Source organism: Tumebacillus lipolyticus (genome assembly GCF_042682745.1).
In the GTDB taxonomy this organism is placed as follows: Bacteria; Bacillota; Bacilli; order Tumebacillales; family Tumebacillaceae; genus Tumebacillus_A; species Tumebacillus_A lipolyticus.
In genome coordinates, this window is record NZ_JBHUIO010000002.1 from 918768 (window position 1) to 973064 (window position 54297).

64 protein-coding genes (1 of these 64 cut by a window edge) are annotated in these 54297 nt (G+C 55.5%); 22 read left to right on the forward strand and 42 right to left on the reverse strand.

From position 1 onward, the window contains the following. Positions 1-772, forward strand: partial view of a sensor histidine kinase gene (locus ACFSOY_RS03530; RefSeq protein WP_386044138.1) — the 3' portion only. 35 nt of this gene lie to the left of the window's left edge; 772 of the gene's 807 nt are visible here — the last part of the coding sequence; its start codon lies off the left edge, out of view; the stop codon is at positions 770-772. After that, positions 772-1425, forward strand: a complete 654-nt coding sequence (locus tag ACFSOY_RS03535; protein WP_386044139.1) for a response regulator — start codon at positions 772-774, stop codon at positions 1423-1425. Before ACFSOY_RS03530 ends, ACFSOY_RS03535 begins: the two co-directional genes overlap by 1 nt. A gap of 70 nt (positions 1426-1495) precedes the next feature. On the opposite strand, the gene ACFSOY_RS03540 is transcribed toward ACFSOY_RS03535, so the two are convergent. After that, positions 1496-2212: an urease accessory protein UreH domain-containing protein gene (locus ACFSOY_RS03540; RefSeq protein ID WP_386044140.1), complete on the reverse strand. Its 717-nt coding sequence runs from the start codon at positions 2210-2212 to the stop codon at positions 1496-1498. Positions 2213-2380: 168 nt separating this feature from the next. Between ACFSOY_RS03540 and ACFSOY_RS03545 the strand changes: the two genes are divergently transcribed. Together ACFSOY_RS03545 and ACFSOY_RS03550 are read left to right on the forward strand one after the other, a co-directional pair. Next, a complete protein-coding gene (locus tag ACFSOY_RS03545; RefSeq protein WP_386044141.1) occupies positions 2381-3616 on the forward strand; it encodes a copper resistance CopC/CopD family protein in 1236 nt (411 codons plus the stop codon). A gap of 21 nt (positions 3617-3637) precedes the next feature. Beyond that, a complete protein-coding gene (locus tag ACFSOY_RS03550) occupies positions 3638-4270 on the forward strand; it encodes a YcnI family copper-binding membrane protein (protein ID WP_386044142.1) in 633 nt (210 codons plus the stop codon). Positions 4271-4448: 178 nt separating this feature from the next. On the opposite strand, the gene ACFSOY_RS03555 is transcribed toward ACFSOY_RS03550, so the two are convergent. Then, positions 4449-5534, reverse strand: coding sequence for a bifunctional 3-deoxy-7-phosphoheptulonate synthase/chorismate mutase (locus tag ACFSOY_RS03555; RefSeq protein WP_386044143.1), 1086 nt, complete (start codon positions 5532-5534; stop codon positions 4449-4451). A 42-nt stretch (positions 5535-5576) separates the two neighbouring features. Next, entirely contained in the window at positions 5577-6698 is a 1122-nt protein-coding gene (gene hisC, locus ACFSOY_RS03560) for a histidinol-phosphate transaminase (protein WP_386044144.1), read from the reverse strand. Positions 6699-6882: 184 nt separating this feature from the next. On the opposite strand from hisC, the gene ilvA reads away from it, so the two are divergent. Further along, on the forward strand, positions 6883-8088 hold the full coding sequence (ilvA, locus tag ACFSOY_RS03565; RefSeq protein WP_386044145.1) for a threonine ammonia-lyase: 1206 nt from the start codon (positions 6883-6885) through the stop codon (positions 8086-8088). 27 nt (positions 8089-8115) lie between these two features. Beyond that, positions 8116-10314, forward strand: coding sequence for a cell division protein FtsA (locus ACFSOY_RS03570; RefSeq protein ID WP_386044146.1), 2199 nt, complete (start codon positions 8116-8118; stop codon positions 10312-10314). Here the strand turns inward: ACFSOY_RS03570 and ACFSOY_RS03575 are convergent. From ACFSOY_RS03575 to ACFSOY_RS03600, 6 genes are all read right to left on the reverse strand, one after another. After that, entirely contained in the window at positions 10295-10516 is a 222-nt protein-coding gene (locus tag ACFSOY_RS03575) for a hypothetical protein (protein ID WP_386044147.1), read from the reverse strand. The two genes, ACFSOY_RS03570 and ACFSOY_RS03575, sit on opposite strands and share 20 nt — an antisense overlap. Next, positions 10485-11375, reverse strand: coding sequence for a DMT family transporter (locus tag ACFSOY_RS03580; RefSeq protein ID WP_386044148.1), 891 nt, complete (start codon positions 11373-11375; stop codon positions 10485-10487). The genes ACFSOY_RS03575 and ACFSOY_RS03580 overlap by 32 nt, the downstream gene beginning before the upstream one ends. Before the next feature lie 57 nt (positions 11376-11432). Then, positions 11433-11891: a Fur family transcriptional regulator gene (locus tag ACFSOY_RS03585; RefSeq protein WP_386044149.1), complete on the reverse strand. Its 459-nt coding sequence runs from the start codon at positions 11889-11891 to the stop codon at positions 11433-11435. A gap of 93 nt (positions 11892-11984) precedes the next feature. Then, positions 11985-12452: a Fur family transcriptional regulator gene (locus ACFSOY_RS03590; RefSeq protein ID WP_386044150.1), complete on the reverse strand. Its 468-nt coding sequence runs from the start codon at positions 12450-12452 to the stop codon at positions 11985-11987. A gap of 96 nt (positions 12453-12548) precedes the next feature. Further along, a complete protein-coding gene (locus ACFSOY_RS03595; RefSeq protein ID WP_386044151.1) occupies positions 12549-13940 on the reverse strand; it encodes a Na+/H+ antiporter NhaC family protein in 1392 nt (463 codons plus the stop codon). Further along, a complete protein-coding gene (locus tag ACFSOY_RS03600) occupies positions 13937-14515 on the reverse strand; it encodes a DUF502 domain-containing protein (RefSeq protein ID WP_386044152.1) in 579 nt (192 codons plus the stop codon). Before ACFSOY_RS03600 ends, ACFSOY_RS03595 begins: the two co-directional genes overlap by 4 nt. Before the next feature lie 91 nt (positions 14516-14606). On the opposite strand from ACFSOY_RS03600, the gene ACFSOY_RS03605 reads away from it, so the two are divergent. Together ACFSOY_RS03605 and ACFSOY_RS03610 are read left to right on the forward strand one after the other, a co-directional pair. Next, positions 14607-15242, forward strand: coding sequence for a lytic transglycosylase domain-containing protein (locus ACFSOY_RS03605; protein WP_386044153.1), 636 nt, complete (start codon positions 14607-14609; stop codon positions 15240-15242). A 179-nt stretch (positions 15243-15421) separates the two neighbouring features. Continuing rightward, a complete protein-coding gene (locus tag ACFSOY_RS03610) occupies positions 15422-15553 on the forward strand; it encodes a hypothetical protein (protein ID WP_386044154.1) in 132 nt (43 codons plus the stop codon). A gap of 58 nt (positions 15554-15611) precedes the next feature. Here ACFSOY_RS03610 and cax read toward each other — a convergent pair whose 3' ends face one another. Beyond that, complete coding sequence (cax, locus tag ACFSOY_RS03615) at positions 15612-16658, reverse strand: calcium/proton exchanger (protein ID WP_386044155.1); 1047 nt, start codon at positions 16656-16658, stop codon at positions 15612-15614. 163 nt (positions 16659-16821) lie between these two features. Here cax and ACFSOY_RS03620 point away from each other — a divergent pair, with 163 nt between their 5' ends. Further along, positions 16822-17463 (forward strand): helix-turn-helix transcriptional regulator, encoded by a 642-nt coding sequence (locus tag ACFSOY_RS03620; protein WP_386044156.1) that lies wholly within the window; start codon positions 16822-16824, stop codon positions 17461-17463. A 66-nt stretch (positions 17464-17529) separates the two neighbouring features. Here the strand turns inward: ACFSOY_RS03620 and ACFSOY_RS03625 are convergent, their stop codons facing one another. Continuing rightward, complete coding sequence (locus ACFSOY_RS03625) at positions 17530-17799, reverse strand: GIY-YIG nuclease family protein (protein ID WP_386044157.1); 270 nt, start codon at positions 17797-17799, stop codon at positions 17530-17532. A gap of 65 nt (positions 17800-17864) precedes the next feature. Here ACFSOY_RS03625 and ACFSOY_RS03630 point away from each other — a divergent pair, with 65 nt between their 5' ends. From ACFSOY_RS03630 to ACFSOY_RS03640, 3 genes are all read left to right on the forward strand, one after another. After that, positions 17865-19616, forward strand: coding sequence for an ABC transporter ATP-binding protein (locus tag ACFSOY_RS03630; protein WP_386044158.1), 1752 nt, complete (start codon positions 17865-17867; stop codon positions 19614-19616). A gap of 12 nt (positions 19617-19628) precedes the next feature. Then, entirely contained in the window at positions 19629-21674 is a 2046-nt protein-coding gene (locus ACFSOY_RS03635; protein ID WP_386044159.1) for an ABC transporter ATP-binding protein, read from the forward strand. A 177-nt stretch (positions 21675-21851) separates the two neighbouring features. After that, the gene (locus ACFSOY_RS03640) at positions 21852-22769 is read left to right on the forward strand and encodes a phosphatase PAP2 family protein (RefSeq protein ID WP_386044160.1); all 918 of its coding nucleotides are present in this window, start codon (positions 21852-21854) and stop codon (positions 22767-22769) included. A 144-nt stretch (positions 22770-22913) separates the two neighbouring features. On the opposite strand, the gene ACFSOY_RS03645 is transcribed toward ACFSOY_RS03640, so the two are convergent. Both ACFSOY_RS03645 and ACFSOY_RS03650 read right to left on the reverse strand, forming a co-directional pair. Next, positions 22914-23267 carry a 2Fe-2S iron-sulfur cluster-binding protein gene (locus tag ACFSOY_RS03645; protein ID WP_386044161.1) on the reverse strand — a complete coding sequence of 118 codons (354 nt, stop codon included), beginning with the start codon at positions 23265-23267 and terminating at the stop codon, positions 22914-22916. Next, positions 23260-23691: a DUF309 domain-containing protein gene (locus ACFSOY_RS03650; protein WP_386044162.1), complete on the reverse strand. Its 432-nt coding sequence runs from the start codon at positions 23689-23691 to the stop codon at positions 23260-23262. Before ACFSOY_RS03650 ends, ACFSOY_RS03645 begins: the two co-directional genes overlap by 8 nt. Before the next feature lie 116 nt (positions 23692-23807). Here ACFSOY_RS03650 and ACFSOY_RS03655 point away from each other — a divergent pair, with 116 nt between their 5' ends. Then, positions 23808-24596: a hypothetical protein gene (locus ACFSOY_RS03655; RefSeq protein ID WP_386044163.1), complete on the forward strand. Its 789-nt coding sequence runs from the start codon at positions 23808-23810 to the stop codon at positions 24594-24596. Between the two features lie 28 nt (positions 24597-24624). Here the strand turns inward: ACFSOY_RS03655 and ACFSOY_RS03660 are convergent, their stop codons facing one another. Further along, the gene (locus ACFSOY_RS03660; protein WP_386044164.1) at positions 24625-25506 is read right to left on the reverse strand and encodes a GNAT family N-acetyltransferase; all 882 of its coding nucleotides are present in this window, start codon (positions 25504-25506) and stop codon (positions 24625-24627) included. A 118-nt stretch (positions 25507-25624) separates the two neighbouring features. Continuing rightward, the gene (locus tag ACFSOY_RS03665) at positions 25625-25801 is read right to left on the reverse strand and encodes a hypothetical protein (protein WP_386044165.1); all 177 of its coding nucleotides are present in this window, start codon (positions 25799-25801) and stop codon (positions 25625-25627) included. Positions 25802-26042: 241 nt separating this feature from the next. On the opposite strand from ACFSOY_RS03665, the gene gerPC reads away from it, so the two are divergent. Next, positions 26043-26297 (forward strand): spore germination protein GerPC, encoded by a 255-nt coding sequence (gene gerPC, locus ACFSOY_RS03670; RefSeq protein WP_386044166.1) that lies wholly within the window; start codon positions 26043-26045, stop codon positions 26295-26297. A gap of 87 nt (positions 26298-26384) precedes the next feature. Here gerPC and ACFSOY_RS03675 read toward each other — a convergent pair whose 3' ends face one another. Both ACFSOY_RS03675 and ACFSOY_RS03680 read right to left on the reverse strand, forming a co-directional pair. Continuing rightward, positions 26385-27098, reverse strand: coding sequence for a hypothetical protein (locus ACFSOY_RS03675; RefSeq protein ID WP_386044167.1), 714 nt, complete (start codon positions 27096-27098; stop codon positions 26385-26387). Positions 27099-27166: 68 nt separating this feature from the next. After that, on the reverse strand, positions 27167-27292 hold the full coding sequence (locus ACFSOY_RS03680) for a hypothetical protein (protein ID WP_386044168.1): 126 nt from the start codon (positions 27290-27292) through the stop codon (positions 27167-27169). A 149-nt stretch (positions 27293-27441) separates the two neighbouring features. On the opposite strand from ACFSOY_RS03680, the gene ACFSOY_RS03685 reads away from it, so the two are divergent. Continuing rightward, positions 27442-27636: a 2-hydroxymuconate tautomerase gene (locus ACFSOY_RS03685; protein WP_386044169.1), complete on the forward strand. Its 195-nt coding sequence runs from the start codon at positions 27442-27444 to the stop codon at positions 27634-27636. A 48-nt stretch (positions 27637-27684) separates the two neighbouring features. Here ACFSOY_RS03685 and corA read toward each other — a convergent pair whose 3' ends face one another. Then, complete coding sequence (gene corA / locus ACFSOY_RS03690; RefSeq protein WP_386044170.1) at positions 27685-28668, reverse strand: magnesium/cobalt transporter CorA; 984 nt, start codon at positions 28666-28668, stop codon at positions 27685-27687. Positions 28669-28909: 241 nt separating this feature from the next. Continuing rightward, a complete protein-coding gene (locus tag ACFSOY_RS03695; RefSeq protein WP_386044171.1) occupies positions 28910-30217 on the reverse strand; it encodes a hemolysin family protein in 1308 nt (435 codons plus the stop codon). 287 nt (positions 30218-30504) lie between these two features. Between ACFSOY_RS03695 and ACFSOY_RS03700 the strand changes: the two genes are divergently transcribed. Then, positions 30505-30987: an inorganic diphosphatase gene (locus tag ACFSOY_RS03700; RefSeq protein WP_386044172.1), complete on the forward strand. Its 483-nt coding sequence runs from the start codon at positions 30505-30507 to the stop codon at positions 30985-30987. Between the two features lie 50 nt (positions 30988-31037). On the opposite strand, the gene ACFSOY_RS03705 is transcribed toward ACFSOY_RS03700, so the two are convergent. Further along, positions 31038-31301 carry a hypothetical protein gene (locus ACFSOY_RS03705; protein WP_386044173.1) on the reverse strand — a complete coding sequence of 88 codons (264 nt, stop codon included), beginning with the start codon at positions 31299-31301 and terminating at the stop codon, positions 31038-31040. Positions 31302-31375: 74 nt separating this feature from the next. On the opposite strand from ACFSOY_RS03705, the gene ACFSOY_RS03710 reads away from it, so the two are divergent. Next, positions 31376-32164 (forward strand): ABC transporter substrate-binding protein, encoded by a 789-nt coding sequence (locus ACFSOY_RS03710; protein ID WP_386044174.1) that lies wholly within the window; start codon positions 31376-31378, stop codon positions 32162-32164. Positions 32165-32197: 33 nt separating this feature from the next. On the opposite strand, the gene ACFSOY_RS03715 is transcribed toward ACFSOY_RS03710, so the two are convergent. The 4 genes from ACFSOY_RS03715 to ACFSOY_RS03730 all read right to left on the reverse strand — a co-directional run bounded on the left by ACFSOY_RS03715 (position 32198) and on the right by ACFSOY_RS03730 (position 35842). Next, a complete protein-coding gene (locus ACFSOY_RS03715; protein ID WP_386044175.1) occupies positions 32198-33715 on the reverse strand; it encodes a long-chain-fatty-acid--CoA ligase in 1518 nt (505 codons plus the stop codon). Positions 33716-33810: 95 nt separating this feature from the next. Beyond that, positions 33811-34593, reverse strand: coding sequence for an enoyl-CoA hydratase-related protein (locus ACFSOY_RS03720; RefSeq protein WP_386044176.1), 783 nt, complete (start codon positions 34591-34593; stop codon positions 33811-33813). A gap of 194 nt (positions 34594-34787) precedes the next feature. Continuing rightward, a complete protein-coding gene (locus tag ACFSOY_RS03725; RefSeq protein ID WP_386044177.1) occupies positions 34788-35084 on the reverse strand; it encodes a hypothetical protein in 297 nt (98 codons plus the stop codon). A gap of 278 nt (positions 35085-35362) precedes the next feature. Beyond that, complete coding sequence (locus tag ACFSOY_RS03730) at positions 35363-35842, reverse strand: hypothetical protein (RefSeq protein WP_386044178.1); 480 nt, start codon at positions 35840-35842, stop codon at positions 35363-35365. Between the two features lie 319 nt (positions 35843-36161). Here ACFSOY_RS03730 and ACFSOY_RS03735 point away from each other — a divergent pair, with 319 nt between their 5' ends. Beyond that, positions 36162-37733, forward strand: a complete 1572-nt coding sequence (locus tag ACFSOY_RS03735) for a nitrite/sulfite reductase (RefSeq protein ID WP_386044179.1) — start codon at positions 36162-36164, stop codon at positions 37731-37733. Between the two features lie 128 nt (positions 37734-37861). On the opposite strand, the gene ACFSOY_RS03740 is transcribed toward ACFSOY_RS03735, so the two are convergent. The 6 genes from ACFSOY_RS03740 to ACFSOY_RS03765 all read right to left on the reverse strand — a co-directional run bounded on the left by ACFSOY_RS03740 (position 37862) and on the right by ACFSOY_RS03765 (position 41730). After that, entirely contained in the window at positions 37862-38224 is a 363-nt protein-coding gene (locus tag ACFSOY_RS03740) for a hypothetical protein (protein ID WP_386044180.1), read from the reverse strand. Between the two features lie 62 nt (positions 38225-38286). Beyond that, a complete protein-coding gene (gene nifU, locus ACFSOY_RS03745) occupies positions 38287-38709 on the reverse strand; it encodes a Fe-S cluster assembly scaffold protein NifU (RefSeq protein WP_386044181.1) in 423 nt (140 codons plus the stop codon). A gap of 54 nt (positions 38710-38763) precedes the next feature. Further along, positions 38764-39948, reverse strand: a complete 1185-nt coding sequence (gene nifS, locus ACFSOY_RS03750; RefSeq protein ID WP_386044182.1) for a cysteine desulfurase NifS — start codon at positions 39946-39948, stop codon at positions 38764-38766. A gap of 39 nt (positions 39949-39987) precedes the next feature. After that, on the reverse strand, positions 39988-40440 hold the full coding sequence (locus ACFSOY_RS03755) for an RrF2 family transcriptional regulator (protein ID WP_386044183.1): 453 nt from the start codon (positions 40438-40440) through the stop codon (positions 39988-39990). A 222-nt stretch (positions 40441-40662) separates the two neighbouring features. Further along, the gene (locus ACFSOY_RS03760) at positions 40663-40920 is read right to left on the reverse strand and encodes a hypothetical protein (RefSeq protein ID WP_386044184.1); all 258 of its coding nucleotides are present in this window, start codon (positions 40918-40920) and stop codon (positions 40663-40665) included. 138 nt (positions 40921-41058) lie between these two features. Further along, a complete protein-coding gene (locus tag ACFSOY_RS03765) occupies positions 41059-41730 on the reverse strand; it encodes a DUF2225 domain-containing protein (protein WP_386044185.1) in 672 nt (223 codons plus the stop codon). Between the two features lie 198 nt (positions 41731-41928). Between ACFSOY_RS03765 and ACFSOY_RS03770 the strand changes: the two genes are divergently transcribed. Then, positions 41929-42246, forward strand: a complete 318-nt coding sequence (locus ACFSOY_RS03770) for a YolD-like family protein (protein WP_386044186.1) — start codon at positions 41929-41931, stop codon at positions 42244-42246. A gap of 292 nt (positions 42247-42538) precedes the next feature. Here ACFSOY_RS03770 and ACFSOY_RS03775 read toward each other — a convergent pair whose 3' ends face one another. Further along, entirely contained in the window at positions 42539-42694 is a 156-nt protein-coding gene (locus ACFSOY_RS03775; RefSeq protein ID WP_386044187.1) for a hypothetical protein, read from the reverse strand. A gap of 178 nt (positions 42695-42872) precedes the next feature. On the opposite strand from ACFSOY_RS03775, the gene ACFSOY_RS03780 reads away from it, so the two are divergent. Both ACFSOY_RS03780 and tatA read left to right on the forward strand, forming a co-directional pair. Further along, positions 42873-44546 (forward strand): PhoX family protein, encoded by a 1674-nt coding sequence (locus ACFSOY_RS03780; RefSeq protein ID WP_386044188.1) that lies wholly within the window; start codon positions 42873-42875, stop codon positions 44544-44546. A 12-nt stretch (positions 44547-44558) separates the two neighbouring features. Further along, positions 44559-44759: a twin-arginine translocase TatA/TatE family subunit gene (gene tatA / locus ACFSOY_RS03785; RefSeq protein WP_386044189.1), complete on the forward strand. Its 201-nt coding sequence runs from the start codon at positions 44559-44561 to the stop codon at positions 44757-44759. Positions 44760-44813: 54 nt separating this feature from the next. On the opposite strand, the gene ACFSOY_RS03790 is transcribed toward tatA, so the two are convergent. Both ACFSOY_RS03790 and ACFSOY_RS03795 read right to left on the reverse strand, forming a co-directional pair. After that, on the reverse strand, positions 44814-45509 hold the full coding sequence (locus ACFSOY_RS03790) for a sulfite oxidase-like oxidoreductase (protein ID WP_386044479.1): 696 nt from the start codon (positions 45507-45509) through the stop codon (positions 44814-44816). Between the two features lie 22 nt (positions 45510-45531). Then, on the reverse strand, positions 45532-47358 hold the full coding sequence (locus ACFSOY_RS03795) for an ABC transporter ATP-binding protein (RefSeq protein WP_386044190.1): 1827 nt from the start codon (positions 47356-47358) through the stop codon (positions 45532-45534). Positions 47359-47462: 104 nt separating this feature from the next. On the opposite strand from ACFSOY_RS03795, the gene ACFSOY_RS03800 reads away from it, so the two are divergent. Then, complete coding sequence (locus ACFSOY_RS03800; RefSeq protein ID WP_386044191.1) at positions 47463-48437, forward strand: beta-ketoacyl-ACP synthase III; 975 nt, start codon at positions 47463-47465, stop codon at positions 48435-48437. Between the two features lie 46 nt (positions 48438-48483). Here the strand turns inward: ACFSOY_RS03800 and ACFSOY_RS03805 are convergent, their stop codons facing one another. The 9 genes from ACFSOY_RS03805 to ACFSOY_RS03845 all read right to left on the reverse strand — a co-directional run bounded on the left by ACFSOY_RS03805 (position 48484) and on the right by ACFSOY_RS03845 (position 54258). Continuing rightward, positions 48484-49047 (reverse strand): GNAT family N-acetyltransferase, encoded by a 564-nt coding sequence (locus ACFSOY_RS03805; RefSeq protein ID WP_386044192.1) that lies wholly within the window; start codon positions 49045-49047, stop codon positions 48484-48486. A gap of 131 nt (positions 49048-49178) precedes the next feature. After that, complete coding sequence (gene megL / locus ACFSOY_RS03810) at positions 49179-50363, reverse strand: methionine gamma-lyase (protein WP_386044193.1); 1185 nt, start codon at positions 50361-50363, stop codon at positions 49179-49181. 122 nt (positions 50364-50485) lie between these two features. Beyond that, entirely contained in the window at positions 50486-50932 is a 447-nt protein-coding gene (locus ACFSOY_RS03815; protein ID WP_386044194.1) for an SRPBCC family protein, read from the reverse strand. Next, positions 50913-51341 (reverse strand): hypothetical protein, encoded by a 429-nt coding sequence (locus ACFSOY_RS03820; protein WP_386044195.1) that lies wholly within the window; start codon positions 51339-51341, stop codon positions 50913-50915. The genes ACFSOY_RS03815 and ACFSOY_RS03820 overlap by 20 nt, the downstream gene beginning before the upstream one ends. 87 nt (positions 51342-51428) lie before the next feature. Further along, positions 51429-51734, reverse strand: coding sequence for a 2Fe-2S iron-sulfur cluster-binding protein (locus tag ACFSOY_RS03825; RefSeq protein ID WP_386044196.1), 306 nt, complete (start codon positions 51732-51734; stop codon positions 51429-51431). 187 nt (positions 51735-51921) lie between these two features. Continuing rightward, positions 51922-52236 (reverse strand): DMT family transporter, encoded by a 315-nt coding sequence (locus ACFSOY_RS03830; protein ID WP_386044197.1) that lies wholly within the window; start codon positions 52234-52236, stop codon positions 51922-51924. Beyond that, on the reverse strand, positions 52236-52577 hold the full coding sequence (locus ACFSOY_RS03835) for a DMT family transporter (RefSeq protein ID WP_386044198.1): 342 nt from the start codon (positions 52575-52577) through the stop codon (positions 52236-52238). Before ACFSOY_RS03835 ends, ACFSOY_RS03830 begins: the two co-directional genes overlap by 1 nt. Next, positions 52577-53176 (reverse strand): TetR/AcrR family transcriptional regulator, encoded by a 600-nt coding sequence (locus tag ACFSOY_RS03840; protein WP_386044199.1) that lies wholly within the window; start codon positions 53174-53176, stop codon positions 52577-52579. The genes ACFSOY_RS03835 and ACFSOY_RS03840 overlap by 1 nt, the downstream gene beginning before the upstream one ends. 110 nt (positions 53177-53286) lie before the next feature. Further along, entirely contained in the window at positions 53287-54258 is a 972-nt protein-coding gene (locus ACFSOY_RS03845) for an S-layer homology domain-containing protein (RefSeq protein ID WP_386044200.1), read from the reverse strand. Positions 54259-54297 lie beyond the last annotated feature (39 nt).

Sequence of the window (54297 nt, forward strand, 5' to 3'; positions counted from 1 at the left end):
GTTGCCCACTCTGCTCATCGGCGGATTCGAATACATTCGCCATGATTGGTTGCTCGATACGATCTCGATGGAAGATGGCAATCTCTATATCACGATACTCACCTTTGTCCTCTCGTTTCTCTTCGCCACTTGGATGTTTCGCAAGCTGCGGCGCATCACCGACCATCTGGCGGAAGAGCAGGCGAAGCGAGCGGTCTACGAGGAGCGGGAGCGCCTTGCGCAAGAGCTGCACGACGGTATCTCCCAGACGCTGTTCTTCTTGAACGTCAAGCTGAAAAAAGGTCGGCTTGACGAAGCGAGCGCTGCTGTCGCCACGATCGACCAACAGGTTCGCCAGGCGATCTTCAACCTGCGCTCGCTTCCTGAGGAGAGTCTTTCCCTCAACCTGCGCTTGCAAAAATGGCTCAGCGATTTTTCGATGCTGACCGACATCGAGGTGAAGGAACGCCTTGAACTGCCCGACCATTACTTCTCTTCAGCCGATCAGGTACAGCTCTTCGGCATCGTCCAAGAGGCATTTGCCAACATCCGCAAACATTCTGGCGCGAAGCATGTCAACCTGACGATGTGTCAGACGAAGACGGGCGGTTGGCAGCTTTTGATCTGCGACGACGGGATTGGCATCGAGCTGCACGAAGCGGAACAGAACTCGTACGGCATGACGATGATGCGCGAGCGTGCGCAAAAGCTAGGAGCTGTTTTTCAGATCGAACGAACAGCTGCTGGTGGCACGCAACTGTCCTTTATCTCAGAGAAAGAGGGGCGTGTCTGATGAATCGCTATCGTGTGCTGATCGCCGACGATCATTCGCTATCCCGCGCTGCTGTCCGCACGTTGCTCGACGGAGAGGATGGCTTTGAGCTGATCGGGGAGGCCCGCAATGGGCAGGAGGCGGTCGAGCTCGCCGCATCGCTTTTACCCGACCTGGTGTTGATGGACATCCGCATGCCGCAGTTGGACGGGCTGGAAGCCACCAGGCTGATCAAAAAGATGAACAGCAAGATCAAAGTGGTCATCCTCACCGTATCGGACGATGTGTCCGACCTGTTTACGGCGATCCAATATGGGGCGCAGGGCTATCTGCTGAAAAATCTCGATCCGGACGATTGGCTGCACTACCTCCACGCCCTGCTCGATGAAAGCGGTGAGATTCCGCGCGAGATGGCCGATCGGTTGCTGCATGGGTTCCGAGTTGAAAAAACGGCGAACGAACAGCCCCCCACCCTGCTCACCGGGCGCGAACGGGAGATCTTAGCCTGCGTGGCGGTCGGAGATACGAACAAGCAGGTGGCCGAGCGCCTGATCATCTCCGAAAACACGGTGAAAAACCACATCAAGAACATTCTGGAAAAACTGAATCTCGACAACCGCGTGCAGTTGGCCGCCTATGCGGTGCGGCACGGTTTTCGATTGGAAAAGCCATGATCGGTGCATCGATCATGGCTTTTCCACTTCGCGCTCGGTGCACGAGAGCGGGCATACAGCGCTTATCAGCTCAAGAGACCCATAGCTTGAACAGCCCGTCGGTGACCCCGATGCCATACATGTAATACAGACCAAAGACTGCGGAGATCACGCCTGTCACCCCGAGGAGCATGTTGTGAAACGAAGGCTTTGTCGCCGCCATCAGGAACGGAACGCTGATCGCCGCGGTGAACAGCAACATGCTGAGAATCGTGCCCAAGCCGAAGATCAGGATGAACAGCAGCGCCTGACCGATCGAATCGACCGTCTCCAAGGTCAACAGCATCATCGCGGCGCTGCCAGCCAAGCCATGAACAAAGCCGATCAGCACCGATTTCAGATAGGAGATCCGATGATGCGAATGATCGTGTTCACCGCCCTGTTCGTGCGAATGAAAATGGCTGTGCACCACCTCGCCATGCGCGTGAAGATGTGCGTGAACTTGCTGTCTGCGAAACTTGCGCAGCGCGTTCACACCCAGGTAGACCAGCATGACCCCCACCGCAAACTCCAGCGTCATCGCGAGCGTTTCCGGCATCTCGCCCTTCAGCAGCAAGAGCACGAGACCGACCGCAAACAGAGTCGCCGTGTGCCCGATGCCCCAAAAGACTCCGGCGAGCCCAGCTCGCCAAAACTTCTTGCTCTGCGACGCGATCGTCGAGACGGCGATCACATGATCCGGCTCGATCGCATGCTTCATCCCGAGCAGAAATCCAAAAGCTAGCACCGAGATCAATCCCACTTCCATCCTTTCACCTCCCCCGCTGTTTCCCTTAGCTCACGTGCAGAAAAGCGCAGTCGTTCACAAAGTATACGCATCCGTTCACAAAAATAGCCCGATTGGGCTATATTGAGCAGCCTCGGTTGTCCGTATAGTAAAAAACGTAGTAAGCAGATCGAAATTAAGGTGGTGCCGATGAAAAAAAGTGCACTTCTCGGAATGTGCCTCCTGTTCCTCTTTCTGCTGACCTCCCCCGCGCTTGCGCATGCCACGCTGATCAAGAGCACGCCAGCGGAGGGAGAGGTACTTCAGCAGAACCCTGGGACATTGCGGCTCCAGTTCAACGAACCGCTGGAACCTGAGCTGATCGAACTCAAACTGTATCGGTGGGATGCCAAAGAGCTCGACCTGTCTGCTCCACAGCTGACCAAAGGCAACGCGTCCGAAACGTACGCCGCGCTGCCCGACGGATTAGAAGAGGGCTCCTATCGGCTGCTGTGGAGCATCATCTCCGAAGATGGTCACCGAATGAACGGCGAGATCTCCTTTGCCCTCGGGCAAGAATCGGAGACGATCACGCCGATCACCGAAAGCACAAGTGCAGGACAGTCCGACTCGACCGTCCACTCTGTCTTGCGCATGATCGCAGAAGGCGTGTTGCTGATCGCGAGCGGACTGTACCTGCTGTCCACGCTTGCACAGAGGATGTCGCTTCCGAGCGCTTCCGAACTGCTCGGGCGTTTTAAGCAAATCGGCTGGGCTTTGTTGCTCGCGCTCACCGTAGGTGAGGGAGTCTCCTATCTCTATGTCTTGCAAAAAGACCCGTTCACATTCTTCTTCGCTCAAGGTCGTTTTGACATACTGCTTGAGACGCCATTCCTGCGAATGGCACTGATTCAATTGTTGCTCTTGCTGCTGATCGCACTGCCGGGCATGATAAGAGGTTGGACCGCCCTGATGCTCGGGCTGATCACGCTCAACCTCGCCCTGAGCGGACATGCGCTCGCCATCGAGCCGACCTGGCTTTCGATCGCGCTTCGCATGATGCATCTGCTCTCGATCGCGCTGTGGCTAGGCGGCATCTGCTACCTGTTGCTCCTGTGGCGAAAGCAGATCGACAAGAGCAGATCTCGCGCCTTTTTCCTGCGCGCTTTTCTGATCGCCTCGCTTGCGGTCGCGCTCACAGGCGTGCTGATGGTCAGCTTGCAGACCGATTGGAGCGCACTCTTCACCGCCAGTGGAACGTGGAGCTCACTGCTGTTCAGCAAGATCGGCCTGATGTTGATCATGCTGCTGCTCGCCTTGCGTCAGTCCAGCCGTTGGCGAAAAGACCCGACCGCCCTGTCTGTAAAACTGCTTCGCATCGAATGGCTGATCGGCCTGCTGGTCATTCTCGCAGGCATCTGGATGAGCCTGATCGCTTACCCCTAACGTATTGAGGAGGAACCTACTATGAAATTGAAACCGATCGCCGCAGCCGTGCTGATGACCACTGCGCTCACCCTGTTTGCCGGAACCGCTTCCGCCCACGTCACCGTCTGGCCGAAAGAGACGAAGACGGGCGCCTATGAAAAATACACCGTTCGCGTTCCGGTCGAGAAGGAGATCAACACCACGCAAGTTCGCGTCGAGTTCCCAACCGGTATGAAAGTCTCGACCGTCATGCCTCTTCCCGGCTGGAACTACGAGTTTGAGAAAGATTCGGAAGGCGTGAACAAGTCGATCACCTGGACGGCGACCAACGGCGGCATCAAGCAGCATGAGTTCGTGGAATTCTCCTTCGTCGGTGCCAATCCGAAAGAGGTGGGCGCAGGCACGCTGGTCTTCAAAGCGTACCAAACCTACTCGGACAAGTCGGTCGTCGAGTGGACAGGCGATGCAGATTCCCAGACGCCCGCCTCGGTCAGCACGCTGACGCAAGCGGCAGCAGGAGAGGATCATCACGGTGGGACTGGCTCAGCCGATCACGCAGATCACAGCGATGGCGAAGCGAAAGAGTCGACGAGCGCAAGCAACACCTTGCCGATCGCGTTGGCTGGCGGCGCCCTGTTGCTCTCCCTGATCTCCCTGTTCCGCAAACGCTAATCGTCAACCAGAAGCTCTGCCCACATCGGCAGAGCTTTTTTTCTATCTGTCGTCAAGTCTGCCGCATCGCTCCTGCCGGCACAAGCAAAGCGCAAAAGCAAAAAGCCCCGACTCCCCGATCGACCCTGTCGAGAAGACAGAGCCCGATCGAGAGTCGGGGCGTGTACAGTTCGGGATGTTACGCCTGAACGGTCGTCGGAAGAAAACCGCTTTGGCGAAGTTGGTTGAGCAGCGTGCTGAATTGATCGAGATCCAACTGCTGTTTCGCATCGGACAGCGCGACAGCAGGCTCGTTGTGCGTCTCGATGATCAGACCGTCCGCGCCGACAGCCAGCGCCGCTTTGGCAATCGGGAACATGATGTCCTTGCGGCCTGTCGAGTGGGAAATATCGACGACGACCGGCAGATGCGACTCCTGCTTCAAGATCGGCACCGCCGAGATGTCCAGCGTGTTGCGCGTCGCCTTCTCATAGGTGCGAATCCCGCGCTCGCAGAGGATGATCTGGTCGTTCCCTCTTGAAGCGATATATTCGGCAGCGTAGAGCAGTTCCTCGATCGTCGCCGCCAATCCGCGCTTTAACAAGATCGGCTTGCGAACCGAACCTGCCGCTTTCAGCAGCTCGAAGTTTTGCATGTTGCGCGCCCCGATCTGGATCACATCAAGATATTCGCAGGCCATCTCCACATCTTCCGGTGTGACGATCTCCGAGACGCAGACCATCTGATGTCGCTTGGCCGTCTCGCTCAAAATGCGCAGGCCCTCTTTGCCCAACCCTTGAAAATCGTAGGGCGAGGTGCGCGGCTTGTAGGCGCCGCCGCGAAGCAGCGCGATCCCCTCGCCTTGCAGATGGGAGGCGACCGCCTCCATCTGCGCTTCCGTCTCCACCGAGCACGGGCCGGAGATGATGATCGGAGTGCCTCCGCCAACGGCGAGCGGTCCGACCTGTACCACCGTATCTTGCGACTTGTTCTTGCGCGAGATCAACAGCGACTTCTTCTCCTCTTCTTGCAATCCGAGCGACGCCTGAAAGATCTGTTTGAACAGATGACGAATCGTGTCATCCGAAAAGGGTCCAGTATTCGCCTGAACCACCAGATCCAGCATCTCCTTCTCTCGAATCGGATCGAAGCGCTCCGTTCCTTTGCCTGTCTTGAGCAGACCGATCTCCTGCACCAGTTGGGCGCGACTGTTCAAGACGGCCAGAATCTCCAAATTTACCTCGTCGAGCTGCTTGCGCAACTCATCAAACCTCTGCTTGCTCATCTCAACTCACTCTCCTCAGCTCAATATTGGATCAAGTCTATTTTACACGTTTCGCACAGCGCTGGAAACCACCTTTTCGAAAACGCTCAAAAATCGGTCGACCTCCTCCAGAAGCCCGATCGAAACGCGCAGATATCCCGGCAGCCCGAGCGGAGTCCCGCTGCGGACGATCACGCCTTCGCGCAACAGGAGGTCGAACAGCTTTTGATCGTCTAGTCCCGTGTTGAAGATGGCAAAGTTCCCCTGCGAGGGCAGCAGCTGATACCCGAGTTTCTCAAGCCCCGCCTGCAAGCGCTGCATCCCCTCACGGTTCTGCTTGCGCGACGCTTCCACATGGTCAGCATCATCGAGCGCAGCGATCGCCGCCGTCTGTGCGAGCAGGTTGGCGTTGAACGGTTCGCGAGTGCGGTTGATCGCGTCGATCACTTCCGCCGGCCCCATCACATAACCGAGGCGCAAACCTGCCAGCGCGTACATCTTCGAGAACGTTCGCATGACGATAACATTGTACCCCTGCTTGAGGAAATCAATGCCTTGCGCATAGTCGTTCTCCACCACATATTCATTGTACGCTTCGTCGAGGATCACCAGTACGTGAGCCGGCACGCGGTCGAGGAAAGCCTGCAGATCCGCTTGGCGGATGTAGTTGCCCGTCGGATTGTTCGGCGAGCAGAGATAGAGCAGCTTCGTACTCGCTGTCACCGCGCTCAACATCGCTTCGAAATCATATTCAAAATCGGCTGTCAGCGGCACAGCGACCGTCGTGGCATCCATCAATTGGGCGCCAAACCAATATTGCGAAAACGACGGGGAGGGCACGACGATCTCCGCCCCCTGCTGCAAGAACGTCTCCGAGATCAGCTTGATCGTGTCATCCGAACCGTTTCCGACGAGGATCTGTTTCGTTTCCACGCCATGCTTCTTGCTCAACGCTTCCTTTAAAGAGAACGCTCCCGGGTCCGGATAGCGATTGACACCTTGCAGAGCTTCTGCGATCGCTTGCTGAGCAAGCTTAGAGGGCCCGAGCGGGTTTTCGTTTGACCCGAGCTTGATCACATCGCTCAAGCCGTAGTCCCGCTTCACATCGGAGATCGGTTTTCCTGGCTGGTAGGGCTTGATAGCAAACAGATTTTTTCTCACGTTGTTCAAAATTTCTTCTGACATGGATCGGCGCCTCCCGAACGGTGTTTTCACCTATCAATTTCATGGTAGAATAAAAGGGAACTTGTCACCTTTTGTCTATTGCTTTCCTGCTGTAATTTGATAAAGCGACAAATTTTAATCCTGATTATAGCATATGAAAATTCCACTGACAATAGAGGTGTCCATACAGAAAGGTGTGCCCAACTTGATCACAAAAACTGACTTTCTCACCGCACAAAAAAACTTGCAAGGTGTGATTCACTGCACCCCGCTCGACTACTCGAAAACGTTTTCCGACCTTTCCCACAACGAGATCTTTTTGAAGCTGGAAAACTTGCAAAAAACGGGATCGTTCAAAATTCGCGGCGCCTTTCATAAGATCGCCACTCTGACTGAAGAGGAGCGAACGCGCGGCGTCATCGCCGCATCGGCAGGCAACCATGCGCAAGGTGTGGCGTACGGCGCTGCCAACGCCGGCATTCCCTGCATCATCGTCATGCCGGAAGCGGCACCGCTGTCAAAAGTGGAAGCGACCGCTCGCTATGGCGCTCAGGTCATCCTGTACGGCAGCAACTACGATGAAGCGTATGCGAAAGCGCTCGAACTGCAACAAGAGCACGGCATGACGTTCGTGCACGCGTTTGACGATCCGACGGTGATCGCCGGACAAGGCACGATCGCCCTCGAAATCCTCGAACAGCTGCCCGATGTGGACGCGCTCGTCGCCCCGATCGGCGGCGGCGGCTTGATCGCCGGGATCGCGCTGGCTGCGAAGCTGATCAAGCCGGACTTGCAGATCGTCGGAGTGGAAGCGGCAGGCGCCGCCTGTATGAAGACTTCGATCGAAGCGGGTGAGATCGGCACGCTCGCACAGGTGGCGACCATCGCCGACGGGATCTGCGTGCGCCGCCCGGGCGACTTCACCTACCAGCTCACGCGCCAATATGTCGATCATATCGTGACGGTCGAAGAGGAGGAGATCGCCCGCGCGATGTTGCTCGCCATCGAGCGCAACAAGATGGTGGTCGAAGGAGCGGGCGCGACCGGCCTCGCAGCCGTCCTCTACGACAAGCTCCCCTTCCGCGACAAAAAGGTGGCGGTGCTGATCTCCGGCGGCAACGTCGACGTGAACTTCCTGTCGCGGATCATCGAGCGCGGCCTGGTCGAAGCGGGACGCTATCTGCGCATCAACACCAACGTGCCGGACAAGCCGGGCGTCTTGCAGGACATCCTCGCCGTCTTCGCCGAAGAGCGAGCGAACATCATCGGCATCCAACACCATCGCATGGGCTCTCGCGTCATGCTCGGCGAGGCGGAGGTGGAGATCGACATCGAGACGCGCGACAACGCACACCAAGAGCGAATCTTGCAGCGTCTGCACGACAAGGGGTTCGCGGTCATCACCCGGTAATCATTCTCTGAAAAAGGGGGTCTTCGCTTGGCCCATCACGAAGAACAAATATTCGCCCTGGACATCGGCACCCGCTCGGTGGTCGGTCTCGTCGCCCGCTTTGACCAAGCAGGTCAGTTGGAAGTGGCTGCGACTGTCGCGATGGAACATGCCACGCGGGCGATGCTCGACGGTCAGATTCACGACGTCGCCCTCGTCGCCGACGTGATTCGTCGAGTGAAAGAACGGTTGGAGCAAGAGACCGGGCCGCTGCAGAAGGTGGCAGTCGCAGCGGCTGGACGTTCATTAAAGACGATTCGCACCCGTGTCGACCGCGACATCCAAGGGGAGCGGATCACCCGCGAGGTCGTGCTCGCCTTGGAGTTGACAGCCGTTCAGCACGCCGAGCGCCAACTGCAGGAGCTGGCAGCCGACGCAGCTCGCTATCACTGTGTCGGCTATACGGTCGTTCACCATCTGCTCGATGACAGCGTGATCGGCTCGCTCGAAGATCAGTTCGGCTTAAAGGCGAGCGTGGAGATCATCGCCACCTTTCTGCCCCGCGTCGTCATCGACTCTCTGCAGATGGCGCTGGAGCGAGCAGGTCTGGAGATGGCCGCGCTGACCCTTGAGCCGATCGCGGCGATCAACGCGCTGATCCCACCCTCGATGCGGAAGCTCAACCTGGTGCTCGTCGACATCGGAGCGGGAACCTCCGACATCGCCTTGACTGCCGAAGGGACGGTCGTCGCCTATGGCATGGTACCGGTGGCGGGAGATGAGATCACCGAGGCGCTTTCGCAGCGCCACCTGCTCGACTTTCCGGACGCCGAGCTGCTCAAACGCCGCCTGATGACAGAAGAGGTGGTCAGCTTCTCCGACGTGCTGGGCATCGAGTACAGCATGCCGGCCCGCGATGTGATCGAATCGATTCAGGAGGAGGTGCGCAACCTCGCCTCCCAGATCGGCTACGAGGTGTTAAAGCTGAATCAAAAAGCGCCCGCAGCCGTCATGCTGGTCGGCGGTGGGTCGCAGACGCCGATGCTCGCTCCCCTGTTGGCTGCCGAGCTGAAGCTGCCCAAAGAGCGCGTCGCAATCCGCGGCACAGAGGCGATCAAACAGCTCGCCTTGCAGCATGAATCGCTGACCGGGCCACAGGCGGTGACGCCGATCGGCATCGCGCTCGCCGCCTGGCAACACCCGGTGTCCTCGGTGGCGATCCGCGTGAACGACAAGTCGCTTCGCCTGTTCGAGTTCCGCCAGATCACCGTCGGCGACTGTCTGCTCGCTGCCGATGTCGACATTCGCAAGCTGCACGGCCGACCAGGTCTGGCCTTGACTGTCGAAGTGCAAGGTGCGGTCAAGCTGATTCGCGGCACGCTGGGCACGCCCGCTCAACTTTTGACCAACGGTCGGCCAGCGATGCTCAACGACATCGTCCAGCATGGCGATGAGATCGAAGTCATCGGCGGAACGCCTGGCAGGGACGCCTCCGCTGTCGTGCGCGATGTCCTCTCCGAAGCGGTGTTGCCGACTCCGATGCAGATCTTCTTTAACGGGGAGCGCTATGAGCGATCGCCGCAAATCCTGATCAACGGCCAGCCGGTGACGCTCGACACCCCGCTCACCGACCGCGCCAGGATCACCTTCGAGCAAGCGCTCACAGTCGAGAGCGTGCTGAAGAGCCTGCCCGACTTTCAGACAGCAGACCTCGAACGGCTGTCCAGCCCACAGCGCTTTACCCTCACGATCGACGGCGAGCTCGTCTCCTTACCGCATCAAACCTACGAGCTGACGCGCAATGGCGTCGCGGTGACTCTCGACAGCCCACTTCAGGATGGCGATGAGCTTGAATATGCAGAATTGCCAGACCCGCTCTATACGGTTCGCTTCTTCTACGATGAGAGCCAGCATCCGGCGCGGACGATCGGGGTGATCTGCAACAACCGTCCCTACAGCATCGAGGGGCCGCGTCCGCCGATCCTCCGCAACGGAAGGCCCGCAGAGCTCGATGAGGTCGTCGACGAGGGGGATCATCTGCGCTTTCAGCCACAGCGAGCCGAACAGACAGAGGCGGATGTCGAGACCGATTGGAAGCCTGTGCTGAGCGATCTCTTCCGGTACATCCGCATCGAGGATGAGCGCCCACCAGGTGCGGTCGACCTGAAGTTGACAGTCAACGCACTGCCCGCCACCTTCATGACCCCGATCCAACATGGTGACATCGTCACGATGGAGTGGGTCTGATCGGCACGATTGGCGTGCACTCGATACAAAAAACCCTTTCCCACGCCTGGGAAAGGGTTTTTTGAGCGGGCTCCTGTTTGACATTCCAGTCGTCCACGTTCGCTTGCAGATAAAACATGAACAAGAGACCTGCCAAACCGCCCGCCAAAAGGAAGAGGAAGACGCCTTTCTCAAGCGGGCGCATCCTGCGCTTTTGCTCCATCTGTCGAACCTCCTGCTCGGTTGCTCCTGATGATCAAGTAGGAGCTGATCAGGATTAGAGTTCCACCGATCCACGTCTCCATGCGCGGAGCTTCCGCAAAGAACAGGTAGGCAAACAGGATCGCGCTGACCGGATCGAGATAGCCGAGCACGCCCACCTGTTGCACTTTTACCCGCTCCAACCCGATGAAGTACAGGGTCAGGGCGAGCGCCGTATGCACGACACCGATGGTGACCATCACCAACAGCGAAGTGGCGGAAGGCAACACCATCCCCTGCCAGAGCACATAGGGGAGCAGGACGACCGTCGCCACGCCCGTCTGCCAGAATACCAGCGTGTGCGCCGCCATCTTCGTCACCTTTTTGCCGGAGATCGTGACCAGCGCGTAGAAAAAGGCGGCGATAAAACCGCACAGCATCCCGTACAGCTGGTTCTCGCCCGCCTCTCCCATCGGGTTCATGATCACCGTCCCAAGAAATGCGAGCCCGACATAAATCCAGGTCTTCCGCTCTCGCCGCTCTTTCAGCAGCAGAGGAGCGAGCAGGGTGACGAGCACAGGAGCAACATAGTAGCTCAACACCGCATTCGCCATCGAGGTCATCTTGATCGCTTGGAAAAAGAAAATCCAGTTCAGCGCCAAGACCACGCCGCCGAAAACCACATAGCGAACCTGTCCTGACGCCTCCTTCCATGCGCGCGCAATGCCTGCGCCCCGCGTCAGCTGATAGATACCGAGCACCAAAAACGCGGACAGCACGCGATAGAAGACGATCACCGTGGCCGGTTGGTCGGCCCACCGCCCGAAGACACCCACACTGCCCCAGATCAGCATCGCAGCGATCACAAACAGCGCGCCCATCTCGTTCCCCCCTTTCGCTTCCCAATATAAAAAGTCCCGCCACTGCGGACGGGACGACTAGTTGAGCTCCGAATCGCGTTGTCCTGCTCCACTCTGTTGACAGTCAGGACAATGGCCGTAAAACTCCAGTCGGTACGAACCGACCGCATAACCGTGTGCGAAAAGCTCAGGAGACGTAAACCTCTCGATCGGCGGACAGGGTACATCGGCCACCTTGCCACACACTTCGCAAACGAGATGCGCGTGCTCCGAATCATTGCCATCATATCGGCTCGACATGTCCCCATAGGACAGCTCGCGAATCACACCCAACTCCGTCAAACGATGCAACGTATTGTAAACGGTCGCCATGCTGATGCTTGCAAACTCCTGGCTGACCTGATGATAGATCTGCTCAGCTGTCGGATGCTCATGCGTCTCTTTTAAATAGCGCAAGATCATCTGTCGCTGGGGAGTCAGACGCACACCGCGGGACTTCAGATCCGCGAGGGATTTTGCAAATGAGCTTCTATGCATCTCGAATCACCTCACCAGATATGTCAACTTGTGATGTGATTCCATTGTACCAGACAGAAAAGAGCCTGCACACCCCTGTGCAGACTCTTTCATTCATACGTGAACCATATAAGTGTGATCCAACTGATAGACAGCGCTCTCGCTGCACGAGGCACAGATTCCATAATATTCTAGTCGATAGGAAGATACTTGAAAACCTGCTTGTCGCACCTCTTGGGTGACGACCACCTCATCTTGCGGACACTCGATGTCGATCACCGTACCACACTGCTGACAAACCAAGTGCGCGTGCTCCGAATCATTGCCATCATAGCGACTCGATCCGTCCCCGTAGGACAGTTCACGGATGACCCCAAGCTCAGTCAGCTTATTCAAGGTGTTGTACACTGTGGCCAGCGAAATGCCTTGAAACTTCTCCCCAATTTTGTGATACACCTGCTCCGCTGTCGGATGCTCCTTGGTTTCCTTCAATAACTGTAGGATGACTTGTCTCTGAGGTGTCAGACGAATACCTAGGGATTTCAGATCAGCGAGCGACTGACTGTAACTTCTTTTCTTCATTTGTATCCCCCCTCATTCACTTCTCTGCAACCATCAATCAGGATTGCAAAAGAAAACCCCATCCACTTTAAATATTACTAACTGTAAAACGAATTGTCAATTCAGAATTGTTGTAATACCATCCGATTTCAACTGATTTTTCCGAAATGACAACAGTATAGTTAAAATTGGTAATCCCCAAAGGTAAAATGCGAACGGAAAATAGGTGGTCGTCGCGATCCCCATCGCAGCCGAGCACAAAATTCCGTGCAAGTTCCACGGGATCAGCGCAGAGGCGACCACACCTGAGTCCCCGATCGTGCGCACCAGCTCCTGCGCAGGAACATGCAGGCGATCATAGACAGGTCGAAGCGCCCGGCCCGGCACGATGATCGCCAGCGCCTGGTTGCAGGCGAGCATCGCCATCGAGACGGACAGCGACACGGTGGACAGGATCAACCCGAAATAGCGTTCGATTCGTCCGAGCAGTCTCTGCAAGAGCGATTGCATCATTCCGCTCGCCTCCATCACGCCGTTTAACATCCCGGCACAGCAGATCAGCAGCACCTGATTGAACATCGGCCACACGCCGCCTCCGTGCAGAATCGACACCCCATCCTGCGCGAGCTGATAGCCGAACCAGATCGAGCTGAGCACCGCTTGAAACGATTCCTCCTGCACCCAGGTCGCAAGCATCAGGCCGGCGAGGACTCCGAGCGATAAATTGATCTGAATCGAAACGCGCAACGCTGCCAGCACCAGCACGAGCGCTGGCGGAACGAGCACCGTCCACGGCAGATCAAACGAGTTGACGAGCTGCGCAACAAATGGCGAGTCGACCGGGTCTGTCGGCGCGTTCGCCCCCGCTCCGCTGCCAAGCCAAAAGAAGAGCGCCCCTGCGATGATCATCATCGGAATGCCCGTCTTCATCAGCGGTCGATAATTGTGCTCCGGCTTGGTTCCCGTCATCGACGCGAGCAGGTGAAACGACCCCGATACGGGAGACATTCGGTCGCCGACCATCGCCCCGGAGATCAGCGCGCCACCGATCAGCGCCGGTGAGATCCCATAGACGATCCCAAGCCCTGCGATCGCAGCTCCCATCGTGGAGAGCGTCCCCACCGAGGAGCCGAGCACGATCGAAGTTCCTGCCGTCAACAAAAAGGCCATCACCACCAGATACTCCGGCCGGATCAGCTGCATGCCGTAATAGATGAGCCCCGGAACCGTACCCGATGCGAGCCAAGAGGAGATCAGAGCTGCGATCAGGAGCAAAATGCCGGTCACCATCATCGTGCTCTTCATTCCCTGATAAGTTCCGCTCGCGACTTCCCGCCATGAAAAACGGTGGAGTTTCGCCACCGCAGTCGCTACACCCCACCCCAAAAGAAGCGCTAGATATAAGGGAAGATCGAACAGGTAGATACAGAGCAGAAGCCCGGTGATGCTGCAGAGAAACGGAAGGGCTGCCACTCCAAATGAGTATTGTCGCTCCCCGCTTTGCGTCATGATCCAGATACCCCGCCCGACAAGATGAAGCGCATCGCCTCTTCCGGCGACAGCTCTAAAATCTCAACATGCTCCTTCGGCACGAGGAAGGTCACGCCCGCCACTTGAAACGTCTGAGGAACATAGACCGCGATATGATCGTGCAGCTGATCACCCAGCCGCTTCACATCTTCGGTCGTCACAAACCCGAGCATCTTCATCGGATTGTTTGGCAAGGTGATCAGCGCAACTTTCGAAAACGACCTTTTCTCACCCACCAGCGATTCGATCGTCTCGCGGATGATCTTATAGAGCGTCTTCACAAACGGAATGCGCTGCAGAATGTATTCGACGATCCCGATCAACTGCGCGCTGAACCAGTGCGTGGTCAGCCAACCGACCAACGTGATCAGCACGAGGGTCAGCAAAATGCCAAGCCCTGGTACATAGAGACCATCTCCGAGCGACTCGCGCAGCTTGTTGCCGAGCAGACTGTCAAAAAACTGAAAGCCCTGCACCACCACGTAGACCACCAATCCGATCGGCACGATGGTCAAGATTCCGTTCACAAAAAATTTCAACAAACGACGCCACATCTGTCTCGCCTCCTCCGAATCACTCCTTTTTTAGTTTACCGAAGACGAGTTATCGAGTAAACTAAAAGGAATAGGTGAAACGAGGTGCTACATGGACGTAAAATTGCTCGCTGCCCTGATGCGGACGCAGATGGCGTCTCCGCTGGGCACCAACTCTTCCATCACAGGTTCAGGCTCCGATTTCTCGATGCTGCTCGCCGAATTGCTCGCAAGCCAAGGCGATGCGCTCAGCAGCAGCGATCTGCCTGCACAGACGAACATGCGCACGCGCACGCTGCCCTTCTCCCTCGGCATGGCAAACGGGTACGGTCAGAGCTTTGGCCGAGTCACATCATTTGGCGGTTCAACCGATTTTGACGAGCTGATCCGGTCTGCCGCTCTGCGCCACGGGGTCGATCCGCAATTGGTGCGCGCGGTGGTGCGACAAGAATCGGGTTTTAATCCATATGCAACATCTTCGGTCGGCGCTGGCGGTCTGATGCAGTTGATGCCTGCGACCGCGCGAAGCCTCGGCGTGGAGAACGTGTACGATCCCGCCCAGAATCTCGATGGTGGCGTTCGCTACTTGAAGCAGATGCTCGATCGCTATGATGGCAATGTGGCGACCGCATTGGCCGCCTATAACGCCGGTCCTGGCAATGTGGATCGCTATGGCGGCATCCCACCGTTCGGTGAGACGACTCGCTATGTCCGCAACATCCTCAGCAGCTTTCAGTCGATCGGCTGATCGGTTCGAGCGGGGCAACCTGTCTCGACCTTTTCGTCACGCGCCTTTTGCACGCGAGATTCAGAATACTGAAAAATAGGCGACATCTGTGGTCATCTGCCCTGAACAAATTCCCCTCCCCGCGCATGTACTAGGACTGTACGCGGGCAACATCAACCAACTACGAGGGGGTATGTTCCATGTCAGGTCATCATGCTGCTGGCTATGGCGTAGGGATCTTCGGTGGCTATACCCGTTGGGCGGTCGTTTTTCTGATTATCTTCGTCTTGTTCTTCCTGCTCATCCCAGGATATGATGGCGGCGTCGTCTGATCGACTGCAGTCGCACCAAAAGGCTCGCACATTCTGTGCGGGCCTTTTGGTTTTCAGGTTACAGGAAGAAAAAGCCGATGCCGATGATCAGATAGGCGCCCAGCGCCATCGCACCTTCCAACCAGTTCGACTCTCCGTCCTGAGCCAGAAAGTTGATCAAAAACACGGCGAGCACCATCGAAGCGAGCTCAGGCCAGGTAAAGACGAGCGTCATATGATTGCCCAGTGCGAGCGACAGAAAGACGAGCACCGGCGTGACGAACATCGCGACCTGCAGCGACGAGCCGACCGCAATCTCCAGCGCCAAGTCCATCTTGTTGCGCCAGGCCATCAGAATCGCCGAAGAGTGTTCCGCCGCGTTGCCGATGATCGCGACGATGATCACGCCGATAAACACTTCCGACCAGCCCAACTTCTGCGAGACCGCCTCGATCGTGTGGACGAGCAGTTCCGACTCATAGGCGACGGCGACCGTCGCGATCGCCAACACGCCGATCGCTTTCCCAACGCTCCACTCCGCCTCTTCCTCCTCCATGTTCTCCGTGTAAATAAAGAGGTTGCGATGCGTGAATAAAGAAAAGAACAGCCCGAGCAGATACAGGATGAGGACGACGATCGAAACGCCGACCGACATTCGAATGTCGATCGTCCCCGGATGGGACAGGGAGAAGATCGCCGGGATGACCAATGCGATCACCACGCCGAGCAACATCATCGCAGCATTCGTTCCGGCGATGGTGCGATTAAATTTCTGCTTGGGATAGCGCACGCCGCCGATCAGCATCGACAGGCCGGCCACCAGCAGCAGGTTGCCGATGATCGAGCCGGTAAGCGATGCCTGAACAACTCCGATCAGGCCTTCCCGCAGCGCGAAAAACGCGATGATCAATTCGACCGCATTGCCGAACGTTGCGTTCATCAAACCGCCGATCTTCGGACCGCTGTGAATGGCGATACTCTCCGTCGCACGCCCCATCACCCCGGCCAGCGGAATGATCGCAGCACAGGCGATCGCAAACAGCGCAACTTCGTTCCAGTGCAAATATTTCCCGATCACACTGAGCGGAAGCATGATCAGCAGCAGTATCATCATGATCCTCTGCATCCCAGAATTCCTCCTCCACGTTTCGAGTCGATCACACACCCGATCAGATACAATATATCCCTTTTTTCGGCTTGCCCTATTTTCTAACCTTTTATATATAGAAATTTACTTCGAGCAAAAAAAGGTATATACTGTTTCTAACAGTTCCGGAAGGGTGACGCACATGTCAAATCAAGAGACCAACACCCGCAGAACGATCATCACGATCTTGCGGACCGAGGGGCCAATGAGCGCAGGCGACCTTGCGGAGCGCATCGGAATCACCGAGATGGCGATTCGCCGGCATATTGCGACGCTGGAACGAGACGACCTGATCTTCCCGACGACCATCCGCCAACCGATGGGACGCCCAGCCAAAGTTTATCAGCTGACCGAAGTGGCCGATGAGCTCTTTCCTAAAAGCTATCATTCCCTGATGCTCGACATCCTAGAAGACATCGTTCGCGTGGATGGTGAAGACAAGATCCAAGCGATCTTTGACCAGCGCGAGGAGCGTCTGACCAGCCAGTTGAACGAGATGCTCGAAGGGAAATCATTGGAGGAGAAGGTGCAAGCGCTCGCCGAAATGCAGAACAACAAAGGCTATCTCGCCAAATGGGAGCGCAAGGACGACGGGTCGTACGAGATCATCGAGTACAATTGCCCGATCGCCCAAGTGTCGAAAGTCTATCCGCAGACATGCGCCTGTGAGACCAACGTGTTTCGCCGCGTGCTCGGCACGGAAGTCGATCGCTCACAGTGTCTGGCAGAAGGCGGCAGCTCTTGCGTGTTTAAAATTGAAACTGGAGAGCAGACGGAAGGATGATCTCCTGCGCTTCATCTGATGCGCTTCGCATTTGCGAGCGCATTTCCTCTTCGTCATTATTTCGATTTACGAACGATTCCCCCGTGGCAACAGACAGATCGTTCGGATCAACCGCTCCTTTTTCAGCTTTGACAGTCGTTTGATCTCACGCTCTCGACGCAGCGCACTGCCAAGATCGATCTGCACCTCTACATAGCGCAAGGTGAGCGGACCTCGACCCCGAGTATACTTAGCGCCTTTTCCCGCTTCATGTAGAGCGATGCGCCGCCACAGATCTTTCGCAACACCTGTATAAAGCGAACCGTCCCCACACTCTAAAAGATATACGTACCTCATGTTCGTTCTCAGCACCTGTCTTTGTACTCGTAATTATCAAAATGTTAGCATAAAGGAAGATGATGATGAAAGAATTTATTACGCTCAAGGAATTTTTCATCGCGCACAAAAAGTCCTTTCTCCTCGGCATCTTCTGGGTTTTCTTCGTGGACGTGATCGGGCTGATCACCCCGAAACTGCTCGGACTGTTTGTCGATGATCTGCGAGCCGGTGAGCTCGACCGAACGGGTATCCTCACGTACGCGGGGCTCATCTTCGGCGCGGCGATCTTCTCTGTCATCGCTCGCTACTTCTGGCGGATCTACATCATGGGCAACTCCCGCAAAGCGGAAGTCTACCTGCGCGACAAATTTTATGACCACCTGCAGAAACTCTCGCCCAACTATTTTAACCATCACAAGACGGGCGATCTGATGGCAAATGCGACCAACGACCTCGGAGCGATTCGCCAAGCGCTCGGCCCGGGCTTCCTCTCGGCGGTCGACCCCACATTTGTCCTCACCTTTACGGTCATCATGATGGTCTACACGGTCGGCTGGCAGCTGACGTTGGCCGCGCTGGCACCGATGCCGCTCCTGGCATTGATCGTCACGATGTTCGGCCGGATCATCCACAAGCGATTCGGCGAAGTGCAAGCGGCGTTCGGCTCGCTGACCGACCGCGTCCAAGAGAATTTCGCCGGCGTTCGCGTCGTCAAATCGTTCGTCCAAGAAGAGGCGGAGATCAAAAAGTTTACCGCCGAGAACAAGGAGAACTTCAAGGCGAACCTCAACCTGATCAAAGTCAACGGAATCTACAACCCGATCGTCCAACTTGTCACCGCCGTCTCCTTTTTGATCGCGATCGCCTACGGCGGTATTCTCGTCGTCCGCGGCACGATCACCCTGGGGGAATTTGTCACCTTCAACACCTATCTCGGCCTGATGACCTGGCCGATGATGGCGATCGGTTGGGTCATCAACATGTGGCAGCGCGGTGCCGCATCGATGAAGCGGATCAATGAAGTGTTGCGCACGCTGCCTGAGATCAACGACGATCAAGATCTGGCAGCAAAAGAGGATCTCGAAGGCAACATCGAGTTCAAAAACCTCACCTTCACCTACCCCGGCTCAGAATTGCCGGTGCTAAAAGACATTTCGATCAGCGTAAAAGCGGGTCAGACGGTGGCAATTATCGGTCGCACCGGCTCGGGCAAATCCACGCTGATGAACCTGCTGCTCCGCCTGTACAACCCGCCAGAGGGCACGCTGTTCCTCGATGGTGTAGACATCACGCAAGTTCCGCTCTCCACCCTGCGGGAAAACATCGGCTATGTGCCGCAGGAAAACTTCCTGTTCTCCAAAACGATTCGGGACAACATCGCCTTCTCCGGAGATGGTTACTCGCAGGAACAGGTCGAAGCGGCAACGTCGCTCGCACAAGTTCATTCGAACATCGTCGACTTCGAGCACGGCTATGACACGATGCTCGGCGAGCGCGGCGTCACCCTGTCCGGCGGTCAGAAACAGCGCGTCTCCATCGCGCGCGCCGTGATCAAAAACCCGAAGATCCTGATTCTCGACGACAGCTTGTCTGCTGTCGATACGCATACGGAAGAAGAGATTCTCTTGCAAATGAAACGGATCATGCAGGCGCGGACCTCTTTGATCATCGCCCACCGCATCTCGACGATCAAAGATGCGGATGAGATCCTCGTCTTTGACGAAGGGCAGATCATCGAGCGCGGCACGCATGATCAGCTGTTAGAACTGAAAGGCCTCTACCATGAACTCCATCAGAAACAACTGCTCGAAGACCAAATTGCAGCCAACAACTAAGGAGGTGACAGCATGTCAAACATCCATGAGGAAGATCAGTTAGAAAAATCATATGACGGTAGGTTGATGAAGCGACTGCTCAGCTACATCAAACCCTACAAGTATTGGATGCTGCTGTCGATCATCCTGCTCTTGGTGATCACCGTTTCCGACTTGGCCCGACCCTACTTGATCAAAGTTGCGATCGACGACCATATGAACGTGTTCAACACCACGTTTGTCGCCGCCACCTCGGAGGAGGCGGCAGACGATCAGCGCTACGCATTTCGCGACGAAGTGCTCGTACGGGAAAGCACCATCACCGACCCGGCTGCCGATCGAGCTCGCTACCACATCGAGACGACCGATCAAGATCAGTATGTGATGGTTGTCGAAAATGCGGGCACCGCCCAAGAGCGCCTGCCGATGACCGATGCGGAAGTCGATGTGTTCAAAGATACGGAGATCGACGCGCTGATCGGGATCGGGCTGCTCTACCTCATCTTGATCCTCGGCTCGTTTGTGCTCAACTACGTGCAGACGATCGTCCTGCAATGGACTGGACAGCGCATCATCTTCAACATCAGACAGCAGCTGTTCTCGCATCTGCAAAAGCTGTCCCTCGCCTTCTTCGACCGCAATCCGGTCGGTCGTCTGGTCACGCGAGTGATGAATGACACCGAGGCGTTGAACGAAATGTATTCGAACATGCTGGTCACGCTGTTCAAAGATGTGTTCATCCTGCTCGGCATCATCCTCGTCATGTTCCAGATGAACGCGAAGCTGGCGATGATCTCGTTGGCCTGCGTGCCGTTCGTCATCATCGTCTCGCAGATCTACCGCCACTATGCGCGACGCGCCTTCCGCGACACGCGCGTCAAATTGGCGCGCATCAATGCGACGCTCGCAGAAAACATTTCCGGCATGCGCATCATCCAGATTTTCCGCCGGGAAAAACAGATGCACAAAGAGTTCGAAGCGATCAACAACGAATACTTCCGTGCGACTTGGCGCGAGCTGCAGACTTTCGCTATCTTCCGCCCTTCGATGGAGCTGATCGCACAGCTCGCGCTGGCGATCCTGATCTGGTACGGCGGGGGCAAGGTGCTGGACAGCGCGCTCCAGATCGGTGTTCTCTACATGTTTATCAGCTACACCCAACAGTTTTTCCAACCGATCAACGACCTGTCGGAAAAATACAACATCCTACAGTCTGCGATGGCTTCGTCAGAACGGCTGTTCCAATTGCTCGACACAGACGATATGATCCAAAACCCGGCACTGCCCAAGCCGTTTGAAAACATCAAAGGGCGCGTGGAGTTCAAAAACGTCTGGTTCGCCTACAGCGGCGAAAACTGGGTCTTGCGCGATGTATCCTTTACGATCGAGCCGGGTGAGACGATCGCTTTTGTCGGAGCGACAGGCGCTGGGAAAAGCTCGATTCTCAACCTGCTCTCCCGCTTTTACGACATCCAAAAAGGTGAGATTCTGATCGACGGTGTCAACATCAAAGAGGTGAAAAAAGAGGACTTGCGCCGCGCGATCGGCGTCGTGCTCCAAGACGTCTTCCTCTTCAGCGGCACGATTCGTGAGAACATCCGCCTGCAGGAGCCCTCGATCACCGATGAGCGAATCGAGCAGTCGGTCCACTATGTCAACGCCGACAAACTGATCAATAAATTACCCGGGAAATTAGACGAACCGGTCCTGGAGCGCGGTGCTACCTTCTCGGCTGGTGAACGTCAACTGATCGCTTTCGCTCGCGCCCTCGCTTTCGATCCGGCGATCCTCGTCCTCGACGAAGCGACAGCCAATATCGATACGGAGACAGAAAGCCTGATTCAAGACGCTCTGCACAAGCTGACGCAAGATCGCACCACCATCGTCGTCGCTCACCGGCTCTCGACCATCCAAAACGCAGACAAGATCATCGTCATGCACAAAGGCATGATCCGCGAAATGGGCAACCATCAAGAGCTACTCAGCCACGGCGGCATGTATTACAACCTTTACCAACTGCAATACAAGGAAGACTTCCAACAAGAATCGGCAGTTGCGCTCACGCCTTCGCAAGCATAGTGCGGCCGTTGAACAACTCAACTCGCATCCCATTCCTGCTGCAATCTTCTCCAAAAAGACCTGCCCTCAACTTCCTGAGGACAGGTCTTTTTTCATCAAATCTATGATATAATGTGATCTTGTTCACAAGACTTTTACACAGATTTTACTGAACATATTCTGAAGGAGGAACTGCACATGACCAAGCAAAAATGGCTGTGGGCATTGCTGATCGTGGCGACAGGTCTGGTGCTCTACGGGATTATTTCCGTGCAGAACTGGGGGCTTGGCTGTGTTGTGCTGATCCTGCTCACCCTATACGGCATCAAAAAAGACCAAGCGGACATCTCCTGGCAGAAGTTTTTGCCGTTCGGCTTTCTCGCCTTGCTCTTCCCCTTTGTGATGTACAATTACGCGGGTTCGTTCTGGCACAACGTTGTCGCTTGGCAGACTGACAGCGTCCATCATTATTTCCAATGGAATGATCTGTTCGCTTCCATTCCGTTCAACGATGCGTCCTTTCTCTGGTTTTATCAGCCGGAGTGGCTGGTCAAGCTGATCGGTTGGGTCTACTGGTACGGCTTCACGCTCTCCTTTTGGGCCTGCATCATCCGCAGCTTCTTTACCAAAGATGTCAAAAAGATGCTTCACTATGCGTTTGCCGGCTTCGTACTGCAAGTCCCGCTGATCCTGCCGTTTTACAACACAGTCTTGCTGCAGGAAGTCTGGTATGTGTACGGCCTTCCCGACATGCTCGATCCGTGGTACCGCCATTACACATCGGAGGCGGAAGCGTTAAACTGGGTGCAAAACTGCTTCCCCAGCATGCATACGTCGATGGCATTTGCCATGTTGCTGATGGCGATGCGCGAGAAGTCACGCTCGTTCCGCTGGACGATGGGTACCTACTGCACGCTGATCATCCTTTCGACCATGTACTTGAAGATCCATTGGGTGATCGATGTTCTCGCCGGCATGCTCTTCGCCTATGCGATCGTCAAGCTGGCCGACCTGATCATGAACAAAGTGGTTTCGCGAATTGCAGCACGCTTCCCGCTCAGCTCGCGCAAAGTGGTCGCCGAAGTCGCTTCCAGCTCCGAGCAAGACCGTCAATAAGCGATACAGCCTCTCGGTGGATTGTCAGTTCATCGGCAGTCATCATCATGCGTACGGCAAAAGGCATCCCCAGACGGGGATGCCTTTTCTCGTTCCAGATCAGCTCGATCCTAACTCAGCTTAATTCAGCCAGACAGCCGGTTATCAGGAGGATGGATCCTGCTCCGATTGGGATCTCGCCGCTTCCAACTGCATGCGAATCACCCGGCGCAACGGGTCTTCCGGCAGGGTCACGACCGCATCGCCTTTCACTTTTGCTTGGCAGCCCAGCCGGAACCCCTCCTTCAACTGCCGCTCGGATAGCATGCGCTGTTCAAGCAGGGTCGGCGGGTCGAGCACCCCCGCTGGCTGCACCTGCAGTTTGCAGGTTCCGCACGCCCCGCGCCCGCCGCACTTGCTGGCCAAGACAGCTTTTGCTACCCGCACCGCAGCCAGAAAAAGCACCCCATCTCGCACCTCCACCGTCTTGTCGTGGGGAAGCACTTTCACCTTACTCATCTCGTTCCTCTTCCTCTATAAACCACGCTGGCACCTCTTGGGGAATCTCCGTACCATCTTCCAGCCACAGCTTGATCGGCTCGATGCCGAGCTGTTGAACATCATCGCGCTCCATCTCGACCACATGGGGGATGCGCGCTAAACAGTCGTCCAGATAATCGAGAATGCGCGCCACATCTAACGCTCGAAACTGGGGCGAATAGGGCGATAACAGCTCCTTGGCTCGCGTCAGCAGCAGACGGCACCCTGCAACATTGCCCGAGTTTAAATGATACAGGCCGACCGCCAATTGGATCAGCCCCTTGTAGAAATCGATCCGGTCGCTGTGCCAATATCCTTCCAACACTTCGTGCGCCTCAAAGTAGTCCACTTCGTTCACATATTTGAGAAACAGCAAATATTCGATCGGATGCTCTTCCCTCATCAACAATAACTCCAATCTCGATGCGAACGCCTTTAACAACAGGCATTTGGCAGGGTGACGATCTCTCCCCGCATACACATATAGTATAACCAATTGACAGATCACAGGAGGTTCCCATGCGACGAAACCTGCACGCAACTCAACACACTCTTCGCCCCAGGGTCAAAGATCTCCTGCCGACAACATCCGTCCTGATTTACGGACAAGACTCCACGCTGTTCAAAAAAACAATGCTCAGCCTGAGCCGTCAACGAAATGTCTCCCTCGAATGCTTGTTGCTGATCGATGAGCCGAATTTTAACCTGCGCAGCCTCTCGATCACCAAGCAATGGCCGCGTCGGTTTGCCCTCAGCTTGCTACTGGCGGACTCCCCTTGCGGAAAATCGCACCTCGTCAACCTCGCATCGTCGCACATCACCGGACAGCACACGCTGGTCCTGCAAGCGGGAGACCGCTTCGAAAAGAATGAGATCGCCGCGATGGAGCGCAAGCTGAGCGAGGCGCCCGCCCAAACGATCGGCGTCTTTGGCGATCTTCAGCTCTGGGAGTACTCGCAAAACGGCGATCGGATCAAACGGACGATCGCTGGATTTGACTTTCATTCTGCCCAACACTTTCTGAGCGAGCTGAGCTGTGAGCATCGCCTTGCTCCTCCGCTCGTCTTGACCGACCATTTTAAGCAGCATGGCTATCCGACCGACTATCCGAGTGAAGGGTATCTGCTCGCCGACACAGCGTATGTTCTTTCCCTGCTCGAAAACGGGATGTTCGAGTATCATCCTGATCTGTGCATCAGTCGCTATCATTCAGCCGAACTCCCTCTCTACAAGCCAGAGGACGAAATGCACATCCTAAACATCCTGCTTCGTCAAACGGCCAAAGAGCTTTCGATAAAATTTCCCTAAGCTTCCCGACCGCTCGCCGGAGGGAAGCTTAAAATCGCTTGCCAAAAACATAAAAATCATGCTGCTTCCCTTTCGGCCCAACGAACGAGCGCTGGATCGCCCCCAACAGCTCTTGTGACGCGCCCGCCAACTGGATCGACATCCGCTCCACCTGCTTCGCTTCCTGCAACGCTCTGCCGACAGCTGCAACTCCCCCGGCGTTCGAAGCGGCGACCAGCTGCAAAATTCGCAGCTCCCTCCCATTCCCTCGATACAGCGCAACCGCTTCGATCTGGTCGCCCTTCTCCGCGATCACACAGCCGGCGCGCTCGCGGCTTCCGATCAGCTCTTTCAACAGCGCGCGGTCGAGCGACACCGTCTTTTGAAAATCATGCGGGCAAGTGACCGCCGCAAAGGAGGCGCGATAGCCGACCTGCCCCTCCAACCAGTCGATCACCTCCGCTGCATCTTCCGCATGTCGCACAGAGCGCAGACCCGATTTCCCCTTGATCCTCCGCCGCGGGAGATCGGTAAATCTCGTCCAGCGCGCCCATTCGGTGAATCCGCGGCTGCCTCCCATCATGCTGTGCACGACCCTGTTGGTGATCATCGTGTTTAGACGAACCGCTTCGGCACCTCGGGCGATCACCTGACGCTCGATATAATCGACAAAAGAGCCGCCGATCCCACCCCCTTGCGCCTGTTTTCCGATCCGCATCCATTGCAGCCAACAATCGGCAGGACGCGGAAACACCGCTTGGCAACAGCCGATGATCCTGCCGCTCTGCTCGGCGACATACCAACCTTCCGGCTCTTTTTCATACCGTCGTTTCATCCGCGCCAAGCGCTCCTTGACCGGACGCTTCGTGAACAGCTCGGACATGCCTTTCCAATCTGCGCGCGCTCCCTGGCGAAATGTGACTCGGTCCAATCGCCGTCCCTCCTTTCAACCCCTCCTTCCTAGACTATGAAGCAAAGACAGGAGTCGCCAACAAAAAAAGGGCGCGATGATTACGCGCCCATCTATAAAAAGGAGTGTGTAAACGGTTTCACTCTGCGCCCAAAAATTGCAGGCACACGTACCAATCGTACTCTTCCTCGCGACCGTGCGATTCTAGTTCGCGATAATAATTGAGAAAATCGGAACTCGACATTCCAAAGCGCTGTTCGCATTCTGACACATAAGAGATCATCTCTTCCCGCTTGCGAGCCAAATATTCCTGCATATCAGATATCCCTCCGTCAATAACTTTCCTTCAGCACTTTCAGCATATCATATTATATGCTCTTTCGTCGATATATGACATACGATATAAAGAAATCTCGCAGGAAAGAATAACCTATTATAATCAAAATCCAAGATATTTGCCACCTCATCTTCGAAGTGGAACGAGCGATACTCCGCGATAGGCATCTGTCACACCTCTTTTGCTGGTGCCATACATTGAAACAAAGGAGGTCTCGGCGATGCATCCTCTCCTCCAAGAGAACGACTACCTGCGACGTCGCGTGGCAGAGTTGGAGCGTGAGAACCTGCACATTCGGCTGATGCTGGCAGCCAAAACGCTCGTCATCGACAAAGTCGAATTCAACTTTGACAAGATCAGGATCGACAACCTGAACGGTGCGCTGCAGATCGGCCTCAGCCATCAGGCAGAGGCGATCAACGCGCCTGCGATCGACCTGCCGCACCTACAGCGAGGTTCCGCCTTGCGCATCTAAAGCAAAAACAAACGGCGGTCCCGTGGGACTGCCGTTTCGTGCCTGTTCGGAGATCGGAGCTTCCGCAGCCCAAGCGGGTCTCGCCAACTACTTTTGCATCCATTGACCGACCATTTTGGTCAGCTGGTCGAGCATTTCGCCGGAAATGCCTCCTCCCTCGCTCTTGCTCCCGCCATCCGACCCCGGTCGAGCTTGCTGCGGCATCCCTACCATCGCACCATTCCGCTGCTGGCCTTGGCTTCCGGACGGATTGCCGATCGGGTGCGGTCCGAACGGCATGCCAGACATCCCGGGCATGCCTGGCATCCCAGGTCCCCCCGGCTGCATCGGCCGCTGCATCATCGCGGGCGGCATCATCTGCTGCATCCCGCCCTGGCCGGGGAATGAGGGCATCATCTGACCGCCGCTCGGAAATCTCCCACCCTGAAATTGTCCGCCGTTCGGAATGGTTGGCAATCCGCTTTTCCCATCAGAGCTGACCGATTTGCTCTTGTTCATCGCGCCTTGGAACATGTTGCTGATCATGCCTTTGAGCATATTGAGCACCATCGGGTTTTGCAGGATCATCGTCAGGAACCCTCCGTCGAGCACTCCTGCTGGCAGGATCGAAGTGCGCACCACCTCTGAGAAATGCAACATCAACCGCAGATACTCCTCTTCGGACAGCTTGAGCTTGACCGCTTCCTCGCGAATCATCTTGCGCATATCTCCATCGAGCACCCACGAGCGCGGAGAAGTTCGGTACACCGGGCGCTGCCGACCTTTGAGCCTGCGCTGTCGCCTTTGCGTGCGCTTCTGCATTCACTTCCCTCCTTTCAACAAAAGAACCGAGAGGCGATCCCCCTCGGCTCTCAGGTTTATTCCATCCTTTAAGCGTACATATCAGGTACGAGCAGGAAGAACAGCACAAAGATAATCAGGAATACGATCGCCCAGCGAGTGAACCCACCAAACATTCCATATCCATATCCAGCACTCGCAACTTTACCAGACATTCGACTTCCCCCTTGTCGGTTGATACTTCATCGTACTCACCATATGTGCTTTTTGCACAGGACAACGACCTAAGCCCGTCTAAATTAGGTGCGTGCCCAGCGAAAGGAATGTATAATAGACGAGACACTCTCCGAAGGAGGCTCCTCACATGCCGTTTGTACATATTGAATGGATGGAAGGTCGCTCGCTTGAGCAAAAGCGCGAACTGACCAAACGCATCTCCGATGCGGTGGCAGAAGTGGCTGGCATCCCGCAAGATCGCGTCCATATTTTCTTCAAAGATATGAAGTCTGATGAGTACGGCTTCGGAGGCGAACTGATCGTCGACAAGCAGCGCAACTAAAAAGAGCAAAGCCCCTCTTCCATCCACATCGGAACAGGGGCTTTGCTGTCAGATCCAACCGCGCTTATGAAACAGTTTTAACATCCAGTAGGTCATTCCCATCAGGCCGACGAAGATGATCGCCGTCGATACGTACGATTCGCTAAATGGAATCGGCACGTTCATTCCAAAAAATCCGGTGATAAACGTCAGGGGAAGCATGACGGTCGAGATGACGGTCAGGACGCGAATCGTGTCGTTGGTGCGTGACGTGACGAGCGAATAGTACGTTTCCAGAGCGCCGGAGATCAGATCGCGATACGATTCCACCGAGTCGGAAATCCGTTCCAAATGGTCGACCAAGTCGATGTAATAGGGAATGTTCTCCTCATCGATCTCAAACGAATATCGCCCGTTTACGTTGGCAAAAATTCGCTTTTGCGGCTGAATCACCCGACGAATCAGGACGATGTTGCGCTTCAAGGTCAAGAACTCGTCGATGATTTCATGCACCGGTTCGACATAGATTTCGTCCTCCAGCTCGTCGATCCGTGCGGAGAGCCGTTCGAGGATCGGAAAATATTCGTCGGTGATGCCATCGACCATCGAGTAGAGCAAAAAATCAGGACCGCGGTTCATATAGTGGTTGCTGCGCAGCGATGCGGCGGCGATGCGACCGATCGTCTGCAGCGGCTTCTTGTGGATGGTGACCAAGTAATTCTTGCCAAGAAAGATGTTGAGCTCTTCGGTCGTGATCTCAATCTCCTTCTCCTCATCATAGCGAAGCGCGTGAAAGACGAAAAAGTAATATTGATCTTCATCATCTTCATACTTATCGACCTTTGAGCGCGGGCTGTCGTGCAGACAGTCTTCGATCGCCAATGGGTGGAAGTCGAAAATATTTCCTACATACTTGAGCTCATCTGCCGTGCAATTGTAAAGGTCGATCCACAAGAGATTTCGCGTATCCTGCAACAGTTCGGCTCTGCGCGTCAGATCAACATCATGATACATCTTGCTCTCTTGATAGTTGTAATAATAGGTTTTAATCAAAAGCGCAGCCCTCCTATCCTCTCCGAATCTGAGACAGGAACCGTCTGGGATTCTACTTTGGATTATAAGGTTGCTTGCTCTAGCGCGTCAACGTCCCCGGCGAGAAGAGATGATCGGTCGATGTGTCGATACACCCTCCTGACTCCTGCGCACCGTCCGAGCATTTGAATTCCTTTGCACAGATAGTCTTCAACAGAAAAAGCCTGAGCATACGCTCAGGCTTTTCAAACTAGCCGATCAGTTAGGCAAATTGCAAATCTTCTTCGTCTGCCGATCGCAGTCGGCGCACGGCTAGCCGCGTCACCCGCAGCGAATCCATCTCGGTGATCGTAAACTGGTAGTTATCGAGCGTCACTTTCCCGCCGACAAATGGCGTCTGGAAATGAGCGTAGATAAAGCCACCGATCGTGTCCACCTCTTCCGATTCGATGTTGAGGTGGAAATATTCGTTCACTTCATCGATCAACATCCGCGCGTCGATCGACACATGGTCGCTTTGCTCTTCGATAAATGGACGCTCTTCGTCAAATTCATCCTGAATTTCGCCGACAAGCTCTTCGAGGATGTCCTCTGTGGTGACGATCCCCGCCGTGCCGCCATATTCGTCGATGACGATCGCAAGCTCCGAGCGATTCTTCTGCAAGATCTTCAGAACGTCTTTGATCGGCATCGATTCGGGAACGGTCACCGGCTTCCTGGCGATCGTTTCCAGGGAGGCTTCCTCGCGGCCGCTGAGAGCTACCGCGTACAAATCTTTGATGTGGACAACGCCCACGATGTTATCTTTATCTTCTAGGATGAGCGGAAAGCGAGTATGCTTTTCCGAGTCCGCCTTCTCCAAGTTGTCCTTAAACGATCGGTTGATGTACAGACAGCTCATGTCTGTTCGCGGCACCATGATCTCACGGGCGACGCGATTGGAGAAATCAAATATATTGTCAAAAAGTGTGCGTTCCGTTTCGTCGATCACACCGCTCTCGTGACTTTGGGTCACGATCATCCGCAGTTCCTCTTCATTGTGAGCCAACTCAGCATCTGAAGCAGGTCGAATGCCGATCAATCGCAAGAATGAGTTCGCCGTTCCGTTGAGCATCCAGATGAAAGGATACATCAGCTTATAAAAAAAGATCAGCGGACCTGCCGTCCAAAGCACAGTCCCCTCCGCGCGCTGGATGGCCAGCGACTTCGGTGCGAGTTCGCCGAGCACGATGTGCAAGAACGTGATGATCGAAAAGCTGATCACCGTCGAGACGGTATGCAACATCGCTTCGTTCAAACCAAAACCGTCAAACCAGAGGATGAAAAGCTTCGAAAGCGTCTTTTCCCCTACCCAACCGAGGGCGAGCGAGGAGATCGTAATACCAAGCTGTGTCGCCGATAGATGAGCGTCCAGCTTGTCGGTTACCCTTTGCGCAAATTTAGCTCGCTTGTTCCCTTCCAAGACCAACTGCTCGATGCGCGTGGAACGAACCTTGACCATCGCGAACTCCGCCGCAACGAAAAAGCCGTTCAGCAACACCAGAGAGATGATCAAAAGAATCTCAAACAACGTAATACTGCCTCCAAAAGGGTCTTCCAAAGTCAGGCTCCTGACAATACGCTCACGTACGTCAGGAATCCACCTCCTAGAATATAATTTGTCAAGCTTTAGTATATCACAGTCCAGCCTTTTCCTCCACCTGCCATATTCCCACTCTATGCGCCATCCTTCAGCAAAAATGACGATTAGTGACCGTAACGAACCTATTCCGTTGTCAGGTTCGTCCGCACTTGCTATAATTGGAATGATTCACTGTGTGAAACAAGTATATGAGAGAAGTAGGAGGTTCTTTAGCCATGGCTATGATCGTTAACGCTTTGATCGAAATCCCGACCGGCTCCCAGAACAAGTACGAATACGACAAAGAAAACAACCGCTTTATGCTCGACCGCGTGCTGTTTTCCCCGATGCATTACCCGACCGAGTACGGTTATATCGAAAACACGTTGGCAGATGATGGCGACCCGCTCGACATCCTCGTGCTGACCACCTTCCCGACCTTCCCGGGCTGCGTGATCGAGTCCCGCGTGCTCGGCGTTCTGATCATGACGGACGACAAGGGCAAAGACGAGAAGTTGCTGGCCGTTCCGACTCAAGATCCGCGCTTCCAAAACGTACATACTTTGGATGATGTTGCACCGCACGTGCTCAAAGAGATCTCGCACTTCTTCCAAGTGTACAAAGACCTCGAAAACAAACAGGTCCAAATCGATGGCTGGGAAGGTGTCGAGACTGCTCAGCGCCTGCTCGACGAATCGATCGCTCGCTACAGCAAGTAAGCGACGCAAACAAAAAATCCTGAGTGGCAGCACCACTCAGGATTTTTTGTTTAGGCACCAAACATCTTAAATCCGCGCATGACCAACGTGCGAATCGTCAGCGACGCGGCGAGCGCTCCGACAACGACAGCCACACAAAGCGCAATCTCGCCTCCGCCGATCTCGAACCCTCTGGTCACGAGATAGTAGCCGACGGCCGCGACTGCCACCACGGTGGATGTCCACGGGAATTTTTTCGTAAACATATCCAAGATGAAAGAGATCCCGAACGAAGCGATCAGAAACAATAGAAAAGCCACGATAAAAATTGGCATGAGCCTTAGTCACCTCATTTAAACAGGTTTGCCTGTCTCATTGTATCATTAGGTCAAGAGAGGAGCAACCAGCTATGACCGATCAACGCATCGTTTCGATCTGCCCGAGCAACACAGAATTGCTCGACGCGCTCGGTTTGATCGACCGTGTCGTCGGCATTGACGACTATTCAGACTGGCCGCCAGAAAAAGTGAAGGATCTGCCGAAGCTCGGCCCCGATCTGAACATCAACATGGAGAAGTTGGTCGAGCTGAAGCCGGATCTGGTGATCGCCTCCCTCTCCGTGCCCGGCATGGAAAAAAACGTGGAGCGCTTGGCAGAGCTGAACATCCCACACCTCGTGCTCAACCCGAAGACGATCGAGGAGATCTACCAGGACGTTCACACGCTCGGTGCAGCCTGTGGAGTGCCGGAGCGAGCGCAGGAGCTCGTCGCCGAGCTGATGCGAAAGATCGAGCAGGTGCAAGCGAAAGCCGAGCGGTTGCCCCACTCGCCAAAGCTGTACTGGGAGTGGTGGCCGCGTCCGATCTTCACGCCGGGAAGCGGCAACTGGCTGACCCCGATCTCTGCGCTGGCTGGCGGCAGCAACCTGTTTTCCGACCGCCCTGGCGACTCCTACACGGCGACGCATGAAGAGGTGATCGAACGGGCGCCCGACTATATATTTGCCGTCTGGTGCGGTGTGCAGGCAGACAAGGTGAAGCCTGAGATGATCACCGAACGGGAAGGTTATGACGCGATCCCTGCCGTGCAGAACGGGCGCGTATACGTGCTGGAAGAGGGACTGTACTGCCGCCCCTCTCAGCGCCTGTTTCAAGGCTTAGAAGAGCTCGTCGACCTCCTGCTCGCCGATCAGCCCTAGACAAAACCCCCGGACGGGATCCGGGGGTTTTGCTCATGGCGAGACCGAATTGCTCTGTTGTTTTTTCAACTCGCGGCGCAAGATCTTCCCCGTGGTGTTCTTCGGCAGCTCCTCCAGGATCAGCACCTCTTTGGGCACTTTGTAGGACGCGAGCTCTCCTGCGCAGTGCTCAATCAGATCTTCTGCCGTCACATCCTCCTGTTTCAATGCCACATAGGCGCATACTTTCTCGCCATAGTTCGCGTCAGGAACTCCGACGACCGCCGCTTCCCGAACGCTCGGGTGATGAAACAGCACCTCTTCCACCTCGCGTGGATACACATTGAACCCGCCGACGATGATCATGTCTTTCTTCCGGTCGACGATCGTAAAGTACCCTTCCTCATCCATCGTCGCCATATCCCCTGTGTACAGCCATCCGTCGCGCAGGGCGATCGCCGTCTCCTCCGGACGGTTCAAGTACCCGATCATCACGTTATCGCCGCGGCAGACCAGCTCGCCGATCATGCCTGGCTCCAGCTCATTGCCGTTCTCATCGACGACTCGCGCTTCCACACAGGGGATCGCCACCCCGATCGTGCCCGCCTTGCGCGGCCGATCGAGCGGGTTGAAGGTGACGACCGGCGACGCTTCCGACAGCCCGTACCCCTCTGAGACGATCACGTTAAACTTCTTTTCAAACCCGGTCAGCACCGCCACCGGCATCGCCGCACCGCCCGAGATGGCGACGCGCAGCGAGCTGAGCACATCCGGCTCTACCTCCGGATGTTGCAGCAGGAAGTTAAACATCGTCGGAACTCCGGCAAACATCGTCGCCCGCGTTGCCTGGATCGCCTGCGCGGTCTCAGTCGGGGAGAAGCGCGGCATCACAAGGAGGGTCGCGCCTCGGTAGATCGGCGCGTTGAGGCAGACGGTCATGCAGAACACATGAAACATCGGCAAGACCGCCACCACGATGTCCTCGGCGCTCATGTTCAAGAAATCGCCGATGTTGTTCGCGTTTGCGCAGAGGTTTTTGTGGGAGAGCAGCGCGCCTTTCGGTTGGCCGGTCGTTCCTGACGTGTAGAGGATCACCGCCACTTCATCAGGTGTCATCTCAACAGACGGCAACTCGCCTTCACTGTTCAAGACATCAGCAAACGCCAAAGCGCCTTCCGCTTCCGCACCGACCAAGATCATCAGCTTGCAGGAAGGGATCATCATTTTTACCAGCGGGGCAAGCGGCGCCATCTGGCCTAAGGCGATCACCGCATCGATCTTGCAGTCGGCGAGGATAAACTGGATCTCGCCCGGCGTATAGAGCGGGTTGATCGGCACCGCCACAGCACCCAAGCGCACGATCGCATAGTAGGCGATCACAAATTCGGGAGAGTTGCCCAACAACAGCGCAACATGAGAACCTTTGATGATCCCATGTTGGGCCAAACCAATCGCAAAACGATCCACATCTAAGTCGAGCTCACGATAGGAGATCGTCTGATCCAGATAGAGCAAAGCGGCCACGTCTGGCGTGCGCTGTGCGCTCTGACGCAAATTTGTACTCAAATTCACTGGGATCACCTCATAGGTTCATTTTCCAACCAAACGGTCGGTCGATTGTGGGTATGACCTGCCGACAAATTTGCTCGACAGGTAGGAGACACCGATTACCGATGTTTAAATCTCGGTTCGCGCTTCTCAAAAAACGCGCGACACCCTTCCGTGATATCTTCCGTCTGGAATACCTCATCCAGCAGTTCCGCTTCGTACAGCACTCCGCTCGTCAAGTTCATCTCCAGTCCCTTGTCGACCGCTTTCTTGATGCGGGAAAGCGCTGTTAAGGTACGCGTCGCCAAGACTTTAGCCATCGAAAACGCACTCTCAAGCACTCGATCGTCCGGGACGACCTTGTTGACCAAACCGATTCGCCACGCTTCTTGGGCTGTGATCGGATCGCCCATGAACATCAGTTCCTTCGCTCTCCCTTCGCCGATCAGACGCGGCAAGCGCTGCGTTCCACCCGCGCCAGGAAATAGCCCCAGCTTGATCTCCGGCAGCCCGAGCCTCGCGCTCTCACCGGCGATTCGAATGTCACAAGCCATCGCCAGCTCAAGCCCGCCGCCGAGCGTCAAGCCGTTGAGCGCAGCAATCGTCGGTTTGGGCAAGAAGTCCAGCCGGTTGTAGGTGTGAAAATGCTCCAGCGCCATCTTTTTCGCTTCTCCGCGCGCCATCTTGGAGGGAAACTCCTTGATGTCCGCTCCGGCTACGAAAGCTCGTCCAGCGCCTGTCACGATCAACACCACCACTTCGTCATCCTGCTCGACTTCTGTCACACAGTCGCGAATCTCGCGACCGACACGCTCGCTGATCACATTCAGCGGAGGGTTGTCGATCGTCAGAAGAGCAATTCCATCTTCTTTCGTCAGTCGGACCATCTCGCGAACACTCATCTCCTGCAGTGCCTCCTACACACCGTCCCCATCGTAACGGTATAATATTTTCTTCTACACTACCGATATGAGTTCCTTCCGGTTTTTATACTAACCAGTCATATTTTCTAACTTTTCTATCGATTCTGTGAAAGTTGTGAACAAGATCGCATGAAAAAAGGCACCCTGTGCGGGTGCCCCGAAAAAAGATGGTCTTACGCTTTTCTGATCTTTTGCGCAGCGATCAACATGAGGAAGATGCCCGACAAAAGGTGCATCGCCCAACCGACAAACGGAATCCACGCCACCAGCGAGGTCACGATACCCAAAACAGAACCGAAGACCGGCTCTCTGTTCGACGACGAAAGAACCAGCGTGACAACGTGCAGAATCAGCATCAAAAATAGCGGTACATAGTAGAGCCCCATCACAATCCCCGCACCGAGGAGCGGAATCGCCAGCAGGATTTCGAACGAGCCGGTCACCCACTGCATTACACGAGAAGAAGTCAATGTCATACCTCCTACTACATCGAAATAATTATGACATTTCCAGTATAGCGGAATAAGGAATATATTTCTATAACGAATGTGAAACCATCCTCTATTACGAGTCAAATTTCATGTTATGAGAGCTGTTACTTTTTTATTCCCATCTTCGTGATCGCAAACATCGTACCCTCACCACAATATGCCTGAGCTGGAACGTTTGCGCACACGAACTTCCGAGCAGGCGTGATCACGGTCGACTGCACGCACAGCAAAAAGCGCCCAATTCGGGCACTTTCAATTTATTTGCTGGCTCGCGGCGGCACAAACGGAATGCGCACATCCTCTTTGGCGAGATAGAGATCGTTGGTCTTGGGAATGTATTCAGCTTCCGGTGGGTTCGCGTCGCGGTTTGGCAGCGTGCCCTTTTCAAGGCGATGGCTCTGCTCGTAGATGCTGATCACCCCGATCGCACCGATCGCTCCCCCCTCTTCTTTCCACACTGCGTTCGAATATAGCTCTTTGACGATCTCATGAGCCGACTCTTTCGTCACCGTATCGGTCTGCACCGCATAGACGTTCGTTTCTGGATCATGGAAGATCACCTCGAACGGATAGGCGCTCTTATACCCTTTCGCCACACTTCCCGGTTCCACAACTGCGGACGAATCATCCAACCGTTTGATCTGCACATCACCACAGCCGGTGAGAACCACCCCTGCTAAACACAATCCCAACAGTTTGATGATTTTGTTGGCTCGACTAGATTTTATTTGAATCATCACCCTTCTTGAAATACTAAACCTATCATATCAAACGATTTTTTTATTTTCCAGCAGCAGGAAAATGTCTGTCAACTTCAAGAGCGGACGACAGCTGCTAATACGTTCGAGCGGTGCTGCTCGCTCCGCTCCTGACTGCGCGCCTTCCTCGCGCTTTCATCTGCACAGGAACGCAGCCATCCCCGATTGCCGATTCTTTTGCCGATTCTTCTGCCGATCCCTGCTGATCCTTTTGGCTCCCTTTACAGGATCACCGATAAGACTTATAATTCTTATGTGTATACTTGGAATTAAACAGATAGCAGGGGAGTGAGCCGAGTTGACATTGAACAAAGAAGAGCGATTGAAGCTTGAAAAGGACGGACTTGATGTGCTTCACGATATTCATCGGTATGCAGAAGCAGGGTTTGAAGCGATCGATCCGGGCGATTTTGTCCGCTTTAAATGGTATGGCATCTACCAGCAAAAGCCGAAGACAGACCCTTATTTTATGATGCGCGTGAAAATTCCAGGCGGAATGCTCACCTACGAGCAGAGCGTCGTTGTCGCCGAGTTGGGCAACAAGTTCGGTCGCGGGCTGGTCGATGTGACCACCCGTCAGGCGATCCAATATCACTGGTTGCAAATTCAAGACATGCCGGAAATTTTTGAACGTCTGAGCACTGTGGGCATGTCGCCGATCCAAGCGTGCGGAGATGTGGTGCGAAACGTCATCTCAAGCCCTGTGGCCGGTCTGGATGCGAAAGAGCTGTTCGATGTGCGCGATCTCGTGTTCGCGGTGGAACAGAAGTTTCTCAGCAACCGAGAATATTCTAACCTCCCCCGCAAGTTTAAAATTTCGATCGCCGCCGATCCTCGCGACCTCGGCCATCCGGAGATCAACGATCTGGCGCTCGTACCCGCTCGCTACGGAGAGGAGGTCGGCTTTCACATCCTCGTGGGCGGCGGTCTGTCCGCCAAGCCGCACATGGCGCAAAACCTCGGCATCTTCGTGCGCCCAGAAGAGGCGTTAGAAGTGATCGAAGGCGTGGTGAAAGTGTACCGCGACCACGGCTACCGCGAAAAGCGCAACCATGCTCGCATCAAGTTCCTCGTCGCCGACTGGGGCGCTGAGAAATTTCGCGACAAGTTGGAGGCGGTGCTCGGCAAAGCGTATCTGCGCGGCGGCGAGCGCGTGCAGGAAGATTGGAACGGTGCGTACCTCTACGGGGTACATAAGCAAAAGCAAGCGGGCTTAAATTTTGTCGGCCTCTCGCTTCCGGTCGGCCGCATCTCCGGCGACATCTTGCTCGAATTCGCCCGCGTCGCCAAGCAGTACGGCAATGGTGACCTGCGCACGACCAACACGCAGAACATCATCATTCCGAACATCCCGGATGAAAACGTGGCCGCTCTGCTCGACGAGCCGATCATTCAGCAGTTCACCGCCAAGCCACCGACGTTTGTCGGCCATGCGGTCTCCTGCACCGGCAACGAGTTTTGCAATCTCGCACTCGTCGAGACGAAAGCGCGGATGAAGGGCATCGCCGAATATCTCGACACCGCGTTCCCCGACTTTCCCACCCCGATCCGCCTGCATGTGAACGGGTGCCCCAACCAATGCGGTCAGCAGGCGATCGCCGACATCGGATTGGCAGGTGCGCTGGTGCGCCGAGACGGCAAGATGGTCGACGCGTTCGATGTATCGATCGGCGGCGGGCTGGGACGAGATGCGAAATTTAACCGCAAGATCGCTCTGAAAGTTCCGGGCGACCGCGTGCATCACACCATCGAGTCGATCGTGCGTCACTATATAGATCACCGCTTGGAGAGCGAGACGTTTCGCGAGTACGCCAACCGCGTGGCAGATGAAGAGCTCAAATCATTTTTAGAGCGGACGACAGCCGTTTAAGCGCTAAGCGCTGAGCGGTCCGTTCCGTCAAGCTCCTTCATCCCCGCTATAAAAATCAAAATCCCCCGCTGGAGCGCGACGTATCGCGATCAGCGGGGGATTCTTCTGCTTGGCTAAACGATTGTCTGTTACAGCATCCGCTTTTGCGCGAACAGGAAGTCGGTCAGGCTGTTTTTCAGCAGCTCCAGCTTCTCGTTCTCTTTTTTCAGCGCTTTGTACAGGTGCTTGTTCTTGCCGATGCCGAGCTTTTCCAACTCGGTGCCCGTCTCCGACCAGCGCTGCGCTTGGCGTTTTAACTTCGACATCTCGCGTTGGTTTTCGATGATCGAATGCTGCAGGGCGGTATGGATCTGCTGAATCTGGTCGGCAGAGAGCTTCATCGTCCAGTTGTCCGCATCCACCTGTGTCAGTTGCAGATCGACCACATACTCTTTCTTGCCATCGGGGAGCAGCGGGTTGACCCACTTCTCCTCTTTCAACTCATCAGACATTGCGGTCACCTCTTTTCAAAAAACTCCCTCCAACAGAGGTGTGGAGGGAGTTTGGAATGATCTTACTGTTCGTCCCAGTCTTCGAAGTCTTCTTCGTTCAAACCGAGGTTTTTGCCCGATTTCTTTTGATAGTCGAGCAGAGCAGCTTTCAGCGCCTCTTCTGCCAATACGGAGCAGTGCATCTTCACCGGCGGCAGGCCGTCGAGCGCATCGGCGATCGCGCGGTTGGTCAGGTCGAGCGCTTCGTTGATCGTCTTGCCTTTGATCATCTCGGTGGACATCGAAGAAGTTGCGATCGCTGCACCGCAGCCGAACGTCTTAAACGTCACGTCTTCGATCATGTTGGTCTCATCGTTGATCTTCAGGTACATCTTCATGATGTCCCCACACTTCATGTTGCCAACTTCACCTACACCAGATGCGTCTTCGATCTCACCGACATTGCGCGGGTTGGTGAAATGGTCGATAACTTTATCGCTATACATATTGAGTTCCTCCTCAGAGTGTTGTTTTTTCAAGCGGTATTGCGCTGTAAGTTCTTACGTGATCGGCAGGCCCTTTTGGAATCGCTCCCAAACGGGGGACATCGCGCGAAGTTTGTCTGCGATCGGCTTCAGCTGCTCGATCACATAGTCAACATCTTCTTCGGTGGTCGCTTTGCCCAAGGACAGGCGCAGCGAGCCGTGTGCGGTGGTGTGGGTCAGACCCATCGCCATCAGCACGTGAGACGGATCGAGCGAGCCGGAGGTGCAAGCAGAGCCGGAAGAGGCTGCGATGCCCTTCATATCGCAGGAGAGGAGCAGCGCCTCACCCTCGATGTACTCGATCGAAACGTTGACGTTGTGCGGCAGGCGCTGTTCACGCGGACCGTTCAGGCGGGTCTCTTCGATCGAGCCGAGGATGCCGTCGATCAGCTTGTCGCGCAGGGCGGACAGGCGAGCCGACTCCTGCTCTCGCTCCGCGACAGCCAGTTCGATCGCGACGCTCAGGCCGACGATGTTTGCCACGTTCTCAGTGCCCGGGCGAAGCTTGCGCTCTTGACCGCCGCCGAAGTACAGAGGCTGCGTGCGCACGCCGCGGCGCATGTAGAGGACACCGATCCCTTTCGGACCGTAGATCTTGTGGCCGGAGAGCGCGAGGAAGTCGCAGTTGATCGCCTTCACATCGACCGGGATCTTGCCGACCGTCTGCACAGCGTCCGTGTGGAACAGAATCTTGCGCTCACGGCAGATCGCGCCGATCTCTTCCACCGGCATGATCGTGCCGACTTCGTTGTTGCCGTGCATGATCGAGACGAGCACCGTGTCGTCGCGAAGCGCGTTTTTAAAGTCGTCGACCGAGATGCGGCCATCTGCGTCAACCGGCAGATAGGTCACTTCGAAGCCTTCCTTCTCCAGCGCTTTAAACGCATCGAGAACCGCGTGGTGCTCGACGACGGTGGTGATCAGGTGGTTGCCCTTTTTCTTGTTCGCGCGGGCACCGCCGACGATCGCAATATTGTCCGCTTCCGTACCGGAACCGGTGAAGACGATCTCTTTCGGATCGGCGTTGATCGCTTTTGCTACCTTTTCACGAGCTTCTTCCATCAGCTTGCGAGCCGGTCGGCCAAATTGGTGAATCGAGGAGGGGTTGCCATACACCTCTTTGAAAACATGCATCATCGCATCGAGAACTTCTTGGCGGACCGGGGTGGTTGCCGCATGGTCCAGATAGACTTTACGCAAAACTGTCATCTCCTTCACAACTATGTCTAACTTGGTTGGTTACTTGCTTGACTCCTTGTGCGTATAGAGCTTGGCGCTGCCTGTGACGATATCGTGAAGCGTGATGTCGTCAAGGACGGCAACCATAGTATCTCGTAACTTCTCCCAGACGACCTTGGTCGTGCAGTAGTCGGTCTTGGAGCAACAGAGCTCCGCGTCCTCTTCGGAGGAGTGCAGACACTCGACCGGCGCGATCTCGCCTTCCAGCACTTTGACCACCTGGCCGACGTTGATCTCCTCAGGAGGACGACCCAGCCGATAGCCACCGCGAGCACCGCGTACACTGGTGACGAGCCCTGCCTTTCGCAGCTCGACAAAGATCTGCTCCAAGTATTGCTCGGGAATCTCTTCGGCAGAAGCGATCTGCTTAATCGGCGTCGGGCCTTCCTCCGCTCTTTGCGCTAAATAGGTCATCGCCATCAGGCCGTAATGACCGCGCGAAGAAAGCTTCAATGTACGCACCTCCTTTGGAACAAGCAGATATCCGCCTGCGCATACCACTAACTAATCTTGACCATATTGGTCAGGATTATGTGTAAAAACAAATCAGGAACTCGCAAAACGAATCCTGATTGATTTGGTCAACATTATTATAGGCATGGGTAGCACCTGCTGTCAAGGCATGCCAAGGCCAAAAAACTGCGTTGTCAAGACCCAACTGAGAAAGATTTTCAATTATTTCGCGTCATCTTTTTTCCGGTTGTCGATGATGACCGGAGCTGCCACCACCGTAGCGTGGCCTGTGCGATTTTCATAGCGCATCAGCTTCTCCACCGCAGGTTCGGCGAGCAGATCGATCTCGCGCTGAATCGTTCGCGCCAGATCGAACTTGCCAGCTCCTTCTAAAAACTTCCCGACCTCCCAAAGATCGTTGTAGCGCTCAATCTCCTCGCGGTTCAACAGCCCGCGCACCTGCACGCTGATCGGTCTCATCCAGCACCCACCTTTTGTCCAAATCGAAGAGTTGTGCCAAACGACGCGTTCCACAAGGCACTGCCGCCGCTCTTGACGGCAAAAGTCGGATCGACCTCACCTCTTCTGACTGCATTATAGAAGATTGTCTTCGCGCGCTCAACCTGACATCTGCTGCGGCTCTCGCATCAGCGTCCACTGATCGCGAGCCAGCTTCGCATACTTGGGCAGCGACTGCTTATCTTGGATCACCTGGTTGAAAAAGTAGATCGCTTCCTTCTGCTGGTTCAGCCGGCGGTGCAGTTCGCCGATCAGATAGGTGATGCGGCCGTCCGCCCCGATCGTCCGGTCATGCTCGTAGGCGTTAAAATAAAAGTCGAGCGCATGGCGCAAAAAGCGCTCCTCCTGCACCGCATCGCCCTGCTCTCGGTACAGCCAGGCGAGCTGCAAGCACAGGCCGCCGACCGTTTTGGCCGGCTCCTCCATAAACTGTGCGCAGAACACCGCCAGCTTGAAGGAGGTCATCGCCTCCTCGATCGATCGCACGTTGCCAAAATCGCGCGGCATCCAGCGGGTCACCACTTTCTGGCGATAGCGCTCTCGCTTATAGGAATTGATTCGCGGCTTGGTCTTATCCATATAGGAGAAGCCGCACATGCCGCATACATTGATCGTATAGTAATTTGGATTCACCTGGCGATAGGTCGCGTAGAAGTCACCTTCAACACTCTGCGCTTTTACCGCTTTGGATAGGACTTTTTTCGTAACATAAACGTGAGAACAAAGCGGGCACGTAATCTTTCGGTCATAGAGCACATCGGTCAGAATCATGCGATCTCATCCCCACTCATGCAGAATATAGGACTTATGTCCTTATCTTCTCATGAATGACAGCGTTCGACAATATACTCTTCTCGTTGACAGCGGCGAGTGTTGTTTTTTACAAGCAGATCGGTTAAAATAAGAACAAGTGTTCGTGTTCATTTTTATACTCGTCTACCGTACTATTTTATGCAAGGGAGCGATCATATGAACCGAGGAAACAAGATTTGGGATGATCAGCAGACGATTTCGCCTGAATTCGGTGCGCATCTCGCAGAAGGTGGTGCTTTGCCCCACAGCGTGCAAGTCGCGACCCGCGACCCGCAGGAAGAGATCGAGCACCGTGTGCAGGAAGCGATGATGCACTGCCGAGCACTGCGATTTGTCGTCGGAGAAGTGGACGGTGAACATACAGTGGAGGGACGAGTCGTCAGCTACACCCCGGATACCCGGAGCATGCAGATCAGCAACGAATGGGGGGAGTTCCTGCTCCCGCTCCAAAATATCGTGCGCGTGCTGTGTTGATCATAGCCCAAGTGAGGTTCGAACCGATCGGTGCGGGCGCTTTCATCCGGCAGATCCGCTGATGCTCGCCAACTCTTGGTACACGCTTTTCCCAGCATTCCCGCTCATGGTATACTGATTGTGATAGCTGGGAAAGGAGCGCATCACATGAATCAGAAGATCGTTCGCACCGTCTCCCTCGTGCTCGCAGTGGCGATGGTGGTCTCACTCCTCTATTCGATTACCTATAGCCTGCTGTAAGGCAGTATGATACTGCTTCGTCCGCCCTGTCCGTCGCCGGTCAGGGCGGATTTCATTTGCACAGCGCCGCATAGGACAAGCCGATCAAGAATCCGAATCCCAGCACGTCTACCGCCTGTGAGCCAAATAGAGATTTCACCACGAACAGCACCGCGATCGAAATGATCGAAACGAGCATGCCGAGCCAGATCTTTTGCTTGCTTTTCATCCCCACCGCCTCCGTCAGTTTCCATCCTACCTCTCTTATACCCAGATCGCGGACGATCCACACATCCCATTTTCACAAATGCGCAATAGTTGTTTACAAGATTTTGACCCCTCCTCAATCACAGTTGATTCGTTTTCCATTACCCTTGAGTTGTAGAACATATTGGAGGGATCGACAAATGGAAACGATGAACCGTCGCAAGTTTTTGTCCTATCTTGGCACCGGCTCCGTGGCGCTGGCAGCCGCTTCATCCGGCCTTGGCGTGCTGACGAGCGAAAAAGCAAAAGCGGCGACTGCCGACCACCTGTTCGGATTTAAGACCAACAAAGTATCCGGCTATTTCAAACCGATCCAACATTCCAAAGAAGATCAACTGCTGCTCCCGAAAGGATTCAAATATGATGTGGTCGCCGCATACGGTGATGTGATCAACGCTGCTGGCGACACGTTCGGCTTCAACAACGACTACACCGCCTACTTCCCGCTCAATGGAAAGAACTCAGACAAAGGTCTGCTCTGGGTCAATCATGAGTACACCAACCCGATCTGGGTCGAAGGACAGCCGGGATCTGGCGGCTATACGAAAGAACAGCTACATAAGTTGCTGTACAACCAAGGCGGCTCGATCATCGAGGTCTACCGCAGCCAAGATGGGACGTGGAAGCTCGATAAACGCTCTCAATATGCGCGCCGCATCACCGGCCTCACGCCGTTTGAGCTGACCGGACCTGCGAAGGGATCGAAAGCGGTGGGAGGTGTCAGCAAAGTGCAGGGCACCTTTGCCAACTGCTCTGGCGGCATCACCCTGTGGAACACCGTCCTCTCCTGTGAGGAGAACTTCGAAAGCACAGCAGAGGCGGCCGGGCTCAATCAGACGCACTACGGCTGGGTGATCGAAGTCGATCCGTTCCATGCGGAGTGGCAAGTGCGCAAACACACCGCGCTCGGTCGCTTCCATCATGAGAACTCGGCGATGGGATTGGCGAAAGATGGTCGCATCGTCGTCTACATGGGCGATGATGAAAAGGATGCCTGCGTCTACAAATATATCTCCAAAGGCAAGTTTGACGCGGCGAAGGAAAAGGCGAACTCCGCGCTGCTCGAAGAGGGCACCCTCTACGCCGCCAACATGAAAAAGGGCGCCTGGATCGCGCTGACCATCGAAGCGGTACAAAAGGCGCTGTCCGCACAAGGCTTTAAAGCACCCGCGCTGATCAGCAAGACGGTCGAGAAGCTGAAGGCGCAGTTCCAGACGCAAGCGGACGTGCTGGTCTATGCGAACGAGGCGGCGCTGATTCTCGGGGCGACCCCGACCGACCGTCCAGAGGATGTTGAGATCTCTCCGTTTGACAACACGATCTTCATCGCCCACACCAACAACGACAACCACGGCAACATCCACGGTCACATCACCCGCTTCTTTGAGCAGGATGACGATCTGGGCGCTCTGGAGTTCGACTTTGAGATCTTTGCGGCTGGCGGTCGCCAATCTGGCTTCTCCGCGCCTGACAACCTGTCCTTCGACAGCAACGGCAACCTGTGGACGGTCACCGACATCTCCGGATCGTCGATCAACAAAGGCGTCCACGCTCATTTTGGCAACAACGGGCTGTATGTCATTCCGACGATCGGCCCGAACGCCGGAGAAGCGATGCAATTCGCCTCCGCTCCGCTCGACGCCGAACTGACCGGACCGTTTTTCACGCCAGATGAGACCACCCTGTTTCTCTCCGTTCAGCATCCGGGCGAACAGACGAAAGACATCAAAGCTCCGACCTCGATGTGGCCGCACCGCCCGGGCGATTCGATGCCTCGACCAGCTGTTGTCGCCATCACCGGCTTTAAACTGTAGGAGGGAACGCACATGCTCACCAACATCGGAATCCCCGGCTTGATCTTGATCATCATCATCGCCCTGATCATCTTCGGTCCATCCAAGCTGCCTGAGCTCGGCCGCGCCTTTGGCAAGACGCTCTCCGAGTTCAAATCTGCCACTCGCAATCTCGTGCATGGCGAGGATGAGGAAAAGGACAAGCAGGAGAAAAAACAAGAAAAGCTGGCCTAGCCATCAGCAAAAGACCCTGTCTCGCGCGACAGGGTCTTTCCCTTCTTCGTAGCGTTAGGATGGGTCAAGCTCGCCACCCTGCGCTTTCTTCTGCTCGTGCAGACGAATTCGCTTCGCCACCTGCTCATAATACTCGTCTGTGTTCTTCACGCCGCGATGCCACTCTGGGTCATCTCGATAGCGCTGCTCAAGCCACGGATCGGCGTACAGATGATACCCGCGCTCCTCCCAAAAGCCTGGCACATCCTCCGCCACAAATTCGATCCCGCGCACCCACTTGGCGCTCTTCCAAAAATAGAGGTGCGGCACGACCAAGCGCAGCGGCCAGCCGTGATTGGGCGTCAAGGGCTCCCCATCGTGCGAATGGGCGAACAGCACATCGTCCATCAGCAGATCGGTCAGCGGGAGGTTGGTCGTCCACCCTTCCTCCGCGTGAATCACCACAAATTTCGCTTTCGGCTTCACTGTGACCAGTGCCATCACATCGCGAAACGAGATGCCCTCCCAACTGTTGTCGAGGCGCGACCAGGTGGTCACACAGTGGATGTCAGACGTTGACCGGCAGGCAGGAAGAGCTAACAGTTCGTCCCACGTCAGCACCTTCTCCTCCTCCACGAGGCCAAAGATCTTAAAATCCCACAGATCGAGATCGACCCTCGGCACCGTCCCCGCGTGCAGCACCGGCCATTTTTCGGTCAGGTGCTGGCCGGGGGGAACGCGGTCGCTCACGTCCTTCCCGCTCATGCGCATCACTCCCTTTCCTGCTTTTTCCCTATTCTATCCCGTTTGGATCGCTCGATCCCTGTTCTGCTTCAAACTGCTTGCGATAGAGGCTGGCATACATCCCATCCCGCTCCAGCAACTCCTCGTGCCGACCCGCTTCGATCAGACGGCCAGCTTCCAACACCAAGATCTGATCGGCCGCCAAGATCGTGGACAGCCGATGAGCGATCACCAGCGAAGTTCTCGACTCGTTGCTCATCAGCTCTTCTAACGCCTGCTGGATCAGATGCTCCGAATGCGAGTCGAGCGCTGAGGTCGCCTCATCGAGAATCAAAATTTTCGGCTCCTTCAAGATCACGCGCGCGATCGCCATCCGCTGTTTCTCGCCACCGGACAGCTTGTGCCCGCGCTCCCCGACGATCGTGTCATACCCTTCTGGCAGCGACGTGATCAGATCGTGGATGTAGGCCGCTTTCGCCGCCGCAACCACTTCCTCATCGGTCGCGTCCGGCTTGCCGTAGCGCAGGTTATCGCGGATGGTCGCATGGAACAAGAACGTCTCCTGCGTCACCATGCCGATCTGCTCACCGAGCGATTTCAAGTTGAGATCGCGCAGGTCATGACCGTCGAGCAAAACGCGCCCATCGCTCGGATCATACAGCCGCGGGATCAGGTTGGACACGGTCGTCTTGCCCGAGCCGCTCGGCCCGACCAAAGCGACCACCTGACCTGGCTCGATGGCGAACGACAGGTCTTGCAGCACATCTCGTCCGTCCTGATAACGGAAGGACACCCGATCGAACGTCACACGGCCATTCACCTGATCCAGCTTGATCGCATCCCGCTTCTCCACGATCTCCAGCGGCAGATCCAGGTATTCGAACAACCGCTCAAACAGCGCCACCGAACCTATGATGTTCACCTGAATGTTGGCGAGCGCCGCCACCGGCCCATACAAGCGGCTCAAGAAGGCGGTGAAGGCGATCACCGTCCCGAGCGTCATGCTCTCGCCGACCACCAGATGCCCGCCATACCAGTAGATGATCGCAGGTCCCGCCGTCGAGATGACCCCGACAAACATAAAAAACCAGCGCCCGATCATGCTCTGCCTGATCTGCAAGCGCATCAGTTCGCGGTTGATCCCTTCAAACTTCCGCGTCTCGTCCTCCTGCCGCACAAACGCTTTGACCAGCAGCGCCCCCGACACAGACAGCGTCTCCTGCATCAGCGAGGAGAGCTCGCTCATCCGCACCTGCGTGTTCTTCCGCGCCTCATAGTTGAGCTTGCCCACCTTGCGGGTCGGCAGAATGAACAGCGGCAAGAGCACGAGCGACATCAGCGCCAGCCGCCAGTCGAGCAAGAACATGGTGACGAGCGTCGTCACCGAGATCAAGATGTTGTTTAACGATTGAGCGATCGTGTCGGTGACCACCTGCTGCAACCCGTTGACATCGTTGTTCACCCGCGACATGATATCGCCCGTCTTCGTCGAGGTGAAAAAGCGGATCGACATGCGGTGCAGATGGCGATACATCCCGTTGCGAATGTCGAACATCACGCCTTGACCGATCCGCGAGTTCAGATAGGTCTGCATCACGCCGACCAGCCCCTGCAGGATGGCGGCCACCACCATCGCGATGACCAGCCAGTTGAGCAGCCAGAGGTCGCTTTCCGGAATGGCCAGATCGATGATCCACTTGATGAACAGCGGTTGCAACAACCCGAGCCCCGCCGCCACCAAGATACAGGCGATCACGCCAAACAACAGCTTCCAGTAGGGGACAAAATATTGATAGATCCGGCGCATCGACTCTTTTTTCAGCTCCGGTTTCTTGCCGTTCTGTCCCCAATCGATATTGGTATAAAAACGTCCCATAAGTTCACCCTCCGTTACGACCATCTTATAACAATTTTCTTAGTATCAGGTTCTAATACTAAGTGATATAATGAGCCTATACAAAAACTGAGAGGTGATCATCAATGTACAACACGATCATTTCGGGCATCGGCTCTTACGTGCCCGAGGGCAGGTTGACCAACCACGATTTAGAAAAGATGGTCGAGACGAGCGACGAGTGGATCATCACCCGCACCGGCATCTCCGAGCGCAGCATCGCCGCTCCCGATCAGGCGACTTCAGACCTCGCCTTGCTCGCCGCCGAGCGGGCACTCCAAGATGCTGGCCTCTCTGCGCAAGAACTCGACATGATCCTCGTCGGCACCGAAACGCCAGACCATCCGTTCCCCTCGGTCGCCTGTCAGCTTCAGCACCGTCTCGGCTGCCGATCCATCCCAGCGATCGACCTGCACATGACCTGTGTCGGCTTTCTCTCCGCCCTGCAGACGGCAGACGCCTTCATCCGCACGGGAAATTTTCAGCATATCCTCGTCGTCGGAGCGGATCTCTTGTCTCGCATCACCGACTATACGGATCGCACCACCTGCATCCTTTTTTCTGACGGGGCGGGCGCACTTGTCGTCTCAAAAGGGGAGGATGCCAGCAGCGGAATTCTCCATGTGACCACCCATTCGGACGGTGAGCATTTTCACAGCCTCTTCCTGCCCGCCGGTGGGAGCCGGCACCCGTCGCCGACCGCAGACGCCAAAGCGAAGATCGTGATGGATGGCCGCAAGATCTTTAAGCTTGCGGTCAACGTCATGACAGACAGCGTCAGGCAAACCTTGCAAACGACAGGCGTCTCCGTCGAACAGATCGACTGGCTGATCCCGCATCAGGCCAACCAGCGCATCATCAACGCGGTCGCTGAACATTGTCAACTCCCTGATCAGAAGGTCATCTCCACGATCGGCAAGCTGGGCAACAACTCCTCTGCCACCATTCCGATCGCCTTCGATCTCGCCAAGCGAGACGGTCGCATCAAGCGCGGCGATCTGCTGCTCTTCACCGCCTTCGGTGGCGGACTGGTCTGGGGCTCCGCGCTCCTTCGCTATTAGATCGCTGATCAAAATAAAGAAAAGGTGGCAGATCGCCACCTTTTCCCTATTCCTGCTCCTCAATATAGTACAGCTTATCCCCTCGCGCTTTCAGCCAGTCCTCGCGCAACAGCCCCATCATCACCTGATCGCGATGACCGTTCAACGTCCACATCGCTTGCCTGCGCACGCCCTCGATTGCGAAGCCGCACTTTTCATAGCAGCGAATCGCTCGCTTGTTGTCTGCAAACGTGTCCATCGAGATGCGATGGGCGCCATATCGGGTGAACAGCATTTGTACAAACTGATGCAGCGCGGAAGTCCCGTACCCGCGACTCCAGCAGTCGCGATCGCCGATAAACATGCCGATCGTCACATTCCGATTGATGCGGTTATAATCGCGAAATGAGATCTGGCCGATCACGACTTGCTCGCCATCCTTCTCCGCTTCGATCGCAAATACGCGGCTCGCATCGCTTGCCTTCTGCCCCTTGACCATCTCTTCGATCTGCCCGCGCGAATGCATCGCATCAGCAAACCCGCCAGCCGCCCAAAACATCACTTCTTCGTCTAGTCGAAAGCGATAGAGCGTGTCCACATCTCGCAACTCCACAGGTCTTATCGTCACCATCTCGATACATCCCCCTTTCATTAGCACTTTATAGTAATCAACCTAGACAGACTTGTCAAACAAAAAGGGCCGCTGCCACTGGCACCGACCTCTACCGTTGCTCCCCGGTTTGAATCCACCGCAACTCCTCGTCACACCTGCGCCAGCGCCTGCTGCAGATCGTCGATCAGGTCGTCCGCATCTTCCAGCCCGACCGACAAGCGAATCAGGCCGTCGGAGATCCCCATCTCCTGCTGCCGAACGGTAGCTGGGATCACCGCATGCGTCATCGAGGCCGGATGCTGAATCAAGGTGGTCGCCTCGCCCAGACTGACCGCGAGCTTGGCGATCTGTACGCCGTTCAGCAAAGCTCGCCCCGCCTCAAGCGACGCCACTTCAAACGAGATCATCCCGCCCGGCCCCCGCATCTGTTTCTCTCGCAGCTGCTGCTGAGGAAAATCGTCCAGACCGGGAAACATCACGCACTTTACTTTCGGGTGGCCCTGCAAAAACTTGGCCACCTTGCTCGCGCTCGCACAGTGCCGATCCATGCGCAGCGACAGCGTTTTTAAGCCGCGCAAGATCAACCACGCTTCCAGCGGCGACATCACCGCACCGAAATCTTTCAATGCGGACATGCGCATTTCATCGAGCATCGCCTTCCGCCCCACCGCTATTCCGGCGATCAGATCCCCATGGCCGCCGAGATACTTTGTGGCGGAGTGCACGACCAGATCGCAGCCAAAATCGATCGGTCGCTGCAGATAAGGGGTTAAAAACGTGTTGTCCACCACCACTTTTGCCCCGCGCGCATGGGCGACCTCGGCGACCAACTCCAAATCGACCAGCTTCATCGTCGGGTTGATCGGCGACTCGACGAAGACCACTTTGGTCTCTTGGCGAATCGCTTGCGCAAGCGACCTTCTGTCGCTCATCTCCGCCAGCGAAAAATCGACGCCAAACTTCCGTTTTAACAGCGATAAAAAATCGAACGTGCAGCCATACAGCCCATTCGAACACAAAATATGATCGCCCGACTCGACCAACGTCAAGAGCACCGCCGAGATCGCGCCCATCCCCGAGCCGAACGCAAGCGCAGCCTCCCCGCCCTCAAGCTCTGCCACCGCTTGTTCCAGCGCTTCGACAGTCGGATTGCCGAGCCGCGAATAGATCATCCCGCTTTCGGTACCGGCAAATCTCGCCCCGCCCACCTCTGCTGAAGGGAACACAAACGTCGAGCTCATATACAGCGGCGGCACCAGTGAACCGTAGCGATCCTCCTTGCCACCAGCCAAGCGAATGCTGCGCGTGGAGAAACCTCTTTGCTGATCCGACACGTTTCTCTCCCCCTTTCTGGCAGTCTATGAGCAAAAGCTCGCCCATGTACACAGCGACGCAACCGCTGTGCGCTCACACAAAACAAAAACAGCCCTGTGGCAAAGTTCGCCAACAGGACTGTCTATCGCTCGATCAATCGTTTCAACTTCCGCAAGGAGCGCTTGGTCACCAGGTACATCAGCGGTTGTAACGCCCACGGATCGAGCAGCAGGCGCCACGGCTGTTTCAGCTCGATCCGAAAGGCGGTGCGCACCACCGTACCTGCACCATTTCGCAAATAGGTCCACGATCCAGCACCTGACGCGACCGGCAACCGATGCGCACGCAGCAGCTTGACGACCGTCTGCCGATAGGGTGTCACCGCCAAATATTCCATCTCAAACGAATAGGGGACGATCAATCGCCCGGAGGTCAAAAACTGCGCCCCCTTCGTCGGATAGCCTTCTTTCGTAAACCGCCCACCTGTGATGCGATAATCCCACTCCCCGCGCCGCGTCGGGTCCTGCATCACCGCCCAGACTTGTTCGACCGGAGCGTCGATCTCCACCTCACAGGTCACGCGTGCCATCGCGATATCGATCCCCGAGCTTCGAGCTCAATGCTGCTCGAAGTTGCTCGACCCCTTTTAGGTTGTCGAGCGTCACAAAGTCGAGCAGCTCGATCTCCTTTCCCCTGCGTCGAATCTCAAGCCCCGCCTTCAACCGCTTCTCGCGCGGGTGGTAGACGATCTCGATCGTCTCCAAGCGGTACGTGCGATCGGACAGCAGCCGCCGCTCGACGATCAGCGCTTCATCGTCAAGCCGCAACCCCTTTTTGACAAAGTATTTCAGAAACAAAAGTACAATGAGCAAAACATCTAACGCGGTCAACAGCGCCACTTCTTCCCACCCTTGCGCCATCGTCAGCAAATACACCACCGGTACGATGGCGAGCACAAGAAACAGGAACCCGCCCTTCTGCTCATATCGATAAGTCATCCCAAGTCCTCCTCATAGAAAAACCGCCCCAAAATCGGCGCGGCTTCCCCAAACGTTCTATGTAGTCGATGCTCCCTCGACCTCCAACTAATCGCGAGCTGGATGGTCGACTTCGAGATCGCCGTTACACTCCAGTTGGCAGCCCAAGCGATGACCGTCGTCGATGCGGAAGAGCAGGAAATCGATCTCTTCTTCTGTCGGATCGTTCACGTTGTTCTCGCCTTTCAAGATCTTGACCGAGCACTGTCCGCATTCTGCGTTCATGCAGCCCCACTCCATCTCGATGTGGCGCTTTTTGCACTCTTCGAGCAGGTTGGCTCCTTTTGGAACTTCGATCGTTACAGTCTCTTCCGTCTCTTCCAAATGAATTGTAACCTTCACCGTATCTGCCATGATCTATTACCTCTTTTCTCTCTAATTTGGTCGATTACATCCAGTGTACCAATAATAAAAGGATTTTGCCACTCTCTGAATCGCGCGATGAAAAATGCGGTCAGCCACGATGTGAGCTGACCGCATTTCGGGCGGTGCTACAACAAAATTGACCCAGACAGCCGCACCGGTGGCGCGACACCTCCAGCTAAGAGATCAGCTTCAGCCCGATGACAGACGCGACCACCATCAGGATAAACAGGATGCGGCGCCAATCTTTCGACTCGCCAAACAGCAACATCCCGACCAGCGTGCCGCCCATCGTCCCGATCCCCGTCCACACCGCATAGCCGGTGCCCATCGAGATCGTCTGTAGCGCAAGCGTGAGAAAGAGAAAGCTGAGCGCCATCGAAAGGCTCATCGCTCCCAGCGCTTGCCACTTCCCCTTCGCCTTGTATTGGTTCAAGCTGGTCACGCCGGTCACTTCAAACGAGCCGGCCAACAGCAGATAGATCCATCCCATCAGACACGACTCCCCTCTTGATTCGGCGTTCCAGTCACCATTTTCAGCCCCAGCACCCCGATCAGCAGCGTCAGGATCAACAGCACTTTCGCCCACCGAAACGGCTCGTCAAAAAAGATCATCTCCACGATCACAGTCCCCACCGTGCCAAGCCCGGTGAACACCGCATAGACGGTTGAGACGGGAAGCGTCTTCAGCGCTTGAATCATCGCCACAAAGCTGATGATCAGCATCACGACGGTGCCTGCCCACATCCACCAGGTGGTCGAGTGGGTCAACCCCATCACCCAGACCACTTCTAACAGTCCCGCACCAAAGACCAATGCCCAACTTTTGTTCATCACTCAGTTCCTCCTTGCTCATCTGAAGCGACCACCCCGCGCCAAAAGATCGCCCAAGCAGCCTCCAACCGCTTCTGCGACCGCTCCTCTCCCCCGTATAGCATCTCGACAAAGATGCTATCCATCATCGCCATGTAGGCGATCGTCGCCCGCTCTGCCCCGACCCTTGCGATCACCCCGCTTTCGATCGCCGATGCAAAGACGGTCACCAGCAGCTGTTCCGCCCGATCCAAGTATTCCATCACATAGCGATCGACCTGCTCTTTGACGTGCAGGGGTGGAAAAAAGGACATGCGCAACCAAAACTTCATCTGCAGATCCTGTTCATAGCGCTCTTTATAGGAGACCAGCACCTGATAGAGGCTCGTCTTAAACGACTGATCCTTGTGCTCTTGAAACGAGCGTTTTAAAAAGCTCAGCTCTTCCTCCGCGATGTCCTGAATCACCTGCAAAAACAGATCATCCTTGCCTTTGAAATGCGCATAGATCGATGGAGTCTTGATTCCGACTTCAGCCGCAATATCGGCCAGCGATGCTCCCTCATAGCCATGATTGGCAAAGTGCTTAAGCGCCACCTGTTTGATCCGATTGGCTGTCATCTGCAAACCTCCCTAACTACTATTAGTTAGGAACATTATCGCAAGCGAGCGCCTTCCTGTCAACAGACGAAAAAAGACACCCCGCTAGCACGGAGTGTCCCCTGATCAAACTAATCGAGAATGTAGACGTCCATCCCCCTGCGACCGAACAGCGTGGCTGAATAGTAGTCGGGGTGGAACAGATCGATGCGCGTCGACTTGATCGCGCCGCCCGTGTCGCCGGCGACCCCGTAGCCGTAGCCTGGGATGTACAGGTGCGATCCGAGCGCGATCTGCGCCGGATCGACTGCGACCATCCCCACCCGCGGCACCATGCCGGTATAGGTCAGTTCGCCCGTGTATGTATAGGCAGTCGCGTCTGTCGCTTTTTTCGTATGGTAGTTCACGCCCATCCCACCGCGAGAAGAGATGTTGTAAACAAGCTGCGGCAAGGGACGCTTGACGATCGAATTATACAAAAAAGCAGCCACTTCCTCACGGGTTGCATAGCGTTTCGGCTCCACCTTGCCATAGGCGCCGTGCAGGATGCCCGAGCTGGTCGCGTAGGCGATCGATGATACCGCCCACGAAGCGATCTGCCCTTTGTCCAAATAGCCGTTGATCGCGCGCTGCGTGTCTGTGTAGCCCATCCGCCGCGCTTGCTCCGACTCCTTGCCGAGCGCGCTCACCGTCATTCTGATCATCTCTTCCCGAGTAAGCGGCTTGTTCGGTTGAAAGACCCCGTCAGCCGTTCCGTTCGCGAAGCCCAGCCGATAGGATAGCTCCGCCTGAGTGGTGTACCATTCTCCCCGCGGGACATCGCGAAACACACCTTTGTACGGATCTGCCAGCGGTAATTTTTTCGCGTTGATCAGCAGAGAAACAAACTCTGCACGCGTTACAGACTGCTTCGGTCTGAATGTTCTGTCGGAAAAGCCTGTGAGGATGTTGCGGTTATACATCGCGATGATCTCTTGCTTCGCATACGAATTGTCAATGTCGGTAAACGGATTTCCATCTGCCGCCTCAGAGGTGTTTGGCATCGCGAAAATTGCGATCGCAGCCAGCGCCAACAAAGGCAGTGCCTTGATGATTTTCTTCATGATCTCCTCCTGTTTGCTCGCTCCTTAACTCCTTGCACA

Excerpts from the sequence above, each read along its gene's own strand:
- ACFSOY_RS03680 (WP_386044168.1), bottom strand. The coding sequence starts at position 27,292 with ATGTCTGGTAAAGTTGCGAGTGCTGGATATGGATATGGAATGTTTGGT.
- ACFSOY_RS03765 (WP_386044185.1), bottom strand. The coding sequence starts at position 41,730 with ATGATTCTGACCGATGTGCTCTATGACCGAAAGATTACGTGCCCGCTT.
- ACFSOY_RS03805 (WP_386044192.1), bottom strand. The coding sequence starts at position 49,047 with ATGGTGACGATAAGACCTGTGGAGTTGCGAGATGTGGACACGCTCTAT.
- gerPC (WP_386044166.1), top strand. The coding sequence starts at position 26,043 with ATGCATCCTCTCCTCCAAGAGAACGACTACCTGCGACGTCGCGTGGCA.
- ACFSOY_RS03800 (WP_386044191.1), top strand. The coding sequence starts at position 47,463 with ATGTACAACACGATCATTTCGGGCATCGGCTCTTACGTGCCCGAGGGC.
- ACFSOY_RS03790 (WP_386044479.1), bottom strand. The coding sequence starts at position 45,509 with ATGCGCATGAGCGGGAAGGACGTGAGCGACCGCGTTCCCCCCGGCCAG.
- ACFSOY_RS03705 (WP_386044173.1), bottom strand. The coding sequence starts at position 31,301 with ATGCCAATTTTTATCGTGGCTTTTCTATTGTTTCTGATCGCTTCGTTC.
- ACFSOY_RS03730 (WP_386044178.1), bottom strand. The coding sequence starts at position 35,842 with ATGATTCAAATAAAATCTAGTCGAGCCAACAAAATCATCAAACTGTTG.
- ACFSOY_RS03610 (WP_386044154.1), top strand. The coding sequence starts at position 15,422 with ATGTCAGGTCATCATGCTGCTGGCTATGGCGTAGGGATCTTCGGTGGC.
- ACFSOY_RS03685 (WP_386044169.1), top strand. The coding sequence starts at position 27,442 with ATGCCGTTTGTACATATTGAATGGATGGAAGGTCGCTCGCTTGAGCAA.
- ACFSOY_RS03625 (WP_386044157.1), bottom strand. The coding sequence starts at position 17,799 with ATGAGGTACGTATATCTTTTAGAGTGTGGGGACGGTTCGCTTTATACA.
- ACFSOY_RS03770 (WP_386044186.1), top strand. The coding sequence starts at position 41,929 with ATGAACCGAGGAAACAAGATTTGGGATGATCAGCAGACGATTTCGCCT.
- hisC (WP_386044144.1), bottom strand. The coding sequence starts at position 6,698 with ATGTCAGAAGAAATTTTGAACAACGTGAGAAAAAATCTGTTTGCTATC.
- ACFSOY_RS03675 (WP_386044167.1), bottom strand. The coding sequence starts at position 27,098 with ATGCAGAAGCGCACGCAAAGGCGACAGCGCAGGCTCAAAGGTCGGCAG.
- ACFSOY_RS03835 (WP_386044198.1), bottom strand. The coding sequence starts at position 52,577 with ATGAACAAAAGTTGGGCATTGGTCTTTGGTGCGGGACTGTTAGAAGTG.
- ACFSOY_RS03595 (WP_386044151.1), bottom strand. The coding sequence starts at position 13,940 with ATGACGCAAAGCGGGGAGCGACAATACTCATTTGGAGTGGCAGCCCTT.
- ACFSOY_RS03760 (WP_386044184.1), bottom strand. The coding sequence starts at position 40,920 with ATGAGACCGATCAGCGTGCAGGTGCGCGGGCTGTTGAACCGCGAGGAG.
- ACFSOY_RS03620 (WP_386044156.1), top strand. The coding sequence starts at position 16,822 with ATGTCAAATCAAGAGACCAACACCCGCAGAACGATCATCACGATCTTG.
- ACFSOY_RS03815 (WP_386044194.1), bottom strand. The coding sequence starts at position 50,932 with ATGGCACGCGTGACCTGTGAGGTGGAGATCGACGCTCCGGTCGAACAA.
- tatA (WP_386044189.1), top strand. The coding sequence starts at position 44,559 with ATGCTCACCAACATCGGAATCCCCGGCTTGATCTTGATCATCATCATC.
- ACFSOY_RS03840 (WP_386044199.1), bottom strand. The coding sequence starts at position 53,176 with ATGACAGCCAATCGGATCAAACAGGTGGCGCTTAAGCACTTTGCCAAT.
- ACFSOY_RS03645 (WP_386044161.1), bottom strand. The coding sequence starts at position 23,267 with ATGAGTAAGGTGAAAGTGCTTCCCCACGACAAGACGGTGGAGGTGCGA.
- ACFSOY_RS03630 (WP_386044158.1), top strand. The coding sequence starts at position 17,865 with ATGAAAGAATTTATTACGCTCAAGGAATTTTTCATCGCGCACAAAAAG.
- ACFSOY_RS03845 (WP_386044200.1), bottom strand. The coding sequence starts at position 54,258 with ATGAAGAAAATCATCAAGGCACTGCCTTTGTTGGCGCTGGCTGCGATC.
- ACFSOY_RS03710 (WP_386044174.1), top strand. The coding sequence starts at position 31,376 with ATGACCGATCAACGCATCGTTTCGATCTGCCCGAGCAACACAGAATTG.
- ACFSOY_RS03825 (WP_386044196.1), bottom strand. The coding sequence starts at position 51,734 with ATGGCAGATACGGTGAAGGTTACAATTCATTTGGAAGAGACGGAAGAG.
- ACFSOY_RS03665 (WP_386044165.1), bottom strand. The coding sequence starts at position 25,801 with ATGCAGGAATATTTGGCTCGCAAGCGGGAAGAGATGATCTCTTATGTG.
- ACFSOY_RS03820 (WP_386044195.1), bottom strand. The coding sequence starts at position 51,341 with ATGACTTATCGATATGAGCAGAAGGGCGGGTTCCTGTTTCTTGTGCTC.
- ACFSOY_RS03720 (WP_386044176.1), bottom strand. The coding sequence starts at position 34,593 with ATGAGTGTTCGCGAGATGGTCCGACTGACGAAAGAAGATGGAATTGCT.
- ACFSOY_RS03535 (WP_386044139.1), top strand. The coding sequence starts at position 772 with ATGAATCGCTATCGTGTGCTGATCGCCGACGATCATTCGCTATCCCGC.
- nifU (WP_386044181.1), bottom strand. The coding sequence starts at position 38,709 with ATGTATAGCGATAAAGTTATCGACCATTTCACCAACCCGCGCAATGTC.
- ACFSOY_RS03655 (WP_386044163.1), top strand. The coding sequence starts at position 23,808 with ATGCGACGAAACCTGCACGCAACTCAACACACTCTTCGCCCCAGGGTC.
- ACFSOY_RS03650 (WP_386044162.1), bottom strand. The coding sequence starts at position 23,691 with ATGAGGGAAGAGCATCCGATCGAATATTTGCTGTTTCTCAAATATGTG.
- ACFSOY_RS03830 (WP_386044197.1), bottom strand. The coding sequence starts at position 52,236 with ATGGGATGGATCTATCTGCTGTTGGCCGGCTCGTTTGAAGTGACCGGC.
- ACFSOY_RS03540 (WP_386044140.1), bottom strand. The coding sequence starts at position 2,212 with ATGGAAGTGGGATTGATCTCGGTGCTAGCTTTTGGATTTCTGCTCGGG.
- ACFSOY_RS03775 (WP_386044187.1), bottom strand. The coding sequence starts at position 42,694 with ATGAAAAGCAAGCAAAAGATCTGGCTCGGCATGCTCGTTTCGATCATT.
- ACFSOY_RS03585 (WP_386044149.1), bottom strand. The coding sequence starts at position 11,891 with ATGCATAGAAGCTCATTTGCAAAATCCCTCGCGGATCTGAAGTCCCGC.
- ACFSOY_RS03635 (WP_386044159.1), top strand. The coding sequence starts at position 19,629 with ATGTCAAACATCCATGAGGAAGATCAGTTAGAAAAATCATATGACGGT.
- ACFSOY_RS03550 (WP_386044142.1), top strand. The coding sequence starts at position 3,638 with ATGAAATTGAAACCGATCGCCGCAGCCGTGCTGATGACCACTGCGCTC.
- ACFSOY_RS03580 (WP_386044148.1), bottom strand. The coding sequence starts at position 11,375 with ATGGGCGCGCTGTTTGTGATCGCTGCGATGCTGATCTGGGGCAGTGTG.
- ACFSOY_RS03575 (WP_386044147.1), bottom strand. The coding sequence starts at position 10,516 with ATGGAGCAAAAGCGCAGGATGCGCCCGCTTGAGAAAGGCGTCTTCCTC.
- cax (WP_386044155.1), bottom strand. The coding sequence starts at position 16,658 with ATGCAGAGGATCATGATGATACTGCTGCTGATCATGCTTCCGCTCAGT.
- ACFSOY_RS03640 (WP_386044160.1), top strand. The coding sequence starts at position 21,852 with ATGACCAAGCAAAAATGGCTGTGGGCATTGCTGATCGTGGCGACAGGT.
- ACFSOY_RS03740 (WP_386044180.1), bottom strand. The coding sequence starts at position 38,224 with ATGTCTGATGAGTTGAAAGAGGAGAAGTGGGTCAACCCGCTGCTCCCC.
- ACFSOY_RS03545 (WP_386044141.1), top strand. The coding sequence starts at position 2,381 with ATGAAAAAAAGTGCACTTCTCGGAATGTGCCTCCTGTTCCTCTTTCTG.
- ACFSOY_RS03605 (WP_386044153.1), top strand. The coding sequence starts at position 14,607 with ATGGACGTAAAATTGCTCGCTGCCCTGATGCGGACGCAGATGGCGTCT.
- ACFSOY_RS03555 (WP_386044143.1), bottom strand. The coding sequence starts at position 5,534 with ATGAGCAAGCAGAGGTTTGATGAGTTGCGCAAGCAGCTCGACGAGGTA.
- ACFSOY_RS03590 (WP_386044150.1), bottom strand. The coding sequence starts at position 12,452 with ATGAAGAAAAGAAGTTACAGTCAGTCGCTCGCTGATCTGAAATCCCTA.
- ACFSOY_RS03780 (WP_386044188.1), top strand. The coding sequence starts at position 42,873 with ATGGAAACGATGAACCGTCGCAAGTTTTTGTCCTATCTTGGCACCGGC.
- ACFSOY_RS03700 (WP_386044172.1), top strand. The coding sequence starts at position 30,505 with ATGGCTATGATCGTTAACGCTTTGATCGAAATCCCGACCGGCTCCCAG.
- ACFSOY_RS03795 (WP_386044190.1), bottom strand. The coding sequence starts at position 47,358 with ATGGGACGTTTTTATACCAATATCGATTGGGGACAGAACGGCAAGAAA.
- ACFSOY_RS03600 (WP_386044152.1), bottom strand. The coding sequence starts at position 14,515 with ATGTGGCGTCGTTTGTTGAAATTTTTTGTGAACGGAATCTTGACCATC.